Origin of the sequence: Agrobacterium sp. ST15.13.015 (assembly GCF_027871645.1) — a bacterium.
GTDB lineage: Bacteria > Pseudomonadota > Alphaproteobacteria > Rhizobiales > Rhizobiaceae > Agrobacterium > Agrobacterium leguminum.
Map to the genome: position 1 here is coordinate 57,672 of NZ_JAQAHF010000017.1, position 47,594 is coordinate 105,265.

The window sequence follows — 47,594 nt, forward strand, 5'->3', positions numbered from 1 at the left end:
GTCGCCGCGATCTTCGTCGCCGTCATGGTGGAAATGTATATCGGCCTGCTCGCCGGCATGATCATGCTCGGGCTCGGCGGTTCGTCCTATACGAAGGATTTCGCGATCCGGTATCTCGTCTATGCCTTCAGCGTCGGCATGAAGCTGATGGCACTGGTGATGATCGCCAAGATCGGTTCCGACATCCTGCTGGGCCTTGCCGAAGCTCCGACCGCGACCTCCGACCAGTTCATCACGACGCTCGCGATCGCCGGCATTTCCGTCGTGGTGTTCGTCATCGCCATGTATGTGCCGCCGATCATCCAGGGCGTGGTACAGGGCGCGTCGGTCTCCGGTGGCATGGAGGCGATCCGCCATGGCGGACAGGCTGCCTCGTTTGCAGCGGGTGCGGCCTTCCTCACCACCGGGGCCGCAAACAGGGGTTACCAGGCAGCGGGCGCGGCAAGAGCCGGCGGAGCCTCGCTTGCGGGTGCGGCGCTGAAAGGTATGGAAGCCGGTATCGGCGGGGCAGCCGGCGCCATCGGATCGGCGGCGAAGGAAAAGGCGATCGCCTCGCCCGGCGCCTATGCGGGCTCATTGCTCGGTCTTGCCAACGCCAAGCTCGACCAGTCGCGCAAATCCGGCAAGCCGGCGACATCGCCTCCGCCGCCCCTCCCCGAAAACACCTAACCGAAAGCTGATGCCCGCATGTCTCACCGCATTCCGCCCGACAACCCCTATCTCGCTGCCCGCAACGAATGGAACGAGCGCTACGGCTCCTATGTGAAGGCGGCGTCATCATGGCGCATCGTCGGTATCACTGGCATGGTCATGGCGGTCATCGGCTTTTCCTATGCGCTTTATCAGAGCACCGAGGTCAAGCTCGTTCCCTATATCGTCGAGGTCGACAAGCTCGGCTCGGCGGTGACGACCGGATTCCCGCAACAGATCGAATATGCCGACCCGCGCGTGGTGCGCGCCACCCTTGCCGGCTTCGTGTCGAACTTCCGCTCCGTGACGCCCGACGCCGTGGTCCAGAAGCGGTATATCGACCGGACCTATGCGCTGCTACGAACCTCCGATCCGGCGACCGAAAAGATCAATGCCTGGTTCCGGTCGAACTCGCCCTTCGAAAAGGCGAAATCCGCGACGGTCGCCATCGAGGTCAACAATGTCGTGGCGCTCTCGAACCAGTCCTACCAGATCGACTGGACCGAGTTCGAACGCGACCGCAAGGGCAAGGAAACGGCCCAACGCCGCTTTCGCGGCATCGCCACGGTGACACTCACCCCGCCCCAGGACGAGGCCGTCATCCGCCTCAACCCGATCGGTCTTTATCTCCGCGACTTCGACTGGACTGCACAGCTTTGAAAGGCCGGCCAATGATGATTATGAGAACGACCATCCGCCGCGCCGGACCGATGCTTGCGCTGGCAAGCGGCCTGATCCTCGCTGATGCCGTATCCACCGCGGCGCTTGCCGCTGACGTCTCCGCCAACGAGGCGAAGGGGATCGACATTTCCGGCAAGTGGCGGGGCCACCGCGGGCTGGTGACGAGGGGTGAAGACGGCAAGGTCATTTTCCTCTATGGCGAGGTCCAGCCCTCGGTCGTCTGCTCCCCCTTGCAGGTCTGCGACATCGAGCTGCAGCCGGGTGAAGTGGTACGCGATGTGCTCGTCGGCGATACGGTGCGCTGGAAGGTCGAACCTGCGACATCGGGGGCTGCCGGCGGCCAGGCGATCCATCTGATCGTCAAGCCGTCAGAGCCAGGCCTTGTCACCTCCATGGTGGTGACGACCTCTCGGCGCACCTACCATATCCAGCTCAAATCCCATCCGACCCAATATATGGCACGCGTAGGCTTCGAATATCCCGAGGACGTGTCGGCCAAACTCGCAGACATCAATGCGAGACTGGAGGCGAGCACCATTCCTGGCGCCGGCATCCCCCCGGAGCGGCTGAGTTTTGCCTATTCCGTCTCGGGCAGCGCCGGCTGGCGGCCGACGCGCGTCTATAGCGACGGCGAGAAGACCTACATCCAGTTTCCGCGCAGGATCTCTGGCGAGGATGCGCCGGTTCTGTTCGTCGTTTCCGGTGGGCAGAACCGGATCGTCAATTACCGGATGAAGAACGACATGATGATCGTCGACTACAATGTCGACCGCGCTGTGCTCGTCTCGGGTGTCGGCTGGAGACAGCAGAAGGTCACGATCAGACGAGGAGGGCGGTGATGCGCATCCTCCTTCCCCGCCTCCTCCGCAGCTTAGCCTCGGCTTGCACCCTCGTCCTCCTCCTTTCCGGATGCCAGTCGTCGGGGGTCGGCGGGCTTTTGGAGAGCGACGCGCGGCCGTACATCTCCGGTCCGGCGGCAAGTGCGATCGCCGGCGACATGGTGAGCCAGCTCGCCGAACAGATCGGACCGGGCAAGGCGACGATTGTACTGAAACCCGATGGCTCGCCCTTCGGACAGGCGCTGGAAGCGGCGCTGAAAGGCTGGGGCTATGCCGTCGTCACCGACCAGAAGACGGATCAAGGCACAAACGTCATTCCGCTCGCCTATGTGGTCGTGCCCTTCGAGGGACAGGTGCTCGCCCGGCTCTCGACCGATACGGTCGAACTCGGACGCGCCTATGCGATAACGGCCAACGGTGCTGCGCCGGCAAGCGCGCTTTCGCTCCTGAAACGCGGTTGAGGGGAGGATACCATGGTACAGTCCCTCAAACTTGGCGCCGCCGCCAACGAGCAGGCGCAAACGGGCATGCGCCGGATCAATCGTCTGCCGATCGTCATCGTGATCGTGCTGGTGACCGCCTTCCTCGGCATCATCTTCTACGGGCTTTCCACGCGCGGACTGTTCTTCAACAAGGATGCGGGCCTGGAGACCAGCAGCGGAACGCCCGCCTCGACCTTCGCCGATCAGATAAAGCGCGGTGTCACAGACGGCATCATTGGCGATCCCGAACAGCAGATGACGTTCCAGCCGACGCCGGTCGAGAAAAGCGATGACAAATCCGCCAATCCCTTTGTGGCGCAACCGGCGAGCAAGGAAGAGACACCAAAGACGCAGGAACTCGAACCGCAGGCGGTCTGGCGGGCGCGTCTGCAGCGTGAGCAACAGGAGCAATATCTACGCGAGCGACAACGGCAGCGTATGGCACGGCTGCAGGCGAGCGATGCCGCCTATGACGCCCCGATCGCGATCGACCGCGGCAAGCTGCAGACGAATGCGAAATCAAGCGATCAGGCATCGGCCGACAAGAGCACAGTGGCGTCGAACACCAGCGCCGCCTTGCCCGACCTTTATGCCACAGCACTCCAGAACGGCCTGACCGGCCAGGACGCCGATCAGAATGGCCAACGCTCGAAAGAGGATTTCTTCAACAGCGATCTCAAGGAGCTCGGCTATCTGCCCAATCGCGTCGTGCCGCAACAATCGCTCTTTGAGCTGAAGCGCGGTTCGGTGATCCCGGCGACGCTGATCACGGGCGTCAATTCGGACCTTCCGGGCCGCATCACGGCGCAGGTCAGCCAGAACGTCTATGACAGCGCCACCGGCCACCGGCTGCTGATCCCGCAAGGCGCCAAACTGTTCGGCCGATATGACAGCAAGGTTTCGTTCGGGCAAAGCCGCGTTCTGGTTGTCTGGACTGACCTGATCTTCCCGAACGGCTCAACACTGCAAATCGGCGGCATGGCCGGCACGGATGCCGAGGGATATGGCGGCTTCCATGACAAGGTGAACAACCATTACTTCCGAACTTTCGGTTCGGCGGTGCTAATCGCGCTGATCGGGACAGGCATCGATGCCTCGATGCCTGAAAGCTCGACCCTGGCGACACAAGAGACGGCCTCGGATGCCGCAAGGCGGAATTTTGCGGAAAGCTTCGGGCGCGTCGCCGAGCAGACGATCAGCCGGAACCTCAATGTTCAGCCCACGCTGGAGATCCGGCCCGGATACAAGTTCAACGTCGTGGTCGATCAGGACATGGTGTTTCCTAGCTCATACAGGAATTGATCATAAGCGCGAATTTCCGTGCACCTTTTGTCCTTGAGTGCCGTGCTGCATGAAGTGTCCACCTAACGGAGATGGACACCAAGTGATTGAGAGTGATGAAGGTCGGCTGGTTATCCGGCGGATTTTGCGAAACGGCGGACAGCGGCATGACGCAGCGTCGGAGGCACGCCTTGTTGCGGCGAGCCTCGAGCCGGCTGCGTCGGTTTCGCGGATTGCACTGGACCACGGTATCAATGCCAACCTTTTGAGGAAATGGATCAAGCAAGCAAGAGAGGCTGGTCGTAAACGTCGGCCCTCGGCATCGGCGTTTTGGCCTACTGCCGGGTTTTCGGACACCGAGTTAAGCTAATCCGACCTTGTTTTCAAATTCCATCGGGCTGAGATAGCCCAGTGTCGAATGGCGTCGCTTCGGATTGTAGAAGCGCTCGATGCTCGGCATCATTACCCGAGCGGTTCTCCGCCTGGTCGAATTGGAACCGGCAAGAGCTGTCGCCTTGCTGTTGGTTCAAGATGTTGCTGCTGCGCGCCAAGTGTTCCGATCTTTGGAGCGCAAGAAAGGTCTCGCCGCTATCGAGGGGATGTGGCCAGACTATTGGAGATTCGCTAAGCAAGTGACAGGTCTTGATCCCTTGCAAAAGATCCCGGTCAACGACCAACTCGTCCTTCTGGTAAAACCCGCGGATGGGAGGGGACTGCGCTGTCCAACGCACTTCTTGCCGGTCTGAAGGCAATGGCAGAGCGAGGAGTGATTCTTGATAGGGTGGTCGCCCAATCCGAATCTCAAGCGAACGACTTCTGGGCTCTGCGCGAGGCCAATACGGAACTCTTCCGTTACTTTCCAACACTTCACGGTTTCGATATCAGCATTGGCGTGAGCGAGACGGAGACGTTGCTGAGAACGATCAGCAGCGTACTCGGGCCAAAGCGCGAAACCTTGTGGTTCGGTCATTTGGGAGATGGAAACTGCACTTGTCCGTGAGCAGCGCTGAATCTGACCTCGATCAAGAGATCGAGATTGCCGTCTATGGAGCCGTTCGAGAGCTGGGGGGCTCGGTTTCTGCAGAACATGGGATCGGGTCCGACAAGCTGCCGTGGCTCCGGTACAGCCGAAACGGATCCGAAATCAAACTGATGCAGTCCATTCGAGAACTGATCGATCCCAACGGAATCATGAATCCCGGTCGTACTATTCCGATGGAACAGTGAAAGTCTGGCAGGCCAGAAGGCACGCGACGCAGGACAGATACAGGGGAAGCTTCAAACCGGATTGCGCATCGCTTGCGTCAACTTATTATACAGGTGACACAAGCGTGAATTGGAACGTTGCCGATCGTGATTTGGCAAATCTTGGCTAGTGCCTTACGGCAGAGCAAGGACTGCTTCGATCTCAACCTTAGCACCCTTCGGCAGGGCTGCGACTTCATAGCATGCTCTAGCGGGATACGGCTTCCTGAAGAAGGTGGAATAGACACGATTCACGTCTGCGAATTGTCCTATGTCGGTAAGGAGAACTGTCGTCTTTACTGTCGCTGCCAGATCCGTTCCGGCGGCCTTTGCAATCGCTTCGATATTGCGAAGGCACTGCTCTGCCTGAACAACTGGGTCATCGGATTTGAATTCACCGGTCGAAGGATCGATTGGAAGCTGACCCGAGACAAACAGGAGATTTCCAACCCTGATTGCCTGCGAGAATGGGCCAACGGCACCGGGAGCATCAGTTGTAGAGATTTCAGTCAGCATTTGCGTCTCCTGCGTTTGTAAGGTTTGAATGACGATGAATCAGGCGTAGCGGCTGATCGCGAGGTCGGTTGCATCGATTTCAGCCTTGCGGCCGCTGACCAGATCGCTGATGACGCGGGCGGAGCCGCAGCTCATCGTCCAGCCGAGCGTGCCGTGGCCAGTGTTGAGGAACAGTCCCTGGACTTTTGTCGGACCGATAACGGGTGTGCCATCCGGCGTCATTGGACGAAGACCGGACCAGAAGAGCGCCTGGGACACGTCCCCACCGGGGAAGAGATCGGTTACGGAATGCTCGAGCGTGCGGCGGCGGGTAGCACCGAGGTCGTTGGTATAGCCTGAGATTTCGGCCATACCGCCGACGCGGATGCGGTCGCCGAGGCGGGTGATGGCGATCTTATAGGTTTCGTCCATGACGGTCGATTCCGGTGCGCGGGTGGCATCCGTGATCGGGATCGTCAGGGAGTAACCCTTGACCGGATAGACCGGTAGCTTGATGCCGACCTGCTTGAGCAGCAACGGCGAATAGCTCCCGAGCGCCACGACCACGGCATCGCCGTGCACCGGCGCTCCGTCCGTCACGATGCCACGTACGCGGCCGCTTTCGATGTCGAAGCCCTTGACGGTGGTGCCATACCGGAACCAGACGCCAAGTGCCGCGGCCTTTTCGGCCAGCGCATTGGTGAACTTGAAGCAGTCTCCTGTTTCGTCCTTTGGCGTCAGCAGACCCCCGACGATCTTTTCGCGGACGTGCCGGAGAGCCGGTTCAACCCGAATGCAGCCATCCGGATCCAGAACTTCATATGGGATGCCGTCTGCGGCAAGCGCCTTCACGTCCTTGGCGGAAGCGTCGAGCTGGTCCTGCGTGCGGAAAAGCTGCAGCGTTCCCTGCATGCGCTCGTCATAGGCAAGGCCCGTTTCCTCGCGCACGGCGGCAAGAGCCGTCCGGCTGTAGTCGGCGAGGCGGAGCATGCGGCTCTTGTTGATCGCGTAGCGCTCCGTGGTGCAGTTCGCCAGCATCTTGAACATCCACGACAGCATGGCCATGTCGAGTTTCGGACGCAGGATCAGCGGCGCGTGTTCCATGAACAGCCACTTCATGGCTTTCAGCGGAATACCGGGTGCGGCCCAGGGGGAGCAATAGCCGAACGATACTTCGCCGGCATTGGCGAAGCTTGTTTCGAGTGCCGGGCCGAGCTGGCGGTCAACGACGATGACCTCATGTCCGGCCTTCGCGAGCTGATAGGCGGACGTCACGCCGACTACGCCGGCGCCAAGTACGATGACTTTCATGAATGCCTCAATGACGGAAGAGAATTGTTAGCGGTATTGGCGACGGTAGCGATGGCCGAGACTGGTCAGCATTTCGTAGGAGATCGTTCCGGCGTCTGCCGCCAGCATCTCCAGCGTCTGGCTCGGGCCGATGACTTCGACCAGGCTGCCCAGTGAAAGCGTGCCGGCGGGCAGGGCGGAAATATCGATCGTTATGCTGTCCATCGATACGCGGCCGACGATCGGCAGGCGCACGCCATTGTAGTAGACGGCGCCGCGATCGCTGAGGCTGCGCGGCAGCCCGTCGGCATAGCCGGCAGCAAGCGTCGCAAGCCGTGCCTCGGTCTTGGTAACATGTGTTGCGCCATAGCCGACCCGAGCCTCGGCGGGAACGGTCCGGGTCTGGATCACCGCCACGTCGAGGCGGACAACTGGTTCCATCGAATTGGTTCCGCCGTTGTTCGGCGCGCCGCCATAAAGGACGATACCAGGGCGAACGAGCGTGCCGTGATATTCGCTGCCGAGGAAGACACCGCCTGAATTGGCAAAGCAGACGCTGAATGCAGGAAACTCTTCAGCGATCTGGCGCATTTCCGAGAGCTGGTCGCCGTTCTGCTGGCTATCTGCGTCGTCGGCCGAGGCCAGATGGCTCATGATAAACAGGATTTCGATGTCCTGATTGTTACGCAGTTCTTCGGCCAGAAGGGCGCGTTCTTCCGGCGGAAAGCCCAGCCGCGACATGCCGGTGTCGAATTGCAGTACGGCGGGCAGACGATGACTGAGCGCGCGTGCGGTCGCGGTCCATCGGTGCAGCTGTTCCATCGAGTTCAGCACCGGAATGATGCCGGCCTCCGCAGCTGGTGGTTCGTTGCCCGGCTGAAGACCGTTGAGGACAAAGATGCGGGCTTCCTCGGAAAGGTGTGGCTTGATCTCGGTCGCCTCGCAGAAGTGAGCGACGAAGAAATGCCGGCAGCCGGCGGCAAAAAGCGTGGCTGCGACTTTCGTGGCGCCTAGTCCGTAGGCGTCGGCCTTGATCACTGCGGCCGCCTTCGCCGGGGAAACCGAGGCGGAAAGCTTCTCGTAGTTACGGCGGAGGCCGCCGAGATCGATGGTAAGATAGCCGGATGCTCCAACTGCACTCGTCATCTCGCGAATGCAGAAGTGCGGAATCACACTGTTCATGCCTTGCCCTCGTTTCCAGAAGTCTATTGAAACGATTGACAAATTTCCTGCCACTGTGCAGTTTATTATTGCCTATTTGTCCATACTCCGCAATTATCAGCGAGTTTTTGGAATATTCTGCAATGTCCTCAATCGACGCGATCGACCGAAACATTTTGCGGTTCCTTCGACTGAACGCTCGCATGAGCAATGTCGATCTCGCTGCCGAAGTGGGGCTTTCCCCCTCCGCGTGCTTGAGACGAATAAAAAACTTGGAACATGCCGGGATCATCCGCGGCTACACGACACTAGTCGATGCGTCGAACGCAGAGGCTACAATCGCCGTCATCATCAACATCACTCTAGAAAAGCAGACCGAAGACTATTTGGATCGCTTCGAAGCTGCCGTCCGAAAGCACCCAGAGGTCCGCGAATGTTATTTGATGACTGGCGGCTCGGACTACTTTCTTCGGGTGGACGTCGCGAATGCGGGCGAGTTTGAAGGCATTCATAAAGAAATCCTATCGAAGTTGCCCGGCGTCCAGCGGATTCATTCCAGTTTCTCAATCCGCAATGTATTGGCAAACCAAGATCGAAACCGACGTTGAATTCTGGAGACCCGCCCAGGCAACTTCTCGAAGGGCCTCCTTTGGCACGACAAAAGCGTAGTGCGGGCAGGTCACCATTGGATGCTGCTGACTATGACAAGCAGAAAATGCGTGATGTCAGAGCTCGCTGACAGAGCTGGTCACAACCCGGTCTATCTGCCCGACGTATCAGTTGGAGTACGGCGTCCGCCATTTGAGCAGAATTCGACTACAGCGCTCACGAACTGCCTAATCATCGGTACATGGCGGCGAGCGTCCCACGCAACGCTGATCTCAAAACTCGCGTGAGGATCGGAGATCGGAACCGCGACAATGTCTGGAGGAAACACGTCTTGGATAGCCGCACCGTAGAGCGTGATTCCGCGCTGAAGGGATACGAGTCGCAGAAGCACGGGTATGCCGTCTGTCTCCGATCGCCTCAACTCCAAGAAACAAGCAGGTCCTTCGCGTCGATCTGGTCGCCGGCCTTGACCAGCACTTCCGAGATCGTACCGTCGCGGTCGGCGTGCAGCGCCGTCTCCATCTTCATCGCCTCGATCGACAGCAGCACGTCACCGGCCTTGACCGACTGGCCCGCAGCCACGGCCACGGTCGAGATGACGCCCGGCATCGGCGCGCCGACATGACCGGCATTCGCCGGATCGGCCTTGCGGCGTGCCGCGCTGCCGGCCGCACCATGGGCGCGATCCGGGACCTTGATGCGGCGCGGCTGGCCGTTGAGTTCGAAGAACACCGTCACCATGCCCTTGTCGTCGGTGGCACCCATGGCCTGGTTGACGACGACAAGCGTCTTGCCCTTTTCGAGATCGACGAACAGTTCCTCGCCGGCCGGCAGACCGTAGAAGTAGTAGGGCGTCGGCAGCACGGAGACCGGACCGTAGGTGTCGGCGGCCAGCGCATAGTCGGTGAAGACCTTCGGATACATCAGGAAGGAAGCGAGCTCGATGTCGCTGATCTTGCGGTCGAGCTTCTCCTCGATCGCCTTGCGCTCGGCTTCGAGGTCGGTGTCTTCGAGCAGCGAGCCCGGACGCACGGTGTAGGGCTGTTCGCCCTTCAACGCCTTCTTCTGCAGACCCTCCGGCCATCCGATCGGCGGCTGGCCGAGATCGCCGCGCAGCATAGAGACGACTGACTCCGGGAAGGACACGTCCTTCGCCGGATCGACGACGTCTTCAACCGTGAGATCCTGGCTGACCATCATCAGCGCCATGTCGCCGACCACCTTGGAGGACGGTGTCACCTTGACGATGTCGCCGAACATCTGGTTCGCATCGGCATAGGCCTGGGCCACTTCGTGCCAGCGGGTCTCGAGGCCGAGCGAACGGGCCTGCTCCTTGAGATTGGTGAACTGGCCGCCCGGCATTTCGTGCAGGTAGACTTCGGAAGCCGGCCCCTTGAGGTCACTTTCGAAGGCGGCATACTGGTTGCGCACGGCCTCCCAGTAGAACGACAGGCGACGGATCCAGTAGGGGTCGAGACCCGGATCGCGTTCCGAACCGCGCAGCGCCTCGACGATCGAGCCAAGACACGGCTGCGAGGTATTGCCCGACAGGCTGTCCATCGCCGCATCGACCGCATCGACGCCCGCCTCGACGGCGGCAAGAACAGTCGCGGCCGAAATGCCCGAGGTGTCGTGCGTGTGGAAATGGATCGGCAGGCTGGTCGCTTCGCGGAGCGCCTTGAACAGGATCCGCGCCGCAGCGGGCTTCAGGAGGCCGGCCATGTCCTTGACCGCGATGATATGCGCACCGGCCTTTTCCAGTTCGGCCGCCAGCGCGGTGTAGTACTTGAGATCGTATTTCGGCCGGGCGGAATTGAGGATGTCACCCGTATAGCAGATGGCTGCCTCGCAGAGCTTGTTCTCCTCCGCCACGGCATCCATCGAGACGCGCATGTTCTCGACCCAGTTCAGGCAGTCGAACACGCGGAAAAGATCGATGCCGCCGGCTGCGGCCTGGCGCACGAAATACTTCACGACGTTGTCGGAATAGTTCTTGTAACCGACGCCGTTCGCCCCGCGCAGCAGCATTTGCAGCAGCAGGTTCGGCGCACCCTCGCGCACGAGCGCGAGACGCTCCCACGGGTCCTCCGTCAGGAAGCGCATGGATACGTCGAAGGTCGCACCGCCCCAGCATTCGAGCGAAAGGAGGTTCGGCAGGGCCCGCGCGTAGGCACCTGCGGCACGCGCGATGTCATAGGTGCGCATGCGGGTCGCCAGCAGCGACTGATGGCCATCGCGCATCGTCGTGTCGGTAACGAGCACGCGGGTCTCATTGCGCATCCATTCGGCGAATTTGACCGGGCCGAGCGTGTCGAGCAGCTGCTTGGTACCGTCCGGGATCGGCGCGTCGATGTAGGGTACGACGGGCTCGGCCGCGTCCTCGGGCGGACGCGGGCGACCCTTGGCTTCCGGATGCCCGTTGACGGTCACGTCGGCAAGATAGGTCAGGAGCTTCGTTGCACGGTCCTGGCGCTTCACCTGGGCGAAAAGCTCAGGCGTCGAGTCGATGAACCGGGTGGTGTAGCTGTTGTCGCGGAATTTCGCGTGACCGATGATCGCCTCGAGGAAGGTGAGGTTGGTCGCCACGCCGCGGATACGGAATTCGCGCAGCGCACGGTCCATGCGCTGGATCGCCTCCTGCGGCGTCGGCGCCCAGGCCGTGACCTTTTCGAGCAGCGGATCGTAGTAACGGGTGATGACTGCGCCCGAATAGGCCGTGCCGCCGTCGAGGCGGATGCCGAAGCCTGTCGCACCACGATAGGCGGTGATGCGGCCGTAGTCCGGGATGAAGTTGTGCTCGGGGTCCTCGGTGGTGATGCGGCACTGCAGCGCATGGCCGTTCAGCCGGATGTCCGACTGGGCCGGAACGCCGGATTCCGCCGTTCCGATCGCGTGTCCGTCGAGGATGTGGATCTGCGCCTTGACGATGTCGATGCCGGTCACGACTTCGGTGACCGTGTGCTCGACCTGGATGCGCGGGTTGACCTCGATGAAGTAGAACTTACCGCTGTCGGCATCCATCAGGTATTCGACGGTGCCGGCGCCCACATAGTTCGTGGCCTGGGCGATCTTCAGCGAGTAGGAGGCAAGCTCCTGCCGCTGTGCCTCGCTAAGATAGGGAGCGGGAGCGCGTTCGACGACCTTCTGGTTGCGGCGCTGGATTGAGCAGTCGCGCTCGAACAGATGGACCACGTTGCCGTGCATGTCGCCGAGAATCTGGCTCTCGACGTGACGGGCCTTCTCGACCAGCTTTTCAAGATAGACTTCGTCCTTGCCGAACGCTGCCATCGCTTCGCGCTTCGCCTCGGTGACTTCGCGAGCCAGGTCCTTCGGGTCACGGATCGCACGCATGCCTCGGCCGCCACCGCCCCAGGATGCCTTGAGCATCACCGGATAGCCGATCTCCTCGGCCATGCGGGCGACTTCCGCCATATCATCGGGCAGCGGATCGGTCGCCGGAACCACAGGGACGCCGACAGAGATCGCAAGATTGCGCGCCGCCACCTTGTTTCCGAGCTGCCGCATGGTCTCCCCGCGCGGTCCGATAAAAGTAATGCCTGCATCGTTGCAGGCATCGACAAACTCGGGACTTTCGGAAAGGAGGCCATAGCCCGGATGAATGGCGTCCGCGCCCGAAAGCTTGGCCACACGGATCACCTCATCGATCGACAGGTAGCTTTCGATCGGTCCGAGTTCACGGGCCAGGTGAGGGCCACGTCCAACCTGATAACTCTCGTCTGCCTTGAATCGATGGAGGGACAGTTTGTCCTCCTCCGCCCATATCGCAACCGTCTTCAAGCCAAGTTCATTGGCCGCGCGGAACACGCGAATGGCAATTTCGGATCGATTGGCGACTAGGATCTTGGATATGGGCAAGTCGGACTCCTCAATGACTTGATGAACATGTGGTCTCGGAGACCGTAGGGACTTACAGCGGTTGCCACTGGCATTCTCAGCTATTATCTAGCCTACGTCGCAAAGCTTCGTAGCCAGCGGGCAAAAATGCGCCCGCATCCCACCGGTCTGCGACTGCCCGCGGAAGAAAGCGCCTGTCGCCGTTCAGACGACAGGCAAGTTGGCCCAGGGGGCGGGGAACTTAATCCGTTGAGAAACAGGAAAGTTGGTGCCGCGCGGCACATCACCGCCTGCAAGAAGTTATTGTTCATCAGATTCTTCCGTGACAGAACTTGTGTGTACTCGTGGACATCTCGCATCGTAACACCGCGTAGTAGCCTATGTTCGAAACCGAGAGTGTGCGATTGACTTAATGAACGGCGGCCCCAACTTTGACCCTTAACCAGTTGGCGATCTCCGTTAACCGCACGCGGTCATCAAGCAGGTCCTTGCCGATTGCGTATTGCCAAGAAATCGAACGCCGTTCCCGATCGTCATGAAGCAGTCGCAAGTTGCCTGCATAGGCGGCGAGTTGCTGCGGATCCTCGAAGAACTTTTCCTCATCAACGATCACCGGAGCGTATCGGACGAGAACGTCTGCGATATCCTTCAGCGAAAATTCAGGGTGGTATTGCACTCCCCAGAAAGTGCCGTTCTTGTAGGATATCTCAGCCGCCTGAACATCACTGACGCTATTTGACGCCGTAACGATAGTGCCATCGGCCGGGCGCGTCACATGATCCGCATGCACTGCCGGCGCATCGAAGGTGACGGGTCTTCCATCGTGCAGCGGATGGCTAATCCCCTCGGAGGTCAGGCGAATAGCTCTGGCGAAGCCCACCTCCCGGCCACGCTGATTTCGAAGAACCTCACCGCCAGCGGCAACAGTCGCAACCTGAAGTCCCCAGCATGATCCGAAGAAGGGGACGCCACATGCGAACACCTCTTGCGCAAACTCTATCTGGCGGCGGACCTCCGGACGATCCTCATAGATCGTCAGCGACGAACCGGTTAACACGATGCCATCATATACATCGATCGGTTTCGGCGGTTTCTCGCCGGCATCCGGCAGATTGTAGATGTCGATCTCAATCGACGGACAAAGCGCCGTGATGACATCTCCATAGCCTTCGCCGGGTGTAGAGCCTCCGATCTCCCTGGATCTCTGTCTGGAGGCATGCACGTTTCCTTCTGCAATAAGTATTCTCATCGTCATTGGTCCGACATGGGGTTAAGGGCATTCACAGGTCAGAGCCTCACCCAGGTCGTCTTCAACTCGGTGTACTCGTCGAGGGCATGCAGCGACTTGTCCCGGCCGTTGCCGGACTGCTTGTATCCACCGAACGGTGTCGTCATGTCGCAAGCGTCGTAGCAGTTGACATAGACGATCCCGCTTCGAAGCGCCCTGGCGACCTTGTGAGCGTCTGAGAGGCGATCCGTCCAGACAGCGGCGGCAAGCCCGTAAGGGCTGTCGTTCGCGACCGCTACGGCCTCGTCGGCGCTATCGACAGGGATGACCGAGAGAACCGGACCGAATATCTCTTCCCGAGCGACCTTCATGTTGTTTGTGACATTGTCGAAGATCGTAGGAGCTACATATGCCCCGCCGCTCTCCACCAGGGCGCGGGTTCCGCCAGCAGCCACTCTGGCCCCCTCGGCCTTCGCGGTTTCGATGTAGCTCATGACGCGATCTGCGTGGCGCAGATCCACCAGCGCGCCCATATTCGTTGCTGGATCGAGCGGGTCAGACGGTTGCCTGTTCTTTGCAAACTCGGCGATTATCTCCACGACCTTGTCGTGAATCGGTCGCTCCACAATCAGTCGCGAAGGAGCGATGCAGACTTCACCCTGATTGGCGAACATGCTTTCAGCCGCTGTGATGGCCGCCTTCTCGATATCTGCATAGGACGACAGGATGATGTTCGGGCTTTTCCCGCCAAGTTCCAGACCAACCTTCTTCAGGTTGGACTTGCCAGCATATTCCATGAGCAGCCGGCCGGTCGAGGTCGAACCCGTGAAGAAAATACCGTCGACGTCCATGTGGCTGGCGAGAGCTTTACCCGCTGTATGCCCGAATCCGGGCACCACGTTGAATACCCCAGGCGGAATGCCTGCTTCCAGTGCGATCTGCCCCATTCGGATTGCCGTCAATGGCGACTGTTCCGCCGGCTTCAGGACGACCGAATTGCCGGTGGCCAGCGCCGGCGCGGTCTTCCACGCGGCGGTCAGCATCGGGAAATTCCATGGAACGATTGCGCCGACAACACCGAGTGGTTCGCGGGTAATGAGGGCGAGATCCTGATCCGCGGTGGGAGCGATCTGATCGTAAACCTTGTCGATTGCCTCTGCATACCAATCGTAGCAACGGGCCGTCGCGTTTACGTCGACAGATAGAGCCGCTGAGATCGGCTTGCCCATGTCGAGTGATTCAAGAAGGGCAAGCTCCTCGAGGTTTTCCCGCAGCAGCGCGGCAAAACGCTGGAGGATACGCTTGCGCGCAGCCGGCGCTTGCCCCGCCCACCGGCGATCCTCGAAGGCCGCGCGTGCAGCCCGGACGGCCCGGTCAATATCAGCAGCGCCACCCGATGAAACTTGGGCAAGCAACCGCCCGTCAATCGGAGAAAGACAATCGAAACTGGCTCCGTCCGTCGCTCTGGTCATCTCGCCATCGATGAGCGCACGACCTTCTATCTTCAAGTCCGCTGCGCGAGAACGCCAGATTTCGGCGCCTGCAGATGCACTTTTTTGATCCATGGAAGCATTTCCCTCTTGTAGGCCGTCGGCAATCGCCCACGCTAAAAACGACATTCGACCGCCGAGGCGACCAAATCGGGTCGCCTCGGACCACAGATCATGCTCAGTACTTGAGCATGAGGCCGCCATCGACGATGAGGCTGGTGCCGGTGATATATCCGGCAGCGTCGGAAAGCAGGAACATCGCCGCGTTGGCCATGTCCTCCGGCTGGCCGACCTTCTTCATCGGCACATAGTCGGATGCGTTCTTCAGCTTCTCAGGGGAATCCCAGCGAGCCTGCATCGGCGTGTGTGTGATTCCCGGATGAATGACATTGGATCGAATGCCCTCAGCGGAGAGCTGCATCGCGATGGAATTGGAGATCGCGACGACACCAGCTTTCGATGCCACGTAGGCATCTTGCGGCGCAGTATCGCCACGGAGGCACTGCACCGTTGCAAAGTGGACCATGGAGCCACCGCCCGACTTTCGCATGTAGGGCACAGCGGCCTTGATGGTATGCACCATGGACTTCAGGTTGATATCCATCACCTTGTCCCAGATATCGAGGTCTATATTGAGAAGGGAGACGTCCTTGCCAAACCAGAGCACGCCGGCGATGTTGGCGAGATAGTCGATGCGGCCAAACTTCTTGTATGCCGCATCGACGGCATCATTGACGAACTTTGCGTCGGTTAGATCGCCTTTGGCGTAGACGCATTTGGCGCCATCTTTGAGTGCTTCCGGCTGTTCCTTGACGTCGATCGCCAGGACCGACGCACCGGCCGCAAGCAGCCCCTCGGCGAGCGACAGCCCCATCCCCCCGCCAGCGCCGGTCACGATGGCGACGCGGCCGCTGAAATCAAACTTGATCATGTAAACTCCCTCTTTTTCGCGTTTGAGAAGTCGCCACCAAGAGCCCCGTTGCGAAACAACAATTTCGTTGCAGAATCGTGTTGCTGTTGGAAACGTGTTGCTTTATACGAAACATAACTGACCATATCAACACATTTGTGATAGGAGAGAGCACAATGCCCATCGAGGTTGTTTCCCCGATTGATGGATCGAAGATTCTTTCAGTCGACACCGCCAGCGACTTGGCCGTTGACACGGCGCTTGCAAAAGCGGAGTCGGCATTTGAAACTTGGCGGAATTCCTCCAAGGACGAGCGTGCTAGGCTGGTCATCGCTCTCGCCGATGAACTCATCCGTCGGAAGGATGAGCTTTCTCGCGCGTTGACCTTGTCGATTGGCCGTCCGGTGGCGCAAGCCGACGAAACCCAGCGCTTCAAGGCCGTCACTGTGACCCAGATCGAGGCGCTCAACGCGATCGGCGACGACCCTTATCCTTCCGATGCCTCGATCAAACGGTTCACGCGCCGCAGTCCCCAGGGTGTCCATCTTTCCATCGCGCCGTGGAATTATCCTGTGGGACTGCTTCCGTGGCTGATCGTGACCCCTCTTCTCGGCGGTAATCCCGTAATCCTGAAGCATGCGGCGCAGACCGTCGACGTCGGTCGGATCATCCGGGAAGCCTATGAGACAATCGGCGGACCTGAAGGTGTGTTTCAGGTTCTGGAACTGAGCCATGATCAGGTCGATCGCATCATCCGCTCCGGCAGGATGAAGGGGGTCAACTTCATCGGCTCTGTCGCAGGTGGACTTTCCATCCACCGCTCGGCCGCAGGGACACTCACCCACGTCCATCTGGAGCTCGGCGGAAAAGATCCAGCATATGTGCGCGCCGACGCGGATATCGAACAGGCGGTCACGGATATCGCGGATGGTTGCTTCTCAAATGCCGGTCAGTCCTGTTGCTCCGTCGAGCGCATCTATGTTCACGAGGCGATCCGCGACCAGTTCCTCGCTCGCTTCAAGCAGGAAATGAAGAAGTACAAGGTTGGCAACCCGCTCGACCCCAACGCAACCGTCGGGCCAGTCGTGAAGAAGTCGGCAGCGGAACTGATCCGCAGCCAAATTTCCGACGCGGTGATGAAGGGAGCAACCGCCTATTCCGAGGAACCACTCAATCTCTCAGGTGTCAAAGACGCTTATTGCTACATTGCCCCGACGCTTCTAACCGACGTCGACGGGACGATGACAGTGATGCAGGAGGAGACTTTCGGCCCCGTTGCCTGCGTGCAGACCGTAAAGAGCGATGACGAAGCCGTGCGTCTGATGAACGACAACCAATATGGGCTCACGGCCAGCGTGTGGACCCGTGACGTCGATGCCGGCCTCCAGATTGTGGATCAACTGGACGCCGGTACGGTCTTCGTCAATCGTTGCGATCATGCTGACCTCTATCTTCCGTGGGGTGGACAGAAGATGTCCGGACTCGGCCGCGGAAACGGCAAGGAAGGTCTTTACGGCGTTACGGACGTTAAGTCGTTTCATATCCGGAATCCGCAATGAGCCAGCCCGTCACGTTGAGCGAAGCCGAGATCGCATCCTACGCAAGTGATGCGGTTTCGGTACTTGAAGGTGCGAGGCGCCCGGACATCGTGGTGCTATGTGAACATGGGGGCAGTCAAGTCCCGGCTGCTTGGAGGGGCCTCGGTTTGCACGATGCCTTTTTCGAGACTCACTACGCACATGATATCGGCTCAAGGGAGTTAACGGTCGCCGTAGCGGACCGCCTCGGAGCCACAGCGGTACTTGCCAACTATTCGAGGCTGTTTCTCGATTACAATCGCAAGGCCACTGATCCTAGCTGCATTCGCCCCGATATGGGGGGCATTCCGGTGCCGGCTAACGTGCATATTTCGGATGAGGAAAGGTGCCGGCGGGAGAGGATCGCAAGATCTCCGGTCGAGCGTGTCCTGGAAGATCTATTGGAAGGCGAACGGCCCATCGGCAAATTGATCGTCTCTATCCATTCCTTCTCGCCGGTGTGGGAGGCGGTCTACAGATCATGTCAAATCGGTGTCATGTGGAAGTGTGACAGCCGCCTTGCATTGCCTCTGATTCAGGCGATGGACGTTCAGCGTCGGTTTACGGTAGAGGAAAACCAACCCTACAGTTTTGCCGATAGCGACTGGTTCACATTGGATCGGCATGGTCTGTCAATCGCCGTTCCGAACGCCTACATCGAGGTCCGAAACGATCTGATCCATGACTCATCCGCCGTCTCGGAAATGGCGGAAGTGATTGCCGTCGGGATTGAAAAAGCCGCAACATCCCTCGGTCGGTGACGCATGCATCCGAACTTTACCGATCGGGGCCAGCGAAGGCCGGCCCCGACCGGGCTTCATGTTTTGGCGATCGTCACGGCGAACAGCGTCTGTGCTGACAAGAATCTCAGGGAAGGCTGTTTATCATGAGGACGTTGGCAGGTCCGCCAATGGCCAGATAGGCGTGCGGCTGATCCGAGTCGAACAATATACTGTCCCCTGCATCAAGCGTCGCAGGCTCATAAATCTGGCTCAAAAGTTGTGCCTGGCCGGAGAGCACATAGAAGAACTCCTGCCCCGGATGTTGCCTCCAGCCTCCATTCTCCTCCAGGCTGGTTGCGGACAGCGTCACAACCCAATAGAGACTGTTGTGGTCCTTGAATTCGGAGCAAAGCGGAGTGAAACGCATTCCAGGAGTCGTCTGGCCCTCACTTGCCGTGCCGCGGGTGATCGTCCGCCGCCCGCTTGCTACGGGTCGGCCTCTCGACAGGAAGTTCGCAGCCGGAACCTCAAGCAACTCGGCGATTTTTAGCGCCAGATCGACCGAAAGCTTGGATTTCCCAGTCTCAATTTTTGAGAGTTGTGACGCTGAGATTCCCAAATGATTGGCCAGCGTCCTCAGACTTATGCCCTTTTGGCTACGCTGAGTTCTGATGGCGTTCTCGACATTCATTTTGTCGCCTCCCCAAGTCGCCACGATTTTCGACTGCGCGGTACCTGCGGGAACCGGAGGCGGTGCAAGTTTTGCCAAGCCAGGTGCGGATTGGGCTGAAGACAGCGATCTGTTTCTCGATTGAAGGAGAGTCATTGTAATCCTTGCGGGTTCTGGACAAGAGCCCCATCCCAAAGCACTCGTCCTCCGTTTCCTCGATATCCTTTCAACATCTCTCGGAGCCGATTTTGTTTTGCGGCCTCCGTGTTGCTGATGGCGTTATCCTTTTGCTTCCTCCGAAACATGTTTACATCATTGGAAACAGTCGCGCAACAACTCGCTAAGCTCTCGCAATTTTGTGTGCTTTTTTTGATAGATAAGCTCTCCGCGCCACCTGAAACAACCAGAGACACACCACGCGCCAGGAGTGTAGCGGATACGAGCCGTATTCCTTGCGCCTGGAACTGTGGAGGAGTGGCCAACCGGTCGTGGTCGCCAACCTTTCCGCTTATCGGCGTTAGGCCGAACCTTTGCTTCGAAAGCTAGTGTCTAGGGCCCCCATCTCGTTGATTTCGTCATGTGATTGTTTGTAACACATGTTTCCTTATAAGAAACGCCGTGTTACGGAAGCTCAAATGGCTCGTAATGGTGGCGACCAAAACATAGCGTCGGTGAGGCGCCATACTTGTTGCGGACCGCAGCCGTTCGGAAAGCGGGCTGGTGCGATGAATGAACCTGAGTTGGAACTGCTGGGAGTGAGAGATGCGTGCTGCGGTATATGAGAAGTTCAAAGGTGAAATCGTTGTCAAAACGGTTCCGGATCCTATCCCAGCCGAGCTGGGCGTTGTCATCGATGTCAAGGCGACTGGCCTGTGTCGGAGCGATTGGCATGGGTGGGTTGGACATGACGACGATATCAACCTGCCACACGTGCCGGGCCACGAATTCGCAGGCGTGATCAGGGAAGTCGGGCGAGGGGTGCGGAATTGGAAGGCGGGGGATCGCGTCACGATGCCGTTCATGGGAGTCTGCGGCACCTGCGCGCAATGCTCCTCGGGCAATCATCAACTCTGTGACGATCAATTCCAGCCAGGCTTCAGGCATTGGGGTTCGTTTGCTGAATGTGTTGCCATCGATCACGCTGACGCCAATCTGGTTGCTTTGCCGGAATCGATCGACTTTGCGACTGCGGCGGGTCTCGGCTGCCGCTTTGCGACGGCTTTTCGGGCGATTGCCCATCAGGCTCGCGTGGCGCCCGGGCAGTGGGTCGCCATTCACGGATGTGGTGGAGTCGGCCTTTCGGCGATCATGATTGCAAACGCCCTTGGCGCCCGTGTCATCGCAGTCGATATCACCGATGAAAAGCTGCAGCTTGCCACCGCACTCGGAGCGGAAGTCGTCATAAATGGCCGGACAACCCCTGACGTTCCCGGCGCAATTGTAGATGTGACGGGAGGCGGTGCGAATGTCTCGGTTGATGCGCTCGGAAGCATGACGACCTGCCGAAACTCGATCGCATGCCTGACCAAGCGCGGCAAGCACGTTCAGATAGGGCTGCTTGCAGGTGATCAGGCGCTACCTCCAATCCCAATGGGACGTGTGGTTTTGCGTGAGCTTGAGATCATTGGTAGCTACGGTCTGCAGCCGTTCAGGTACGCCGACATGCTGGCAATGATCACGACCGGCAAGCTGCACCCGGACAAACTGATCGGTCGAACGATCAGCCTGGAAGAGGCTGCGAATGCTCTTCCGCGCCTCGATAGCTCCCAGGACGTTGGCGCGGTGATCATCGACAGGTTCTAGCGCCACGCTGGTCGGGAATCATCCACTTACCTCGGCAACGGGCGCCTCGCCTCGATCTCACGAAGGATATGAGTGGCTATGCAATTGGATCGCGATCGGTGAGCAGGCCGATCTCGCTCAAGGAACAATCTCGACGGCTCTGGCCGGGTCGGGCGCGTAAAATGGATGAGGAGAAACTTGATGTCGGCGTTGATAAAGCAGAGCCTTGGTGCTGTATATCCTGTCGTGGACCACGGGAAGGGTGTCTGGCTGTTCGACACCGAAGGACGCAGCTATCTGGATGCCGCATCCGGTGCAATGACAGCCAACATAGGGCATGGCGTTCCGGAAATCGCATCCGCTATCGACGCCCAGCTCCGAAAGGTCGCGTTCACCTACCGCACACAGTTTACCAGCTTGCCCGCTGAGGAGCTTGCCACGCGCCTCACCGAGCTTGCACCGGGAGACCTGAACTATGCATTCTTCCTCAACAGTGGATCGGAGTCGTCGGAGCATGCCATACGTGTCGCACTGCATATATGGAAGGAGCGGGGGAGGCCTTCGAAAACCAAGATTCTCGGCCGCCAGCGCAGCTATCACGGTATGACGATGGGGGCCTTGTCGATGTCCGGCCATGATGTTCGCCGAAAGGATTACGGACCTCTCCTTCATCCCTTCCCAGTTGTGCCGCCAGTTTACACATTGCGCCGGCCGAAGGGACTTAGCATCGAGCAATATCATCGCCAATGCGCCGATGCCTGGGAAAACGCCATTTTGGAGGCTGATCCTGACACTGTCGCGGCCGTCATAGCAGAGCCGATCGTGGGGGCTGCTGGCGGTGCTCTTATGCCACCAGAGGGCTATTTCAGGCGTGTCCGCGAAATCTGCGACAAGTACGATGTTCTCCTCATTCTCGATGAAGTGATCTCCGGGATGGGACGGACGGGAGACTGGTTCGCATCTCAATGGCTCGACGTGGTTCCCGACATACTCCTCGTCGGCAAGGGATTGAGCGCTGGCTACACTCCGATGGCCGCCGTGCTGATGAGGGAGGGGCTCGTGGAATCCATTCGCCAGGGGAGCGGTCATGCACCTTTTGGGCACACCTTCTCCGGAAACCCTTTGAGCGCGGCGACCTGCCTTGCGGTTCTCGACTACATGCAATCGAATGACGTTCTCGACAATGTTCGACAAAGGGGGGACGAACTCAGCGCAGGCCTTCGAACTTTGTCGCAGAGATTCAGGCATATGATCGATGTCAGAGGACGGGGCCTTCTGTGGGGTTTCGAGTTCGTACTGGATCGCGACACTCTCGAGCCTCCGAGCACGGATTTTATGGTATCCGCGAGGTTCACGGAGTTATGCCGCACATTGGGCCTCATCGTCTATCCGGCCGGCGTGGCACCTCTCAATAACTCTATCCTCCTTACTCCGCCTTTGACGATCGCGGCGGACGAAGTGAAGGAAATTCTCGTTCGGCTCGAGAAAGCTCTGATCGAGATGGAGAAGGTGCTGGATGGCGAGCAAAAGCGCGTGTCGGAAGCTCGGGGCTAGCAGCCGAGTGGAACGACCGTTTGGTGAAGTTTGCTGTTCTCACGGCAGCGGGGAGGGGATGTCGCGCTTACCTTCCCCGGCTGCAATCGGCAGCAGAAATTGGCCTTCGCAATCGACTTCCGTTCGGGCTGAGTGCTCGGCATTTGCCAGCCTGCATGCGTCACCAGGTCGTCTGTAAGATTTTTGGTTATGCGCCATGTTTCGTATGGTGCGAAATGTTTCTAAATTTGATACACGTTATATTAAGAAGGCATAGAGATTATTTTTCCACGACAAAAGTGGCCGCAGTTTGAGCGGTGTTTGACCGGGGGGCAGACGTTGAAAAAGATCGAGGATCAGATCACACCATGGACCGCGGAACAGCAAAAAACCGGGACTATCGTTCTTTCACTGCTTGAGCCGCGCCTCAGAGACGTGTTGACGGCCACATACGCTGTTACCATGCCGAATTTTCAAGGTCTCGACGACGAGGTGCTCAGAAAGGAACAACTCGTCTTCAGGAACATAGTCTCCGGCACTTTTTCGCCGGAGTATTTCCAGGCCCAGGCCGAGATAGCCTCGGCTGTCGCCCGTGAAATCGACTATCCGCAATTTCTGTCGCCAACCTACTCCACATACGCGGCCGAGTTGATGATAGCGCTGGTGGATGAATGTCGCTGGAAGCCCCGAGCGAAACGAAACGAATTCATTCACAGCCTTATGCGATCAGTGTTCGTGGATGTCTCGGTCGCAATGTACCATTTCTTTGCCGAGCTTGTGCAGCAAGCTGATGCGGAGCGAGCCGTGTTTGATCAGAAACGTGCTGAGGATACAGAGAATGATCGCATCTCGATGCAAATACTCCGCACTGCATTGAAGGAATTGGCAGAGAGGAACCTAGCCTACCAGATTGCTGATGACGTTCCTACCAAGACCGAGGATGCGAAACGTGACTTCAACGCGGCGGTGGCAACCCTGCTGCAAGCCATGACGCATATCAGCGCGACATCGAATGATATTCTGTCGGGAACCGATGATATCGCTGCTGCTGTGCAAGATCTGGCGCGAAGGACGGAAAGCGAGGCGGCGTCGTTGAAAGAAGCTTCCGCCGCGCTGGACGCCATAACTGCGGGAGCCCGGCGCTCGCTGGACAACGCGCTGAAGGTCAAGGATGTCGCTGCTCAGGCGAACGCGGACGCCGAACGCTCCGAGAGTATCGTGCAGCAAGCCGAGAGTGCGATTGACGACATCGCTCAAAGCTCACAGCAGATCACCCAAATCGTCACCGTCATTGATGAAATTGCGTTTCAAACGAATCTGCTGGCATTGAACGCAGGTGTCGAGGCTGCCCGGGCGGGAGATGCCGGAAAGGGTTTCGCTGTGGTTGCGTCGGAAGTGCGCGCCTTGGCACAGCGTTCCGCGTCTGCCGCCAAAGAAATCCGAGCTCTCATCAATGTGAGCTCTACTCGTGTTGACCATGGAGTTCAATTGATGAACAGCACCAGCGAGGTGCTCAGCCAGATCGTTGCAGAAGTTACTGCGATCAACCAGCTGATCAACGAAATTGTCACGTCCGGACGCGAGCAATCAAACGGCCTGAGCGAAGTCAATTCCGCGGTGCTTCAGATCGATCATTTTACGCAGCAGAATGCGGCGATGGTGGAGCAGACTTCAGCTGCTGCCTTTGGTCTTCGGGAGCGCGCAGACGCACTCTCCGAACTCATCGCAAAGTTCAGGCTTGCTCAGGCGTACCGTGGTCGCGCTCGCGTGGCATAGCGTTCGCTTATCAGGAAGTACCCGGAAATGGATTCGGAAAAGAAAGTCTTAAGTGTTGTCGACGGTAATCGGAAATGGCCGCCTCCTGTGTGGCTTATGCGCCAAGCAGGCCGGCATCTTCCTGAATATCGGGAAATACGAGCCTCAGTGGGGTCATTTCTTGACCTCTGTTATACGCCCAGACTGGCTGCTGAGGTCACGCTTCAGCCTGTGCGCAGATATAATCTCGATGCTGCAATCTTGTTCTCGGACATTCTAGTGATTCCTGACTCTTTGGGTTGCGGGGTGAAATTTTCTGAGAGCCGTGGACCCACACTGACACCTGTCGATTGCGATCGGATAGCCGCGCTTAATGTGGGAGGCATAAGCGAACACTTGATGCCAGTATTCGAGGCAATCCGGTTAGCCCGAAGAGATCTTGGCGACGATAAGACTTTGATTGGCTTCTGTGGTGCACCTTGGACCGTCGCAACTTACATGGTGGCGGGTCAGGGGACTGCCGATCATTTGCCCGCGCGAAAGTTTGCGCACGCACACCGCAAGTCGTTCAATCGGCTTTTGTCCCTGCTCGCGGATGTCTCTGCCGATTATCTGATTCGGCAGTTTGACGCAGGTGCCGACGTACTGCAGATTTTTGAATCGTGGGCCGATGTTCTCGGTGAAGAGGATTTCGATCAGTTTTCCATCGCGCCGATCGCACGGATGATTTACTTGGTGAAGTCACAAAGGCCACAAGCGAGGATCATAGTGTTCATAAGAGGTGCAGGCGTGAAGCTTCGAGATGTCCGGGATCGCACTGGTGCGGATTGTCTCGGGGTAGATTGGACCCAGCCGCTATCCTTCATCGCTGAGTTGCAGAAGCAAGGCCCTGTTCAGGGCAATTTAGACCCCCTGCGCCTTTTGGTAGGCGGTTCCGCGCTTAGGGATGCCGCGCAACATCTGCTCGAAGGACTGGGAAATGGGCCCTTCATCTTCAACCTTGGCCACGGAATTCATCCGGAGACGTCGCCGGATCATGTTACCGAGTTGATTCATATAATTAGAGCGTCGGGCCCTTACCCTGCAGCGCATCCTACGTGTTTGAAATAGTTCCAGCATTCCTCTTGTGTGAAGAGATCGCAGACTTTTCCGACGGCTTTCCAGAGGTCATTATAGGTTCTTGCCTTCTGTTTTCGCAGGAGTGTCTTGAGCTTGGAAAACGCCATCTCGATGGGATTGAGTGTTGGTTTTTGTCGTGACGGGTGGCGATGCCTCGGAAGTGTTTGATCCTGTTGAAGAACCGTTCCACGAGATTGCGTTGCCTGTAGACCCAGTCTGAGAATGAGACGCTTCCCTTGCGGTTGGCTTTCGGCGGGATGTTGGCCCAAGCCCCTCGTTCGGCCGCCTTGGCCCGGATGGCGTTGCTATCGTAACTCCCCCCCATCCGCCAGCAAAAGACGGATGGTCAGACAAAACAGGTGGGGGGTCAAAATTGGGGTCTGACTCAATCTCGATGCGGATTCCGACGTGAAGCCGGCCGGCATTCCGATCAATTATCGGCAAGCGACACTCAGATGTGGGTAATTGCAAGCTTCGCCGAAGGGATACAACCTTTTCATCCACAAAGATTGACGAGGAAGGAGCATTCCATACTCGGAATGCTCCAGCAGGTTCAAGCAGCAAGCTGCCTACGAATATCGGCTACATCGAAATGAGCGCGCTTTTCGAAGATCTTTCCTTCTTTGATGGTTAGCAGGCAGAACACGGAGATCCTGCAGCTCTTGCCATGGGGTTCAGCGCCCATTGTCGGCAAAGTCTGGTCCTTGGCTTCGAAGATCAGGTAGGCGGCAACCCTGTCGCCTTCGGCGACCATGAGTTCCAGCGGAAAGCGGAACGACTTGAAGGCATCGAATGCCGATTTCTCGGAATTAACGAAGCCGGCCACGCCAGGCTTCGGTGTATCGACCTGACTGTAGAAGACGAAGTCCTTGTGGCAAAGAGCATCAAGCTCTTCGAATTTTTCGCGGTTGATCGCATCGTAGAATTGCTGGACCAGCTTCTTGTTTTCATCAAGTGACATGACTTTCTCCTCTTTTGCAATTTAGCCTGATCAGACGGTCAGGCTCTCGCCGTCCTCAGGTACGAGAACACGATGTGACAGCCCGGCTTTCTGGAGGTAGTCGCGAAGTTGGGAGCGCGATGTCATCCCGTGATTGACCGCGTCCATATGGCTGGCAATGATGGTCGCGTTGGGCGCCGCCTCGCAGACACGGGCAACGTCATCGCAGTTCATGATGATGTGACCGAGCCCCGGAATCTGCGCGTCGCCGGCATTGACGATGATCACGTCGGGCCTGTATTCGGCAATATTCGCCTCGACATATTCGTTCCAAATAGTGTCACCGGCAAGGTAGAGAGTCTTCTCATCGGGATGACTGATGACCAGCCCGCAAACTTCCTGCAAGAGATCATAAGCGTTCTGGATCGCAACGTCCGAGCCGTGTTGGCCGGGAACCTTCTTAAGCTTCACGCCCATGAATTCAGGGTTGCCTGTGAGAACGCGGACATCAGTGAAAGTCTTGCCGTCCACCTGTCTGACATGCAGACCATTGTCCAAGACGATAGAGCGGGCGTCACTCACCAGCGCCTTGTCGCCAAAATGTTGCGTGAAGAACGGAATGTCCGGGCGGATCGCTTCGGCCGCCGCATGATCCCAGTGATCCGGATGCGCATGCGTCAGGATGACGGCATCCACATCGACGATCTCAGACATCGGCACAACAAGTGCAGCAGTCGGATTTCGAAGATGATCATTGGCTGTTCCGGCAAAGCCGGGATAAGCGTCCTTTTCAGCGAGCCAAGGGTCGATTAGGAATCTGATACCGCCAAACTCAAGCGAGACCGTAGCATTTCTTATCTGGCGAATTCGCATTTTTGTTCCCCTTTGCGTGTAGCTCCGATTGGGTTGGTCCGTCTGGAGCGCCACCACATGTTATGCCTGCGGGGCCGAGGAAAAAGCTTGCGACAGGCCAATTGTCGTCGTTCTAGGGCCAGATGGCAGCCGCACCACGTACCTTGTGTTCACGGGGATCAAGCGGCGGCGGGGCAGCGACGCCAATGGGTGCACACGCCGGGATGGACAGAGAGCGAACAGCCGCCCTACTTCTACAACCGACCGAGAAAGCCTCTCATTGCAACGAGGCTAGCTCGCTCACATTTGGTGCTTCTGAGTTTCTTCTACGGATTTTTGTTGGAGGACATCCGAAAACAGACTTGAAATACTGACGAAACAGGGCTGTAGATCCAAATCCTGCGATTTCCGCCACTCGATCTATGTTGTGATCGGTCGTTTCAAGTATTTCCCTGCCAATCTTGATCCGTTCTGCTCGCAACCAAGTGCCGAAGGACATGCCCGTGACACGAAAAAAGTTACGCGTAAAACTGCGCCTGCTCATCGACGTACGCTTGGCGAGTTCATCAATACTGTACTCCCGGCGTAAATTCATCCTCACTTCATCGAGAAGGCGGTAAATCCTCGCATCCTTCGTAGCGGGTGGAACCGGCCTCTCTATCAGTTGCACCTGCGTGCCTTCCCTTTGCGGCGGCAAGACCAATCTTCTCGCAACACTGTTTGCAATGGTGGAGCCGTAGAGTTTGCGGACAACGTAGAGGCAGCAATCCATTCCAGCACCCGTCCCTGCAGAAGTGATTATGCCATTGTCATCTATAAAGAGGGCGTTTCGATCCAAAACAGCCTTTGGGAAGCGCGATAAGAAATCTTGCTCGACTTCCCAGTGAGTGGAAGCCCTACTACCGTCCAACAATCCAGCATAGGCGGGAATGTAAGCGCCGAGACAAAGGCCGATTATCCATGCCCCTCGCGCATGCGCTTGGCCAACCGCGTCTAGGAGTGCTTGTTGTGGCCTTTCTGCGGGGTCCCGCCAGAATGGAACTATCACGATATCCGCATGCGCAATTTCAGCCAAACCGTCACTTGTTTCGATCTGCAAGCCGAGCCCGGAACGCAGAGGACCTACCTCACCAGCGCATATCTTTAGGTTAAAGAGCTCGACTCCAGGCAGAAAATTGCCAAAAACTACCAGCGGAACGGCCATCTGATAGGGACCGAAGCCGTCAACAGCAACAATGGCAACGTTGGGCAAGCGCACAAGATCATCCCTATCGTTCTATTTCCGTCTGCGGAAGCTGGATGAGCTACTGCCTAACTGTCCCAGTTCCGTATTGGCAACGTCCCACCGCGGAGAACAACCTAACCATCGCGACAAGAGATCATGGCCCGCAGAAGTACACGAAATTTTTGACTGATCCTCCAAATCACGCGCGCCATCGGCCCTTTGCACTCACCGGTCGTTGTCGGCCCCTATGACGAGCTTTTCAACCCAGTTGATAAGTTCAAGTGGCCTGAATTCAAAGCGAGCTGGATCGATTTTCTCAAAATGACGGCTATGGGCCTCAGCGATCGGTACAGCATGCGCAAAACTTTCCATCGCGGCCGCCGCAGCCTCGATTTCTTCCAGTGAATGGTACCGACCCGCTTGATAAAGCTCGTTGATCGATCCTCGTAGAAAGCCAGCCATTCCAGCGCCGCTGAGCTCAGGATGGTATTGGACCCCCCAGAAAACGGATTTCTCTGAACGTATCTCAGCGGCTTGTATGAAATTTCTATTGCTCGCAGTTATGGTGCTGTTTGGCGGCAGCCGCGAAACTTGATCAGAATGAAATGCAAATGCATCAAAGACTTTAGCACGATCTTTATGCATCGGATGAATGCAACCAGTGTCATCCTGGACCAACGTGATTGCTTCTCCAAAAGGAGCTTCACATCGACAGTTTTCACTGCGACTCGGCTCAACGTCACCGCCCAACGCGACCGTCGCCAACTGAAGACCCCAACATACTCCGAACATTGGCGTCCCTGATCTGAACGCTTCGCGAGCGAATTCAATCTGCCGCAATGTTCCGGGCTCCCGCTTGTAGATATTTGAGTTGGAGCCGGTAATAAGAATGCCGTCATACGCCTCAAGCGGGAGAGAAGCAGCAGCATCTGCATCAGTCGGATACAAGATTTCTGTTTCGATGTTCGACCAGCCCGTGCGAAGCAGCTGATCGAACATCCCACTTGGGGCGCATCCGTTGAATCTTGTGAAAACGGCGCGGTCGGCTGGAATGTTTCCGTCCGCGATCAAAATTCGCTTCATCGTCATACGTCCCAGCCCGCTCGGTTACTCGGTCACGATGATCGAGAGTTCCGGACAGTTCGCACAGGCCTTACGAACCTTGTCCTCCAACTCCGGAGGAACGGTTTCAAAGCCTGGCTTGATTTTGGCATAGCCCTCGTCGTCGATTTCGAAGACCTCCGGTGCAAAATAGATGCACCGGGCATGTCCCTGACAACGACCTTCGTTGATAGATACTTTCATCTCGGTATCCCTTCCTAGAACGTGAGATTGAGCGGGCCGACGCCGTGCCATTTCTGAGAAGGATCGGCAGCTCGGAACTCGGGTACGGCCTTCAGGAATTCCTCGATTCCGACAACGAGCTCGCGACGCCCCAGGTTGGAGCCCAAGCAGCGATGAATGCCGCCGCCGAAGCCGAGATGGCGGTTCTCCTGCCGCTCGATATCGATCTTGTCGGGATTCGGGAAGACTTCTTCGTCCCGATTTCCTGCCCCGAAGACAAGAACGACGCGTTCGCCCTTCTTGATCTCCTGGCCGCGAATCACAGTGTCCTTTAGGCATGTGCGAGCCATGCCCTGCACCGGCGAAAGGCAGCGCAGAAACTCTTCACAGGCAAGTGGGATCAAACTCGGATCATCGCGAAGTTTCTTCTGCGCGTCGGGGTTGTTGGCAAGGAACCACAGCCCCGAGCGAATGGCCCATGCCGTCGTATCGAGCCCTGCAAGGAACAGGAGATAGCAATAGCGGAGCAGTTCGTCGCGGCTCAACGGACGGCCGTCGATCTTGGCCCGGCAAAGGTAATCGATGAGAGTCGCCGAGGATGGGTCGTCTTTCCAGTTGTCCAACAAATTCGCGAAGTAGTCATAGACGGCCTGCTGCGCGGCTTCCGCCTTCGGCGCATTGTGAATGCGCTCATAGAAGATGTCATCGATCCACTGGTCGAATTTCGGCCAATCCGACTCTGGATAGCCTGCAAGGCGGCCGAAGATGATCATCGGGACGGGGCGAGCGTATCCGTAGGAGGCGTCGGCTCCAGATCCCATCTTAAGGAACTCCTGGGCCTGGTTTTGTGCTGTCCTGCGAATTGGTTCCTCGAGCTTCTTGAGTTCCTGCGGCGTGAAGAGCGGGAGCAGGATCTTGCGGTAGGCGGTATGCTCGGGCGGATCGATATCGATAGGCGGCAGCGGCACCTCGGAAACCGGCGGATACATCATGCTCGGCCCAACCGAGAACGTTGAAGGGTCCTGTTCGGCCGCAAAAATGTCGTCACTCTTGGTTACGAACCAGAAACCGCCATGTTGCTCACTCCGACCAACAGGGCACTTCGAACGAAGTTCGGCGTAGGTATCGAAAATGTTGTCGAGAGCTTCGCCATGATAGTCGAAGGCTTTAGCCACGTCGCTTACATTACTCATAGTTTTCTTCTCCTTCCTTGCGCTTGGCAGCCCCGCAAAGGCGGGGCCGTTTCGGCTACTCTGTCAGATGATATCGAGATAGCGGCCCAACTCCCAATCGGTGATGTGGGTGTTAGTCCGACGGAGTTCCCATTTCTTCATTTGCACGTAGTGATTGACAAAATCCTCAGAAAACAACTCTCTAACGACCTTGCTCTGCTGGAACAGGCCCATTGCTTCTTCAAGAGAGCCGGCGAGTGGTCGCGCTTGCGCGGCGGTTGCCTGGTAGGCGTTCCCCTTGAAGGGTTCACCAGCTTTCAAGCCATTCTCGATGCCGTAAAGACCAGAGAGAAGACTCGTCGCAATGACGAGGTACGGATTGGTGTCGGCACCGGGAATGCGATTTTCGACGCGCGCCGCCGGACCCGAAGAAGGAATCGCCCTGAACGAAGTCGTACGATTGTCGACACCCCAAGAAGAATTAGCTGCTGCCCATGATCCTCCGTTGGTCCGCTTGTAGGAGTTCACGTTCGGCAAATAAATCGCCGACATCTCGCGGGAGAGTTCTTTCATGCCGGCGAGGAACGACATTCCGATTTCCGACAGCATCTTCGGATCGTTGCTATTGGCAAAAGCAGGCTTTCCATCAAAGGCCGATAGGCTCATGTGCATGTGGCCGGAAGAGCCGGCCCAAACCGCGTTGGGCTTGGCCATAAAGGTGGCGGTGCAACCGTTCTTCGAAGCAATGTCCTTGATGGCATACTTTGCGAAAATCGCATTGTCGGCGGCCGAAATAGCGTCCGAATACTTCAGATTAATTTCATGTTGGCCCGGGCCGTGTTCGCTGATGGTTGCCTCGACTTCAATGCCAGCAGAACGCAATTGATTGCGAATTTGGCCGAGAATGTCTTCCGAGCCGGCGTGATGAAGCATGCTGTAACAGTAGCCGCTCTTGCGCAAAGGCTTCAGATCGCGCCACTGATTTTCGGCGAGTTCGGCAATGGTGCCATTGAAAAGATAGAACTCGAATTCATAGGCTGCCTTGGGCACAAACCCCATTCCATTGGCTTTGTCCACGGCACTGCGGAGAATGTCGCGCGGCGATAGATTCAGGGGATCACCATCGATCGACCGCATATCACAGAATACTGCAGCCGTGCGCGCCTCCCACGGAATGAGCTTCATCGTAGGCAGGTCGGGAACAAGTTTGATGTCCGGATAACCGGTATCCCAATTGGTGTAAGCTAGACCTTCCACAACTTCGTCGGCGACGTCCCAACCGAACAGGACGTTTGAAATGTTGGTGCCGTTTTTCGCGACGGCATTCAGAAAATATTCAGTGCCGAACTGTTTACCGCGCCATACGCCATCAATATCCACTGCTCCAACGCGGAGAGTGTCCACGTTGTTCGCTTCCACAAATGCTTTTGCATCTGCGATTTCCGCATCTTTATCATTCGCCATTTCATCTTCTCCCAGTGTGCTTGGATTGGAAAGCTTAAACCCTGTATTTTTTATTTTGCTCCTGCCAACACCTCCAAGACTCGTGGATGATCGCTACGGATCATTCCTAATTTTGCAGCGCCTCTTGGGCTCCCGACAGGCGTGTCGCGACCAGGGAGAACCGCAGCGAAGAATTCCCTCGCTTCCCTCAGATCCTGGCTGTCGCTGTCATCATCAGCGTAATAAATCGCCTCGACGGGACAGACGGACTCGCATGCGCCGCAAGTTGTGCATTCGTCAGGCTGTATCCAAAGTCGCCCTTCGGCCTCATAGATACAGTCGACCGGGCAGACATCGACGCAGGCCTGGTCTTTGCTGCCTATGCAATTGTCGTTGATGACGTATGGCATCGCTCATCCTTCGTTGGTGCTATGACCGGGCAACACAGACGTGCCCGGGTTTATTGCTGCAGCCGCATGGTTCACTGCGATGGACGCTTCGCCAAAGCCGACCGCCATGAGCCGCACCTTCCCCGGATATTCACTAACATCACCGATGGCGAAAACACGGGGCAGGCAAGTTTGCATGTCCGGCTGCACCGGTATGCGATAACCATCGACGTTGAGGCCCCAATTGCTCATTGGGCCAAGATCGGACTGAAAGCCGAGGGCAACTACAAACTTGCCGAATTGCAGTTCTTCTGACTTTCCCGCCGCATCAATCGTGAGAAACTCCTGGCCCGCCTCGGACCGATATGCGACGACTTCACCTGGCGCGACGATCCGGATGCCGCTGTCGTACATTTCCTTGACACTAGCTTCGTGCGCCCGAAAGCGATTGCGGCGATGGACGACCGTGACAGACTTTGCTCGAGGGAGAGCAGCAAGCGCCCAGTCGACCGCACTATCGCCGCCACCGGCGACCACAACGTTGTGTCCTTCGAGCACCGCAAGATCAGGTACAAAGTGGATAATGTTCGGGGAGAAAACTTCCTCGAGGATCGGAAGAGAACGAGGTTGGCACTTTCCCAGCCCGGCGGCGATTATCACGGCCTTCGCGCTGAATACCGACCCCTTGTCGGATCGAAGCTCATACGAGCCGTCATCCATTGACTCTAGGTTTGTGATAGTCTCGGAAAGACGGAGCTCATACTCCTGCCGTCTCGATTGCTCGAAGAGGTTCTTCACGAAGTCAGCACCTCGAATGCTGGCAAACCCGGCAACATCGTGGATCTTCTTCTCCGGATACATCGTCGAAATCTGCCCGCCGACTTGCGGCAAACCATCAAACATCACGGTTTTCAGGCCGCGAAACCCAGCATAATAGGCGGCGAAAAGACCAGCTGGGCCGGCACCGATAATTGCCAAGTCATATTGGTTGTCATTTGTCATCAAAATGGCGCCCCGTGTCTAATTCCGTTTTAGTGTTTCCTATTACGACACATGTATCCTGTCAAGAACCACAACGTCACTGCTCACCACTCTTTGAATCAAAAAATAGAGTTGAAATTGGACTAGGTGACCGTCTCATAGGCGCTGGCCGTGGCTGAGACATATCTTCGCCGATGGGGGGGGTTATGCGGGACCGAAGCTGAAGGGCGCACTGCAAGAGATCGCTGCGTTCACCCTCCAGATCGTCAAGCGGACGGACGAGGCCAAAGGCTTTAAGGTTCTGCCGCGTCGCTGAGTCGTGGAGCGCACCTTCGCATGGCTGGGCAGACGCCGACGACTGGCGAAGGATTGGTCAAAGTCCATCGCATCAGCTGAGGCCTGGATCACTATCGCCCACATTCGGGTCCTGACACGGCGCTTGGCAAGGTACGGATATTGTTGAAACCTTTTCGAGTCAGACTCTAAGCGCCGGAGCTAATTCCTTTTTTGCGGATCATGAGGTGGGTTTCAGCCAAGTGACAAAAAGTCTTTTGGAGCCTTTTACGCCTGATAACGGCCTATCGGCAGATTCTTGCATGTCGTTGTGGGCAATCGAATTCTTGACACGCAACATGTTTCCAATTACGAAACATATAGGGATAACAAAAACACCCTATCGTCGGAACTCAAACTGGGGGAATTAAAATGGCTTCACATGCCGGAAATCCGCAGTCGGCTTCGAATAGCCTACTTCGTAGCTCGATATCATTCTTTCACATCGTCTTTATGGTGACAGCAGCGGCTGCTCCATTGGTTGTGGTCTCCGCCTACATTCCAATCTCCCTTGCTGGAGGGGCGGGGATGTCAGTTGCCCTTACCTATGCAGCCACGACGTTTATCCTTCTGATCTTTACAGTTGGCTTCGCCCAAATGGCGAAAAGAATAACTTCGGCAGGAGCCTTCTACACCTTCGCTACACAGGGACTTGGTCGTCCGGTCGGCTTGGCCGTTGGCTTCACCGTCATGGCGGCCTACAGCATGATCTCACCTGCAATCGCAGGCGGCTTCGGGTTCTATACCACAAAACTTTTAAGTGCTTACTTTGGACTGGATATTGCGTGGTATTGGTGTAGCATCGCTTCGCTGGCGTTGATGTTCATGATTTCGTTCTATCGCATTACGTATGGCGCAAGTATTCTTAGCTTTCTCCTTGCGGTTGAAGTGCTCGTAATTCTCATCGTTTGTCTGGCTACCGTTGGTTCAGGTGGTGCGTCTGGCCAAATGCCCGAGGCTTTCAGCCTGTCGCAGTGGAGCACCGCTCCGGCTGTAGGAATTGGCTTCTTCTTAGCTTTTTGGTCGTGGATTGGCTTTGAAACGACAGCGATCTACGGCGAAGAGACAATGGATCCAAAGCGCGCGGTTCCCCGAGCCACGTATATCGCGGTTTTGACACTTGGGTTGTTCTACACGTTTACGGCCTACGCCGGAATTGTTGGTTTCGGCGCCGAGGCCCCCGGGAAAGCCGGGACACTGATTGACCAGTACTATTTCGAGCTGGCCGATATCCATACGATACATACGGTTCGTGTCATCATGGACTTCTTGGTGATCACAAGCTTCTTTGCCTGCTCGTTTGCATTTCATAACAACGCAACGCGATACCTCTTCTCCCTCGGCAGAGATGGCATTCTTCCGAAAAGCCTCGGATCTACGCATTCTGAGCAGAAGTCTCCCTACATCGCAGCCGCCGTCCAGGCGACTATTGCAATCGTGACGGTTGCCTTGTTTGCGCTCGCCGGAGCCGATCCGCTTCTCCATCTCGGCACTTGGCTTCCGATCTTCTGCACGTTGGCCGTAATCGTCGTTCAGTTCATCGTGTCTTTGGCTGTTATTGGCTACTTTAATCGTATTGGAAGGTCCGGCCCTCTCGATTGGTGGAAGACGATCCTCGCCCCGATATTGGGCGCGATTGCTCAAGCGGTTGTTGTCTGGCTTCTGCTCGAAAACATCACTTTCCTTGCTGGAAGTGAGATCATGGTGGTCAAACTGATTCCTCTCTATGTCGCGATCATTGCGTTAGCAGGGTTTGGTTATGCCTTGTGGCTTCGCAACAGCGACCGTAGTCGGTACGACATGATTGGACAGCTTCACGACGAAGAAATGATGGATGCCTTCGTCGATGAAATGTATGTCGCTGATGGACGTAGTCCGAACTGACTTCACAATCAGCTCGCGGTTTAGTGGGGTGAGGCGATGTCGCCTCACCCCGACTTTATTGCCGGAGAGGAATTTGGGCCCAGGCAGATAATCGCAATTGCATCGTGGTTGGAATGCAAATCTGTCAGAGCAATTGTAGAGGAATCATTTGATCTGTTCCATCTGACGATCGCAAGGAATTCCGAATGCAACATTTGCTGGAAAAAATAACCGATCTCGCGGCACTTCCGGGCAACGAGGATGGCCTCAAGACGGGCCTCGCGAATATCACCGAGGATGCCGGCTATGCGGCCTATGCCTACGTCTATATCCGCACCGGATTTACGATGGTCATCTCCAACTACAACGGCGGATGGCAAAGCACCTATTTCCAGAAGAATCATGCTGCCGTCGATCCTGTCATCCGCCGCGCCAAAATGCTGAAGGGCGCGTTTGCCTGGAGCGGCGAACAGGAAAGGCACAGGCTTTCGAAGGCGGAGCAATCCTTTTATTCGGACGCCGCGGAATTTGGGATCCGCTCCGGCATTACTATCCCGATCAAGGCGGCACAGAATACGGTAGCGATGTTTACGCTCGCCTCAGACAAACCCGCGATCAATCTGACACGTGAACTGGACCCGATCGAAGCTGCTGCTGCGGTAGGGCAACTGCATGCCCGCATCGTTTTTACAGATCCCACGCCGACCGTCGACGACGGTCTTTCGCTCGATCCGAAGGCCGCCACATACCTGAGCTGGTTTGCGGTTGGAAAGTCGATGGGAGAGATCGCGACGATCGAGGGCGTCAAATACAACACTGTCCGGGTCAAGCTTCAAGAGGCACGCAAACCCTTCGACATCCACTCGAACACACATATGTCGTCGCTTGCGATCCGCAGGAAACTGATCTGACGATCAGTTGACCATGACTTTCGGTATATAGCCAAGCACGGTGATCAGCGTGTTCACTGTATACATCTGCGCGTGCATCTCCATGCAGGCCTTGATGTAGGTCAGGTGTTGGGGGCCGCCGGACTCCTTCCCCAACTTATAGTCCTCGGGCAGGTCCTGGAAGAGCTTGTCGGCTCCATCGACCAGAACGCGGTGGGTTCGGATGGCATCAACCGCGAGGCTCTCCACGTCGGCCTTGGAAAGGCCCTGCGTCAGCCCGAAGATGGCACGAATTTCGAGTTTCTCGTCAAGCGTTAAAGCGTCCGTTCCCATCCCAATCCCACTCTCTGGCTTGTCCGCGGTGCGCCCCCGCAAACGTTAATCTTCTGATCCCGAGCCGGGGGTTGGAAACTGTACCTGGACAGTCCTGCGACCTTTAGTACCGGAGCACCTGGACATACGTCGCAGGCCCACCGGCCGAAGGCCAGAGGATTCTGGTGTCGCAACGGCCGACACCAACCGCCAGATAGAGGTTTCCACACCCCGGGGCAGCGCGTACTGCCCTGTCCGCCCTTATAGAAGGCCGAAGCCGTTCCCGCTAGTGCAACAGCCGCAGAATCCCGCTGCAGATCTCCACATGCATGACCTCACCGCTTTGCGCCGATGCCCGAAAGATCGATCCGGATCCCCGCCTTGTTCGGATCGGAAGAGACTGCATCGGCAGGAAGTACGGCATTGTCCTCCTCCCGACGATCGCCGGTCTGCACACCGACCTCGTCGCTTTCGGCTGGCTCCGGCTCCGCGTGCTTTTCTTCGCCCGGGTCCGGCGTCCGAAACACCGCCTCCCCCTCGAAATACCCCGTCTGCCAGGCGATGATCGCATCTTCGAACACTTGGCGCGCACCGTCTTCTCCGGTCGGGTTGCCGTACCACTCGAGGACGATGCGATAGACTCTCGCGAAGAGCGCCGTTCCCATGCGGATGTTCGCGCAAGCATCGACCAGGTCCGGTTTCAGCTGGCCCGCCTCGAGGATGCCGAGCCCGGCCGGATATTGGGTGATACCAACGCGGGTGGCATTGCGGCCGATATGCTTGCGGATCAGGTCCATCGCCTCGTCCGCTGTTGCCGGTTTCGGAACGAGTACGACGCGGTTGCCGGAGCGCACGGTGACGGCAAGCGGGTCTTTCGATCCCGCCCGCGCGATGAACTGCTCAATGATCGCGGGCTTCAGACCAGGATCGGCGCATTGCTGGATGAGGGCGACATCGACCATCCGGTTTCTCCTTTATGTGTTGAATGCCATGACGACGGGAATGTCGAAGAGTTTGCCCCATGCGATTACGCTCGCTTTCTGGATCGAGACGATCGACGTGCCCTTGGTCCACCAGCCATTGCCGGTGGCGACAATGACCGCGGGGGCGTGCAGTATGGATTGCAACACCGGCCAGAGGAGGAGCTGCTCATAGCAGATCAGCGGCGCGATCCGCTCGTCCCCGATCTCGACCACCGGATTGCCGAAGACATGGGCGCGGACGCCGCCACCCTGCCCCGTCCATTCCCGCCATGGCTGCCACATGGATCCTGGGACCGGCATGCGCTCGCGATAGAGGACCCCCGCCCCGTCGGCGGAGACGGCGACTATGACATTGTCGTAGCCCTGGTGCTCGATGACGGCGGCGCCGGCAATGACCGTGATATCGTGACCGCGCAAAGCCTCGCGCCACAGACGCTCGACGGTCGGCGTCCAGAAGCCAAAGGCGCTTTCGGGAAGGACGATGACGCGGTCGTCGCGGTGAGCGTTGCGGAGAACTGTGGTAATCAGGACTCGGTGGCGCGCAAATGACGTGTCGCGCCCCAGAGTTTCGCCCAGTTCGAGGTCGACGCCTCGCCAGCCTTCCGGTAGTCTCGGCGCTGTCCAGGTTGCGGCGGACCAGGCCCAGAAGCCTCCCAGCACCAGTGCTGCGGCGAGCCGGCCTCGCGATGTCATCATTGCGAGACCGGCGACGGTCGCGGCAAGCCCCCACCAGCCCCATGCGGGAAAGAGCACGCCGGCCGCCGTCAACGGATGTGCCCAGCCGGTGATGCCGAAGGGCGGCAGCCCCATCAGCGCCAGGGCCAGAAGATAGCGCGCCGCCCTTGCCGCATCCGCCGCTTGTCTCCCGGAAGCAGCTTCATCCCGTGGTTTCGTCCACAACACCGTGTGCACGACAACGAAGGAGGCCGAAGCGATGAGCCAGAGCAGCAGGCCGGGCGAGAGATCGGCGGCATAGAAATTGGCGACGCCCTGCGGCAGGCCGCGCGAAGCGGCAAGGAAATAGCCCGTCGCGACGAGCGCCGCGGTCGCACGCGAGGGCGCCATCGCCCAGAGCGCCGGAAACAGTATGGCGACCGGTAGGAGGAGGACATGGCCGCTCCAGCCAATTGCGCCGCAGGCGACGGACGCGACGACGAGCACAGCGGATCGCCAGCGATCCCATGGACGGTCACCGGGACGATCAGGGATCGAAGGTAAGAACGGGCCGCGCCAGACCGAGAAGGCCGCTTGCCGGAACCGGACCAAAATATCGGGAGTCATAGGATCTCGCAAAGGATGAGTGGAGAAACAGGTATCCAGGTGGCACCACGCCGCCGGGATCGGGTATGAGCAGCCTGCCCTCGCCGTCACTCTCCCGGACGGACGAGGCTTCGACCGGGCGCCCATCGATGATGACGTGATCGGTGATCTCGACGCGCTGACCGGTAAGGGCGGCGACCGTCTTGATCAGCGGCGCGAAATCGCCGGCGCAAAGCCCGCGCCGGAGATAACCGCGCCGTCGCGCTTCGGCGAAGGTTGCGTTTCCCGGCGGGCAGACGAACACGAGATCGCCGGTCCTGACCGGACGTCGCAGCGCCTCGATGCGCCAGAGCCCGAGCGGCTCGCTCGGTGTCAGGTTGATGCGATAACCGCCGACCATGGCGCCCGTGACCATGCCGGCTCCAACCATGATGGACGCACCGACAAACAGGATCGGACCGAACCGTCTCATTGTTTCAGGACCGGCGTCTGGCGCTGGGTGAGGCGCAGGTCCTCCGCCTGTCTGAGCGACTGGACGGTGCGTTCATGGGCGGCGAGTTGCTGGGCCGTGCGCATGACCGGCCAGGCTTCCTTCAACCGTTCCTTCTCCTCGGGCCGCATGCCTTCGGAGAGTTTGTCGAAGAGTTTTCCCGATGGTTCGCGAGCGCTGTTGGTCAAGAGCGTTCGTTCGCCGAAACGTTCGGTGACGGCTTTGTTGAACCCGTCGATCTCGAGCTTGGTCTCGCGGTTGCTCAATGCAAACCCAAGCGCCGCCGGCAGATCGTTGCGGTCGATCGCATCGCGCACCCGATCGAGCACCACGCGCGCCGCCGGCGACAGCGCCGGGATGTCGATCGACACGCGCTGTCTCAGCGCCTGCTCGTCCAGGCGAAGCCGCTGCTGCGCGCTCTCGCACATGCTGAGATACCGTTCGAGATCGCGTTTCAGCGCCGGCACATTGAGTTCGGCGATACGGCGCGCTTCACGCTCCGCCTTGCCGGTGAGAATGCCGGTCTTGCCCCTGAGCGGTCCGATCGACTCCGGCGCGGCCTCAAGCTTCTGCAGGATCTGCCTGGCGCTTTCTCTGTCGGCCAGAACCGCATCGAAGTTCATCGCCCGGAAGGCTGTCCCGGGATGGGCGAAAACATAACGGAAGCGGGCGGAGACCTCGTCCCATTGCCTCTTCAGGGCCGGATCGGCGTCGATCCTCTCGCCGACCCTGTCGGCAACGGAATTCTCGAACCGGGTGATGCCGGCGACCATGGGCTTTTCCTCCTGCCTCTGTTGGGTAGTCGGTGATTGGCGAAGGCCGAGCCGCTCGGCGAAGGCGGCAAGGCGCGCCCCGAGATCGGCCAGTTTCGTCGCCTGCCGCAGCGTCCAGTCGAGCCGGTCACGCGCAAGCGTGCGCGCCACCTCGACGATCTTCAGGCCGCGCATGTCGGCAAAGCGAAGCGCCTCGCGGTAGAGTTGCCCGCGCTCGTAATCGAGCGTCGTCTCCTTGGCGTTTTTCCGCGACAAGACCTTCGTGAGGCCACCGTTGAAGACGAAGGAACGGCGCCCGTAATAGAGCTGCAGGTCCTCACGGTGGCGGGTCATCGCCACATAGGTCAGATGCCGATCGAGCGAGAGCGACGCGAGCACCTTGACCTTGTCGACGGTGGCGCCCTGGGACTTGTGGATCGTCGTCGCATAGCCGTGATCGAGATTGTTGTAGAAGCGCTGTTCGACCGTCACCTGCCGGCGGCCTTCGCCTTCTCCGACGAGGGCGACGATGCGATTTGGGCTCGCCTCGACGACATGAGCGATCATGCCGTTCTTCACGCCGAGCGATCCCTCGTTCTTCAGGAAAACGATCTGGTCGCCGGCATCGAAGCGGCGTGTTCCATCGGCGGTCTTGAACGCGTGGCCCTCGCCGAGGATGCCGCGCTCGACCAGTTTCGCCCGCGCCATGTCGTTCAACAGACGCACGTCGCGGCGCAAATGCGCGAGCATCAGCATCGACTGTTTCGGATCGTAGTCCCGGTTCCAGTCGGCGATCAGATGTTCGACGGCTTCCGCCTTCAGGGGAGATCCGAGCACCCTGCCCTGGCCCTGATAGACGTCGAGCGCTTTGTCGACATTGCCACGGGCGAGATCCAGCGAGGCGGCCCGCATCCAATCCTCGCGCTGGCGATAGATCGTCTCGAGTTCGGCATAACCGATGCGGTCGACAATGGCGCGGAAGGCCGCCCCCGCCTCGATCGGCTGGAGCTGTTCGGGATCGCCGACCAGAACGATCTTGGCCCCTGCCCTGACCACCGCATCGATGAAGCCCGCCATCTGTTTCGACGCCACCATGCCGGCCTCGTCCATGACGAAGACGGTCTTCGCGTCGAGCGTATCGCGTTGCTGTTTCCAGCGCAGTTGCCAGGAGGCGAGCGTGCGGCTTTGAATGCCCGCTTCCTTTTCCAGACCTTCGGCTGCCTTGCCGGCGAGCGCGCCGCCGACGACGCGGTATCCGGCAAGTTCCCAAGCTTCGCGCGCCGCCTTCATCATCGTCGTCTTGCCCGCACCCGCGCGGCCGACGACCGCAGCGATCCGGGCATGACCGGCGATGCGCTCGATCGCCGATTTCTGTTCTTCCGAGAGCCGCTCATGCCGCCGGAACGCCGCATCGAGCACTGTTGATGAAACGGCATGCGTCTCCTTGTCCGACAGCCAGATCGCCTGGCGCGCCATCGTCACTTCCAGCTTGATCATCGCCCGCGTCGTGTAGCGCGCCGGCACCCTGGCCCCCGTGCCAAGTTCGACCGTGTCGCGCTGCAAACGCAGCACCATGGGATCCTGGATGATGCGCGCCATCAGCTGCCGGAAGAGCGCGGGATCGTCGACATAGCGATGAAGCACTTTGGCGATATCGCGTTCGTTGAAGACGCTCTTTTCACGCGTGATCAGGTCGAGCACGATGGCGGGGTTGCGAAGGATACGGCGGGTGTTTTCCGCGCGGCGCTGCTCGTTGAGTTCGATCCGTTCCAACTCCGGCCGAACACCCTGGCTCTCGGCCTTGCGCTCGATCGCCTTGGCGCCGACCCCGATATGGATGGTCGGTTCGAGATCGATCCCCTGCTTCTCGTAGGAGCGGCCATCGACGCGGAGTTCAATGCCGCCGAGCGCCAGATGATGGTTGAGCCGCTCGAACCATCCGTCGCGCAGGACGTTGAAATCGCCCAATGAACCCGCCCAGAGCTCATAGAGGATCTTTCCGGATTTGGTGCGGACCGGCTGGCCGTCGTCGCCGATGACTGCGACCTTCTTCGCCCCGAAGCCGTCCTCTGTCAGCGGCCTCAAGGTCGTCATCAGGTGAATATGCGGATTTCCCGGATTGTCGTGATAGACCCAGTCGGCGACCATGCCTTTCGCCAGCACGTGCTTCTCTACGAAATCCCTCACCAGCGCGACGTTCTGTTCGGCCGAGAGCTCCAGCGGCAATGCGATCGTCAGGTCACGGGCCAGTTGCGCGTCGGAGCGTTTCTCGAAAGCCTCGACCCTGTTCCAGAAGGCTTCCGACGCGCCGGCAACCGAGCGGTCGGCGATCAGCGCCCTCGCCCATTGCGGGGCATCGGCCGGAAGCACGAACGCCTCATGCACCAGCCCTTGCTTCCTCGTGTAATCGATGGTTCGGGCTTCGCGCTCATAGTCCATTTTGGCGCAATGCCGGTAGGCCGCCGACAGCACGACGCTGCGGCCGGAGCCACGGCTGACGATGCTGGCTGAGAAATGGGCGATGGCCACGGCGCGAGAAACTCCGGTTTTGAACCACGTTCGTCCGGAGCGGCAGCCGCGGCGGCCCCGCCAGGGCCGGTAAGCAAGGACGTCGCGTCAGCGACGTATAATTGCGCCCCCTTGGATGCCGCTCCTTCGGAACGGCCGGGATCATGCTCCAAAGGATCGGCTTTGCCGATGTGCAGATCTGCACATTTCCTCAAGTGCGCATTCGGGAGAGAGTGGGCGTCGCTGAAGCAACACCGCAACCATCAGGAGATGCCACCGGAATGAAGAAGCCGTCATCGAAGATCAGGGAAGAAATCGCGAGATTGCAGGACCAGCTGAGAGCCGCCGAGACGCGCGAGGCCGAGCGGATCGGCAGGGTCGCGCTGAAGGCCGGTCTCGGCGATATCGAGATCGAGGAAACCGCATTGCAGGCCGCCTTCGAGGAGATCGCGAAACGCTTTCGCGGAGGCAAGGGCGATGCGAGCGGGAAGAGACATGGCGGTGGCGACAAGCCGGATCACGGCTCGCCCGCGACGTTCGCGTCTGGCGCGGCTGCGGGCGGGTCTGGCGAGGCTTGAGCGGATGGCGAAGGCAATGAAATCAGATGCGCGGAAAAAGGACACGCGCGAAAAAATCGAGCTTGGCGGGCTGATCGTCAAGGCGGGGCTGCGCTTTGAGAAACGCGCGCTGCTGCTCGGCCTGCTGATCGACGCCGGGCGCCGGATCAGGGGCGATGAGGCAGAGCGATCGCGCCTGACTGCCATCGGCGCGGAGGCCTTCGGTCATGACGGCGAATAGATTTTTGCTGCTGGCCCTGCCCGCAACAATCATGCTCGCCGCGATGGTCGCAACGTCGGGCATGGAGCACAAGCTTGCGGGCCTCGGAACCAACACTCAGGCAAGGCTGATGCTTGGACGCAGCGGGATTGCGCTGCCCTATGTCGCGGCGGCCGCGATCGGCGTCATCGCTCTCTTCGCCGCGAACGGATCGGTCAACATCAAGGCGGCGGGCTTCAGCGTGTTCGCCGGCAACGGCGCGGTGATCGCCGTCGCCGTCATCCGTGAGACGATCCGGCTTGCGGGCATCGCGGGCAGTGTGCCCGCCGGACAATCGGTTCTCGCCTACGCCGATCCGGCGACGATGCTGGGGACGGCAGCCGCACTCTTCACAGGCATCTTCGCCCTGCGTGTGGCAATCAGAGGCAATGCCGCCTTTGCTCACGCAGGGCCACGCCGCATCGTCGGCAAACGCGCCGTACACGGCGAGGCCGACTGGATGAGGTTGCCGGAAGCGGCAAAGCTTTTCCCCGACGCCGGCGGCATCGTCATCGGCGAGCGCTACCGCGTCGACCGGGACAGCGTCGCCGCCATGCCGTTTCGCGCCGACGAACCGCAAGGCTGGGGGACCGGCGGAAAGGCGCCGCTTCTCTGCTTCGACGGCTCCTTCGGTTCCTCGCACGGCATCGTCTTTGCCGGCTCCGGCGGCTTCAAGACGACATCGGTGACGATCCCGACCGCGCTCAAATGGGGCAGCGGGCTCGTTGTGCTCGATCCCTCAAGCGAGGTCGCGCCGATGGTCGCCGAGCACCGGCGCAAGGCCGGCCGAAAGGTGATCGTTCTCGATCCCTCCGCGTCCGGCGCCGGCTTCAACGCGATGGACTGGATCGGCCGCCACGGCAACACGAGGGAAGAGGATATCGTCGCCGTCGCCACCTGGATCATGACCGACAATGCGCGCACCGCGTCTGCCCGCGACGACTTCTTTCGGGCCTCAGCCATGCAGCTCCTGACGGCGCTGATCGCCGACGTCTGCCTGTCCGGCCATACCGACGACAAGGACCAGACGCTGAGGCGCGTGCGCGCCAATCTCTCCGAGCCGGAACCGAAACTGCGCGAGCGCCTGACGCGCATCTACGAACAGTCGCAATCCGACTTCGTGAAGGAGAACGTCTCCGTCTTCGTTAACATGACGCCGGAGACATTTTCCGGGGTCTATGCCAATGCGGTCAAGGAAACCCATTGGCTCTCCTATCCGAGCTATGCCGGGCTGGTGTCGGGCGACAGTTTCTCGACCGACGATCTCGCCGACGGCGAAACCGACATCTTCATCGCGCTTGATCTCAAGGTGCTCGAAGCCCATCCGGGACTTGCCCGCGTCGTCATCGGCGCGCTGCTCAACGCCATCTACAATCGCAATGGAAACGTGAAAGGAAGAACGCTCTTCCTGCTCGACGAGGTGGCGCGTCTCGGCTACCTGCGCATCCTCGAAACCGCCCGCGACGCCGGCCGCAAATACGGCATCACGCTGACGATGATTTTCCAGTCGATCGGCCAGATGCGCGAGGCCTATGGCGGCCGCGACGCAACCTCGAAATGGTTCGAAAGCGCCAGCTGGATTTCGTTTTCGGCGATCAATGATCCCGAGACCGCCGACTACATCTCTAAGCGCTGCGGCGACACCACCGTCGAGGTCGACCAGACCAATCGTTCGTCCGGCATGAAGGGGTCGTCGCGGTCGCGCTCGAAGCAGTTGAGCCGACGGCCGTTGATCCTGCCGCACGAGGTCCTGCGTATGCGCGCCGACGAGCAGATCGTCTTCACATCGGGCAATCCGCCGCTTAAGTGCGGCCGCGCCATCTGGTTCAGGCGCGAGGAGATGAAGGCCTGCGTCAATCCGAGTCGGTTCTTCCGCGACAGCAGAGACAAGCAGTAATGCCGCAGCTTCAGGACGCGTCGGCAGGCGCGTCTTCGAGGAGCCCGTCAAAGACTTCGAGAAGCGCATTGGTGATCGCCTGCCCCAGTGCATTGCCAGCCGCCCGTACATCGTCCTCTGTACCGTCACGCGCTGCCCTGGCGAGCTCAAAGCCTTGTTCGCCGACGATCTGCTTGGCAACTTCAATCGCCCAGAGGCCGAAGTCGCCGCGGCTGCCGATTTGTACAGTCTCTTCCACGATCTTCTCCCGAAAATATCTGCCGCGCGACTTAAAGTTTTGTCGAGCCGAAGGCCACGGAAAACACATCAGGAAGATGAATCGATGAGCCCTGAGCGATTCATATAAGTTGTTGGACGCCGCTTTGTCGGGAAGCGACAATCCGGCCATGGAGAAAAAGGCTACAAACCCGGTTCATCTTCATCGTATCGACGCAACACAAAACATGCGCCGCTTCTATGCGCTCTCGATCCAGCCGACGCTCTTTGGCGGCGCCTCGGTCATCAGGAACTGGGGCCGGATCGGAGCGAACGGCCAGATGATGATGGAGACATTCGACAGCCAGAAGGACGCCGACCAAGCGTTCTCACGCCTCGAGCGGACGAAAAGAAAGCGCGGCTATCGCGACGTCGCTCTCGCCGATTGAGGGTGTCATACCCGGTAACCCGATGTTTCCTGTGGTTTTTGAGGCGTTTGCGGCAGCGCCTCGAGCTTCACCCCTATCCTCGGACCATCTTCTTCGTCATACCGGATGGATAAACCAGAACGAGGGAACCATCCAATCATGACGACCACCAACGAAATCGCCGACAAGATCGCATCCGAGCAGAACCTGACCAAGGCGCAGGCCAAGGCGATCGTCGAAAGCGTGTTCAAGCAGATCACCGATGCGGCATTGGTAGGCTCGGAGACGTCCATACCTTCGTTCGGAAAGTTCAAACTCAAGGCAACGCCGGAGCGCGAAGGCCGCAACCCGGCAACAGGCGCCACGATCAAGATTGCCGCGTCGAAGAAGCTGACGTTTGCGCCGGGCAAGGCGGTCAAGGACGCGCTGAACGGCTGAGGCGAATTCGCTGCCGTTTCCGGCAGCATGAAGGAAGCCTCCTCAGAAGGGAGGCTCCGTGCCCAAGCGGCCGTCCTGTTCGGCCTCGATGACCGCAAGCTCGGCCAACACGATTTCCAGCTCCGCCACAATCTGGCGGCGTTCGTTCGCGTCGCAGGCGTTCCTGAGTTCGGCTTTAAGCTCTTCGCGTTGCATTTCGAGTTCCATCGTCATCGTTCGTCTCCTTGACGTTTCGTGAAAGACGGCGTCCGCGGTCGGGGAGACGGGACAGGGTCAAGCATCGCCAGAGGCGACCGGCGGAGCCGGCGAGTGGGGGAGCCGAAATGCGCCAGCATTTTGGGGGTACCGCTCGTGCTTCGACGCTTTCCCGGCTCTCCGGCACGATTGGTCATTCTGAGCAGACTTCTCCTCCCCGTATGGCACCTAAAAAGCCGGAGGCGGGCTCGATGCCCGCGGCCGGCTTCGCCATGCGGCACAAGGAAAAGAGCCCCGCCATGTCTGGCGGAGCTCCTCGGGATTGGGTCTCAGGCCTCGCGCTTGGGGCGGTTCCAGATGAGGGCGTATTCGCCGTCCGTCTCGCCCGGCCAAAGGGCTGCGGTGATCGGGGCATTGAAGCTCGGATCGTCCAGCTTGACCGAGATGTATTCCTCGCCGTCGTTGGAGACCGCCTTCCAGCCGGCGCCGACCTCGACGCCGTTGCCGGCGGTGATGCGGAAGTCCGGGGCGTCG

Annotated in this window: 46 protein-coding genes and 4 pseudogenes (1 of these 50 only partly in view); 23 read left to right on the plus strand and 27 right to left on the minus strand. The window is 58.7% G+C overall.

The features are described from left to right. The 6 genes in view from trbL to PIB16_RS22235 are tightly spaced (at most 49 nt apart) and all read left to right on the plus strand, a layout consistent with a single transcriptional unit that may run on beyond the window. Positions 1–669: the 3' portion of a P-type conjugative transfer protein TrbL gene (gene trbL, locus PIB16_RS22210; RefSeq protein ID WP_112592694.1), read on the plus strand. The gene continues 525 nt to the left of window position 1, outside the view; the window shows 669 of its 1,194 coding nt (coding positions 526–1,194); its start codon lies off the left edge, out of view; its stop codon occupies positions 667–669. Between the two features lie 18 nt (positions 670–687). After that, entirely contained in the window at positions 688–1,350 is a 663-nt protein-coding gene (locus PIB16_RS22215; RefSeq protein ID WP_112592692.1) for a conjugal transfer protein TrbF, read from the plus strand. A 14-nt stretch (positions 1,351–1,364) separates the two neighbouring features. Beyond that, entirely contained in the window at positions 1,365–2,210 is an 846-nt protein-coding gene (gene trbG, locus PIB16_RS22220) for a P-type conjugative transfer protein TrbG (RefSeq protein ID WP_442866792.1), read from the plus strand. After that, positions 2,210–2,671, plus strand: coding sequence for a conjugal transfer protein TrbH (gene trbH, locus PIB16_RS22225; protein WP_192321213.1), 462 nt, complete (start codon positions 2,210–2,212; stop codon positions 2,669–2,671). The genes trbG and trbH overlap by 1 nt, the downstream gene beginning before the upstream one ends. A gap of 12 nt (positions 2,672–2,683) precedes the next feature. After that, complete coding sequence (trbI, locus tag PIB16_RS22230) at positions 2,684–3,994, plus strand: IncP-type conjugal transfer protein TrbI (protein WP_192321215.1); 1,311 nt, start codon at positions 2,684–2,686, stop codon at positions 3,992–3,994. A 49-nt stretch (positions 3,995–4,043) separates the two neighbouring features. After that, a complete protein-coding gene (locus PIB16_RS22235; protein ID WP_246765511.1) occupies positions 4,044–4,343 on the plus strand; it encodes a transposase in 300 nt (99 codons plus the stop codon). Here PIB16_RS22235 and PIB16_RS26725 read toward each other — a convergent pair. Next, a pseudogene (locus PIB16_RS26725) lies at positions 4,335–4,424 on the minus strand (IS3 family transposase); the annotation flags it as partial. The gene PIB16_RS22235 and the pseudogene PIB16_RS26725 overlap by 9 nt on opposite strands. Here PIB16_RS26725 and PIB16_RS22240 point away from each other — a divergent pair. Together PIB16_RS22240 and PIB16_RS22245 are read left to right on the plus strand one after the other, a co-directional pair. Continuing rightward, positions 4,423–4,719: a hypothetical protein gene (locus PIB16_RS22240; protein WP_192321219.1), complete on the plus strand. Its 297-nt coding sequence runs from the start codon at positions 4,423–4,425 to the stop codon at positions 4,717–4,719. The pseudogene PIB16_RS26725 and the gene PIB16_RS22240 sit on opposite strands and share 2 nt — an antisense overlap. A 5-nt stretch (positions 4,720–4,724) precedes the next feature. Continuing rightward, positions 4,725–5,200, plus strand: a pseudogene (locus PIB16_RS22245) (FAD-linked oxidase C-terminal domain-containing protein). 153 nt (positions 5,201–5,353) lie between these two features. On the opposite strand, the gene PIB16_RS22250 reads toward PIB16_RS22245, so the two are convergent. The 3 genes from PIB16_RS22250 to alr are packed head-to-tail and all read right to left on the minus strand — an operon-like array spanning position 5,354 to position 8,185. Further along, positions 5,354–5,734 carry a RidA family protein gene (locus PIB16_RS22250; RefSeq protein WP_192321225.1) on the minus strand — a complete coding sequence of 127 codons (381 nt, stop codon included), beginning with the start codon at positions 5,732–5,734 and terminating at the stop codon, positions 5,354–5,356. 39 nt (positions 5,735–5,773) lie between these two features. After that, a complete protein-coding gene (locus PIB16_RS22255; RefSeq protein ID WP_192321226.1) occupies positions 5,774–7,024 on the minus strand; it encodes a D-amino acid dehydrogenase in 1,251 nt (416 codons plus the stop codon). 27 nt (positions 7,025–7,051) lie between these two features. Then, a complete protein-coding gene (gene alr / locus PIB16_RS22260; RefSeq protein ID WP_192321228.1) occupies positions 7,052–8,185 on the minus strand; it encodes an alanine racemase in 1,134 nt (377 codons plus the stop codon). A 122-nt stretch (positions 8,186–8,307) separates the two neighbouring features. Between alr and PIB16_RS22265 the strand changes: the two genes are divergently transcribed. Then, positions 8,308–8,772 (plus strand): Lrp/AsnC family transcriptional regulator, encoded by a 465-nt coding sequence (locus tag PIB16_RS22265; protein WP_192321230.1) that lies wholly within the window; start codon positions 8,308–8,310, stop codon positions 8,770–8,772. Positions 8,773–9,190: 418 nt separating this feature from the next. Here PIB16_RS22265 and pyc read toward each other — a convergent pair whose 3' ends face one another. The 4 genes from pyc to PIB16_RS22285 form a co-directional block, all read right to left on the minus strand. Further along, a complete protein-coding gene (pyc, locus tag PIB16_RS22270) occupies positions 9,191–12,649 on the minus strand; it encodes a pyruvate carboxylase (protein ID WP_192321232.1) in 3,459 nt (1,152 codons plus the stop codon). A gap of 388 nt (positions 12,650–13,037) precedes the next feature. Next, a complete protein-coding gene (locus PIB16_RS22275; RefSeq protein WP_192321234.1) occupies positions 13,038–13,877 on the minus strand; it encodes a type 1 glutamine amidotransferase in 840 nt (279 codons plus the stop codon). Positions 13,878–13,915: 38 nt separating this feature from the next. Beyond that, positions 13,916–15,421: an aldehyde dehydrogenase gene (locus tag PIB16_RS22280; RefSeq protein ID WP_192321236.1), complete on the minus strand. Its 1,506-nt coding sequence runs from the start codon at positions 15,419–15,421 to the stop codon at positions 13,916–13,918. A 103-nt stretch (positions 15,422–15,524) separates the two neighbouring features. Continuing rightward, positions 15,525–16,277 carry an SDR family NAD(P)-dependent oxidoreductase gene (locus tag PIB16_RS22285; protein ID WP_192321238.1) on the minus strand — a complete coding sequence of 251 codons (753 nt, stop codon included), beginning with the start codon at positions 16,275–16,277 and terminating at the stop codon, positions 15,525–15,527. Positions 16,278–16,432: 155 nt separating this feature from the next. On the opposite strand from PIB16_RS22285, the gene PIB16_RS22290 reads away from it, so the two are divergent. Further along, a complete protein-coding gene (locus PIB16_RS22290) occupies positions 16,433–17,815 on the plus strand; it encodes an aldehyde dehydrogenase family protein (protein WP_192321240.1) in 1,383 nt (460 codons plus the stop codon). Next, positions 17,812–18,594, plus strand: a complete 783-nt coding sequence (locus PIB16_RS22295; protein WP_192321242.1) for an N-formylglutamate amidohydrolase — start codon at positions 17,812–17,814, stop codon at positions 18,592–18,594. Before PIB16_RS22290 ends, PIB16_RS22295 begins: the two co-directional genes overlap by 4 nt. A 106-nt stretch (positions 18,595–18,700) precedes the next feature. Here PIB16_RS22295 and PIB16_RS22300 read toward each other — a convergent pair whose 3' ends face one another. Then, a complete protein-coding gene (locus PIB16_RS22300; RefSeq protein WP_192321244.1) occupies positions 18,701–19,246 on the minus strand; it encodes a helix-turn-helix domain-containing protein in 546 nt (181 codons plus the stop codon). Between the two features lie 741 nt (positions 19,247–19,987). Here PIB16_RS22300 and PIB16_RS22305 point away from each other — a divergent pair. The 4 genes from PIB16_RS22305 to hemE all read left to right on the plus strand — a co-directional run bounded on the left by PIB16_RS22305 (position 19,988) and on the right by hemE (position 25,405). After that, the gene (locus PIB16_RS22305; RefSeq protein WP_192321246.1) at positions 19,988–21,028 is read left to right on the plus strand and encodes a zinc-dependent alcohol dehydrogenase family protein; all 1,041 of its coding nucleotides are present in this window, start codon (positions 19,988–19,990) and stop codon (positions 21,026–21,028) included. Between the two features lie 180 nt (positions 21,029–21,208). After that, entirely contained in the window at positions 21,209–22,561 is a 1,353-nt protein-coding gene (locus PIB16_RS22310) for an aminotransferase family protein (protein ID WP_192321248.1), read from the plus strand. A gap of 318 nt (positions 22,562–22,879) precedes the next feature. After that, positions 22,880–24,316: a methyl-accepting chemotaxis protein gene (locus tag PIB16_RS22315; protein WP_192321250.1), complete on the plus strand. Its 1,437-nt coding sequence runs from the start codon at positions 22,880–22,882 to the stop codon at positions 24,314–24,316. A 27-nt stretch (positions 24,317–24,343) separates the two neighbouring features. After that, positions 24,344–25,405, plus strand: a complete 1,062-nt coding sequence (hemE, locus tag PIB16_RS22320; protein WP_271046333.1) for a uroporphyrinogen decarboxylase — start codon at positions 24,344–24,346, stop codon at positions 25,403–25,405. Positions 25,406–25,541: 136 nt separating this feature from the next. Here hemE and PIB16_RS22330 read toward each other — a convergent pair. The 10 genes and pseudogenes from PIB16_RS22330 to PIB16_RS22375 form a co-directional block, all read right to left on the minus strand. After that, positions 25,542–25,727, minus strand: a pseudogene (locus tag PIB16_RS22330) (IS5/IS1182 family transposase); the annotation flags it as partial. A 240-nt stretch (positions 25,728–25,967) separates the two neighbouring features. Continuing rightward, on the minus strand, positions 25,968–26,375 hold the full coding sequence (locus PIB16_RS22335; RefSeq protein ID WP_192321253.1) for an ester cyclase: 408 nt from the start codon (positions 26,373–26,375) through the stop codon (positions 25,968–25,970). Between the two features lie 30 nt (positions 26,376–26,405). After that, positions 26,406–27,227 carry an MBL fold metallo-hydrolase gene (locus PIB16_RS22340; RefSeq protein ID WP_192321255.1) on the minus strand — a complete coding sequence of 274 codons (822 nt, stop codon included), beginning with the start codon at positions 27,225–27,227 and terminating at the stop codon, positions 26,406–26,408. A 256-nt stretch (positions 27,228–27,483) separates the two neighbouring features. After that, the gene (locus tag PIB16_RS22345; RefSeq protein WP_192321261.1) at positions 27,484–28,464 is read right to left on the minus strand and encodes a GlxA family transcriptional regulator; all 981 of its coding nucleotides are present in this window, start codon (positions 28,462–28,464) and stop codon (positions 27,484–27,486) included. A 192-nt stretch (positions 28,465–28,656) separates the two neighbouring features. Continuing rightward, complete coding sequence (locus PIB16_RS22350; protein WP_192321262.1) at positions 28,657–29,514, minus strand: type 1 glutamine amidotransferase; 858 nt, start codon at positions 29,512–29,514, stop codon at positions 28,657–28,659. Positions 29,515–29,538: 24 nt separating this feature from the next. After that, on the minus strand, positions 29,539–29,736 hold the full coding sequence (locus PIB16_RS22355; protein ID WP_192321104.1) for a ferredoxin: 198 nt from the start codon (positions 29,734–29,736) through the stop codon (positions 29,539–29,541). A 14-nt stretch (positions 29,737–29,750) separates the two neighbouring features. Then, complete coding sequence (locus PIB16_RS22360) at positions 29,751–30,908, minus strand: cytochrome P450 (RefSeq protein WP_192321106.1); 1,158 nt, start codon at positions 30,906–30,908, stop codon at positions 29,751–29,753. Between the two features lie 63 nt (positions 30,909–30,971). After that, positions 30,972–32,351 (minus strand): glutamine synthetase family protein, encoded by a 1,380-nt coding sequence (locus PIB16_RS22365; protein ID WP_271046334.1) that lies wholly within the window; start codon positions 32,349–32,351, stop codon positions 30,972–30,974. A gap of 50 nt (positions 32,352–32,401) precedes the next feature. Continuing rightward, complete coding sequence (locus tag PIB16_RS22370) at positions 32,402–32,740, minus strand: indolepyruvate ferredoxin oxidoreductase subunit alpha (RefSeq protein WP_192321110.1); 339 nt, start codon at positions 32,738–32,740, stop codon at positions 32,402–32,404. Positions 32,741–32,743: 3 nt separating this feature from the next. After that, complete coding sequence (locus PIB16_RS22375) at positions 32,744–33,721, minus strand: NAD(P)/FAD-dependent oxidoreductase (RefSeq protein WP_192321264.1); 978 nt, start codon at positions 33,719–33,721, stop codon at positions 32,744–32,746. Positions 33,722–33,863: 142 nt separating this feature from the next. Here PIB16_RS22375 and PIB16_RS22380 point away from each other — a divergent pair. The 3 genes and pseudogenes from PIB16_RS22380 to traR form a co-directional block, all read left to right on the plus strand. Further along, positions 33,864–34,163: pseudogene (locus tag PIB16_RS22380) on the plus strand (transposase); the annotation flags it as partial. A 242-nt stretch (positions 34,164–34,405) separates the two neighbouring features. Further along, a complete protein-coding gene (locus PIB16_RS22385) occupies positions 34,406–35,917 on the plus strand; it encodes an APC family permease (protein WP_271046335.1) in 1,512 nt (503 codons plus the stop codon). A 185-nt stretch (positions 35,918–36,102) separates the two neighbouring features. Next, positions 36,103–36,807, plus strand: a complete 705-nt coding sequence (gene traR / locus PIB16_RS22390) for an autoinducer-binding transcriptional regulator TraR (protein ID WP_192321114.1) — start codon at positions 36,103–36,105, stop codon at positions 36,805–36,807. 3 nt (positions 36,808–36,810) lie between these two features. Here traR and PIB16_RS22395 read toward each other — a convergent pair whose 3' ends face one another. The 5 genes from PIB16_RS22395 to traA all read right to left on the minus strand — a co-directional run bounded on the left by PIB16_RS22395 (position 36,811) and on the right by traA (position 43,112). Then, a complete protein-coding gene (locus PIB16_RS22395; protein WP_192321116.1) occupies positions 36,811–37,119 on the minus strand; it encodes a transcriptional repressor TraM in 309 nt (102 codons plus the stop codon). A 314-nt stretch (positions 37,120–37,433) separates the two neighbouring features. Next, positions 37,434–38,060: a TraH family protein gene (locus PIB16_RS22400; protein WP_192321118.1), complete on the minus strand. Its 627-nt coding sequence runs from the start codon at positions 38,058–38,060 to the stop codon at positions 37,434–37,436. Between the two features lie 12 nt (positions 38,061–38,072). Further along, positions 38,073–39,242, minus strand: coding sequence for a conjugal transfer protein TraB (locus PIB16_RS22405; RefSeq protein WP_246765512.1), 1,170 nt, complete (start codon positions 39,240–39,242; stop codon positions 38,073–38,075). 40 nt (positions 39,243–39,282) lie between these two features. Then, positions 39,283–39,771 carry a conjugative transfer signal peptidase TraF gene (gene traF / locus PIB16_RS22410; RefSeq protein ID WP_371746616.1) on the minus strand — a complete coding sequence of 163 codons (489 nt, stop codon included), beginning with the start codon at positions 39,769–39,771 and terminating at the stop codon, positions 39,283–39,285. Between the two features lie 38 nt (positions 39,772–39,809). Continuing rightward, the gene (traA, locus tag PIB16_RS22415; RefSeq protein WP_271046336.1) at positions 39,810–43,112 is read right to left on the minus strand and encodes a Ti-type conjugative transfer relaxase TraA; all 3,303 of its coding nucleotides are present in this window, start codon (positions 43,110–43,112) and stop codon (positions 39,810–39,812) included. A 260-nt stretch (positions 43,113–43,372) separates the two neighbouring features. Between traA and traC the strand changes: the two genes are divergently transcribed. From traC to traG, 3 genes are read left to right on the plus strand one after another with little or no spacing between them, the layout of a single operon-like run. Further along, complete coding sequence (traC, locus tag PIB16_RS22420; RefSeq protein ID WP_192321122.1) at positions 43,373–43,669, plus strand: conjugal transfer protein TraC; 297 nt, start codon at positions 43,373–43,375, stop codon at positions 43,667–43,669. A gap of 4 nt (positions 43,670–43,673) precedes the next feature. Beyond that, a complete protein-coding gene (traD, locus tag PIB16_RS22425; protein ID WP_192321292.1) occupies positions 43,674–43,889 on the plus strand; it encodes a type IV conjugative transfer system coupling protein TraD in 216 nt (71 codons plus the stop codon). Further along, the gene (gene traG / locus PIB16_RS22430) at positions 43,876–45,804 is read left to right on the plus strand and encodes a Ti-type conjugative transfer system protein TraG (RefSeq protein WP_271046337.1); all 1,929 of its coding nucleotides are present in this window, start codon (positions 43,876–43,878) and stop codon (positions 45,802–45,804) included. The genes traD and traG overlap by 14 nt, the downstream gene beginning before the upstream one ends. Positions 45,805–45,814: 10 nt before the next feature. On the opposite strand, the gene PIB16_RS22435 is transcribed toward traG, so the two are convergent. Then, positions 45,815–46,042 carry a hypothetical protein gene (locus tag PIB16_RS22435; protein ID WP_097523135.1) on the minus strand — a complete coding sequence of 76 codons (228 nt, stop codon included), beginning with the start codon at positions 46,040–46,042 and terminating at the stop codon, positions 45,815–45,817. Positions 46,043–46,190: 148 nt separating this feature from the next. Here PIB16_RS22435 and PIB16_RS22440 point away from each other — a divergent pair, with 148 nt between their 5' ends. Both PIB16_RS22440 and PIB16_RS22445 read left to right on the plus strand, forming a co-directional pair. Beyond that, positions 46,191–46,448, plus strand: coding sequence for a WGR domain-containing protein (locus PIB16_RS22440; RefSeq protein WP_192321271.1), 258 nt, complete (start codon positions 46,191–46,193; stop codon positions 46,446–46,448). A gap of 138 nt (positions 46,449–46,586) precedes the next feature. Then, positions 46,587–46,865, plus strand: a complete 279-nt coding sequence (locus PIB16_RS22445; protein ID WP_192321124.1) for an HU family DNA-binding protein — start codon at positions 46,587–46,589, stop codon at positions 46,863–46,865. A gap of 42 nt (positions 46,866–46,907) precedes the next feature. On the opposite strand, the gene PIB16_RS22450 is transcribed toward PIB16_RS22445, so the two are convergent. Further along, positions 46,908–47,078 carry a hypothetical protein gene (locus tag PIB16_RS22450; protein WP_192321126.1) on the minus strand — a complete coding sequence of 57 codons (171 nt, stop codon included), beginning with the start codon at positions 47,076–47,078 and terminating at the stop codon, positions 46,908–46,910. A gap of 311 nt (positions 47,079–47,389) precedes the next feature. Next, positions 47,390–47,594 (minus strand): DUF736 domain-containing protein (locus tag PIB16_RS22455; protein WP_271046338.1); only part of this gene is annotated, 205 nt, incomplete at its 5' end.

Excerpts from the sequence above, each read along its gene's own strand:
- PIB16_RS22215 (WP_112592692.1), top strand. The coding sequence starts at position 688 with ATGTCTCACCGCATTCCGCCCGACAACCCCTATCTCGCTGCCCGCAAC.
- trbG (WP_442866792.1), top strand. The coding sequence starts at position 1,365 with ATGATTATGAGAACGACCATCCGCCGCGCCGGACCGATGCTTGCGCTG.
- trbH (WP_192321213.1), top strand. The coding sequence starts at position 2,210 with ATGCGCATCCTCCTTCCCCGCCTCCTCCGCAGCTTAGCCTCGGCTTGC.
- trbI (WP_192321215.1), top strand. The coding sequence starts at position 2,684 with ATGGTACAGTCCCTCAAACTTGGCGCCGCCGCCAACGAGCAGGCGCAA.
- PIB16_RS22235 (WP_246765511.1), top strand. The coding sequence starts at position 4,044 with ATGAAGTGTCCACCTAACGGAGATGGACACCAAGTGATTGAGAGTGAT.
- PIB16_RS22240 (WP_192321219.1), top strand. The coding sequence starts at position 4,423 with ATGCTCGGCATCATTACCCGAGCGGTTCTCCGCCTGGTCGAATTGGAA.
- PIB16_RS22250 (WP_192321225.1), bottom strand. The coding sequence starts at position 5,734 with ATGCTGACTGAAATCTCTACAACTGATGCTCCCGGTGCCGTTGGCCCA.
- PIB16_RS22255 (WP_192321226.1), bottom strand. The coding sequence starts at position 7,024 with ATGAAAGTCATCGTACTTGGCGCCGGCGTAGTCGGCGTGACGTCCGCC.
- alr (WP_192321228.1), bottom strand. The coding sequence starts at position 8,185 with ATGAACAGTGTGATTCCGCACTTCTGCATTCGCGAGATGACGAGTGCA.
- PIB16_RS22265 (WP_192321230.1), top strand. The coding sequence starts at position 8,308 with ATGTCCTCAATCGACGCGATCGACCGAAACATTTTGCGGTTCCTTCGA.
- PIB16_RS22275 (WP_192321234.1), bottom strand. The coding sequence starts at position 13,877 with ATGAGAATACTTATTGCAGAAGGAAACGTGCATGCCTCCAGACAGAGA.
- PIB16_RS22280 (WP_192321236.1), bottom strand. The coding sequence starts at position 15,421 with ATGGATCAAAAAAGTGCATCTGCAGGCGCCGAAATCTGGCGTTCTCGC.
- PIB16_RS22285 (WP_192321238.1), bottom strand. The coding sequence starts at position 16,277 with ATGATCAAGTTTGATTTCAGCGGCCGCGTCGCCATCGTGACCGGCGCT.
- PIB16_RS22290 (WP_192321240.1), top strand. The coding sequence starts at position 16,433 with ATGCCCATCGAGGTTGTTTCCCCGATTGATGGATCGAAGATTCTTTCA.
- PIB16_RS22295 (WP_192321242.1), top strand. The coding sequence starts at position 17,812 with ATGAGCCAGCCCGTCACGTTGAGCGAAGCCGAGATCGCATCCTACGCA.
- PIB16_RS22300 (WP_192321244.1), bottom strand. The coding sequence starts at position 19,246 with ATGAATGTCGAGAACGCCATCAGAACTCAGCGTAGCCAAAAGGGCATA.
- PIB16_RS22305 (WP_192321246.1), top strand. The coding sequence starts at position 19,988 with ATGCGTGCTGCGGTATATGAGAAGTTCAAAGGTGAAATCGTTGTCAAA.
- PIB16_RS22310 (WP_192321248.1), top strand. The coding sequence starts at position 21,209 with ATGTCGGCGTTGATAAAGCAGAGCCTTGGTGCTGTATATCCTGTCGTG.
- hemE (WP_271046333.1), top strand. The coding sequence starts at position 24,344 with ATGGATTCGGAAAAGAAAGTCTTAAGTGTTGTCGACGGTAATCGGAAA.
- PIB16_RS22335 (WP_192321253.1), bottom strand. The coding sequence starts at position 26,375 with ATGTCACTTGATGAAAACAAGAAGCTGGTCCAGCAATTCTACGATGCG.
- PIB16_RS22340 (WP_192321255.1), bottom strand. The coding sequence starts at position 27,227 with ATGCGAATTCGCCAGATAAGAAATGCTACGGTCTCGCTTGAGTTTGGC.
- PIB16_RS22350 (WP_192321262.1), bottom strand. The coding sequence starts at position 29,514 with ATGAAGCGAATTTTGATCGCGGACGGAAACATTCCAGCCGACCGCGCC.
- PIB16_RS22355 (WP_192321104.1), bottom strand. The coding sequence starts at position 29,736 with ATGAAAGTATCTATCAACGAAGGTCGTTGTCAGGGACATGCCCGGTGC.
- PIB16_RS22360 (WP_192321106.1), bottom strand. The coding sequence starts at position 30,908 with ATGAGTAATGTAAGCGACGTGGCTAAAGCCTTCGACTATCATGGCGAA.
- PIB16_RS22365 (WP_271046334.1), bottom strand. The coding sequence starts at position 32,351 with ATGGCGAATGATAAAGATGCGGAAATCGCAGATGCAAAAGCATTTGTG.
- PIB16_RS22370 (WP_192321110.1), bottom strand. The coding sequence starts at position 32,740 with ATGCCATACGTCATCAACGACAATTGCATAGGCAGCAAAGACCAGGCC.
- PIB16_RS22375 (WP_192321264.1), bottom strand. The coding sequence starts at position 33,721 with ATGACAAATGACAACCAATATGACTTGGCAATTATCGGTGCCGGCCCA.
- PIB16_RS22385 (WP_271046335.1), top strand. The coding sequence starts at position 34,406 with ATGGCTTCACATGCCGGAAATCCGCAGTCGGCTTCGAATAGCCTACTT.
- traR (WP_192321114.1), top strand. The coding sequence starts at position 36,103 with ATGCAACATTTGCTGGAAAAAATAACCGATCTCGCGGCACTTCCGGGC.
- PIB16_RS22395 (WP_192321116.1), bottom strand. The coding sequence starts at position 37,119 with ATGGGAACGGACGCTTTAACGCTTGACGAGAAACTCGAAATTCGTGCC.
- PIB16_RS22400 (WP_192321118.1), bottom strand. The coding sequence starts at position 38,060 with ATGGTCGATGTCGCCCTCATCCAGCAATGCGCCGATCCTGGTCTGAAG.
- traF (WP_371746616.1), bottom strand. The coding sequence starts at position 39,771 with ATGGTTGGAGCCGGCATGGTCACGGGCGCCATGGTCGGCGGTTATCGC.
- traC (WP_192321122.1), top strand. The coding sequence starts at position 43,373 with ATGAAGAAGCCGTCATCGAAGATCAGGGAAGAAATCGCGAGATTGCAG.
- traD (WP_192321292.1), top strand. The coding sequence starts at position 43,674 with ATGGCGAAGGCAATGAAATCAGATGCGCGGAAAAAGGACACGCGCGAA.
- traG (WP_271046337.1), top strand. The coding sequence starts at position 43,876 with ATGACGGCGAATAGATTTTTGCTGCTGGCCCTGCCCGCAACAATCATG.
- PIB16_RS22440 (WP_192321271.1), top strand. The coding sequence starts at position 46,191 with ATGGAGAAAAAGGCTACAAACCCGGTTCATCTTCATCGTATCGACGCA.
- PIB16_RS22445 (WP_192321124.1), top strand. The coding sequence starts at position 46,587 with ATGACGACCACCAACGAAATCGCCGACAAGATCGCATCCGAGCAGAAC.
- PIB16_RS22450 (WP_192321126.1), bottom strand. The coding sequence starts at position 47,078 with ATGACGATGGAACTCGAAATGCAACGCGAAGAGCTTAAAGCCGAACTC.